Annotated in this window: 61 protein-coding genes and 1 tRNA gene (1 of these 62 cut by a window edge); 27 read left to right on the top strand and 35 right to left on the bottom strand. The window is 67.9% G+C overall.

All coding sequences use genetic code 11. From position 1 onward, the window contains the following. The first annotated feature begins 243 nt into the window (after nt 1–243). From E5679_RS16895 to E5679_RS16885, 3 genes are read left to right on the top strand one after another with little or no spacing between them, the layout of a single operon-like run. A complete protein-coding gene (locus tag E5679_RS16895; RefSeq protein ID WP_138418007.1) occupies nt 244–900 on the top strand; it encodes a hypothetical protein in 657 nt (218 codons plus the stop codon). Further along, nucleotides 897–2,480 (top strand): DNA polymerase Y family protein, encoded by a 1,584-nt coding sequence (locus E5679_RS16890; protein WP_138418005.1) that lies wholly within the window; start codon nt 897–899, stop codon nt 2,478–2,480. Before E5679_RS16895 ends, E5679_RS16890 begins: the two co-directional genes overlap by 4 nt. A 26-nt stretch (nt 2,481–2,506) precedes the next feature. Beyond that, on the top strand, nt 2,507–5,983 hold the full coding sequence (locus E5679_RS16885) for an error-prone DNA polymerase (RefSeq protein WP_138418003.1): 3,477 nt from the start codon (nt 2,507–2,509) through the stop codon (nt 5,981–5,983). Nucleotides 5,984–6,004: 21 nt separating this feature from the next. Here E5679_RS16885 and E5679_RS16880 read toward each other — a convergent pair whose 3' ends face one another. Beyond that, nucleotides 6,005–6,388, bottom strand: a complete 384-nt coding sequence (locus tag E5679_RS16880; RefSeq protein ID WP_138418001.1) for a VOC family protein — start codon at nt 6,386–6,388, stop codon at nt 6,005–6,007. A gap of 107 nt (nt 6,389–6,495) precedes the next feature. Here E5679_RS16880 and E5679_RS16875 point away from each other — a divergent pair, with 107 nt between their 5' ends. Both E5679_RS16875 and E5679_RS16870 read left to right on the top strand, forming a co-directional pair. Next, the gene (locus E5679_RS16875; protein WP_249336197.1) at nt 6,496–7,482 is read left to right on the top strand and encodes a DNA-3-methyladenine glycosylase family protein; all 987 of its coding nucleotides are present in this window, start codon (nt 6,496–6,498) and stop codon (nt 7,480–7,482) included. Next, nucleotides 7,482–8,657 (top strand): ArsB/NhaD family transporter, encoded by a 1,176-nt coding sequence (locus E5679_RS16870; protein WP_138417999.1) that lies wholly within the window; start codon nt 7,482–7,484, stop codon nt 8,655–8,657. Before E5679_RS16875 ends, E5679_RS16870 begins: the two co-directional genes overlap by 1 nt. Nucleotides 8,658–8,743: 86 nt before the next feature. On the opposite strand, the gene trxA is transcribed toward E5679_RS16870, so the two are convergent. The 3 genes from trxA to E5679_RS16855 form a co-directional block, all read right to left on the bottom strand. Beyond that, nucleotides 8,744–9,121 (bottom strand): thioredoxin, encoded by a 378-nt coding sequence (gene trxA / locus E5679_RS16865; RefSeq protein ID WP_138417997.1) that lies wholly within the window; start codon nt 9,119–9,121, stop codon nt 8,744–8,746. A 96-nt stretch (nt 9,122–9,217) separates the two neighbouring features. Then, nucleotides 9,218–10,447, bottom strand: a complete 1,230-nt coding sequence (locus tag E5679_RS16860) for an MFS transporter (protein ID WP_138417996.1) — start codon at nt 10,445–10,447, stop codon at nt 9,218–9,220. Then, on the bottom strand, nt 10,444–10,905 hold the full coding sequence (locus E5679_RS16855) for a MarR family winged helix-turn-helix transcriptional regulator (protein WP_138417994.1): 462 nt from the start codon (nt 10,903–10,905) through the stop codon (nt 10,444–10,446). Before E5679_RS16855 ends, E5679_RS16860 begins: the two co-directional genes overlap by 4 nt. A 133-nt stretch (nt 10,906–11,038) precedes the next feature. Between E5679_RS16855 and E5679_RS16850 the strand changes: the two genes are divergently transcribed. Continuing rightward, nucleotides 11,039–11,281, top strand: coding sequence for a hypothetical protein (locus E5679_RS16850; RefSeq protein ID WP_138417992.1), 243 nt, complete (start codon nt 11,039–11,041; stop codon nt 11,279–11,281). A 32-nt stretch (nt 11,282–11,313) separates the two neighbouring features. On the opposite strand, the gene E5679_RS16845 is transcribed toward E5679_RS16850, so the two are convergent. Both E5679_RS16845 and E5679_RS16840 read right to left on the bottom strand, forming a co-directional pair. Then, nucleotides 11,314–11,395: transfer RNA gene (locus tag E5679_RS16845), tRNA-Tyr, on the bottom strand. Between the two features lie 83 nt (nt 11,396–11,478). Further along, nucleotides 11,479–11,664, bottom strand: coding sequence for a hypothetical protein (locus tag E5679_RS16840; protein ID WP_138417990.1), 186 nt, complete (start codon nt 11,662–11,664; stop codon nt 11,479–11,481). A gap of 176 nt (nt 11,665–11,840) precedes the next feature. Here E5679_RS16840 and E5679_RS16835 point away from each other — a divergent pair, with 176 nt between their 5' ends. Next, nucleotides 11,841–12,326, top strand: coding sequence for a YajQ family cyclic di-GMP-binding protein (locus E5679_RS16835; protein ID WP_138417988.1), 486 nt, complete (start codon nt 11,841–11,843; stop codon nt 12,324–12,326). A gap of 84 nt (nt 12,327–12,410) precedes the next feature. Here E5679_RS16835 and E5679_RS16830 read toward each other — a convergent pair whose 3' ends face one another. Both E5679_RS16830 and E5679_RS16825 read right to left on the bottom strand, forming a co-directional pair. Further along, nucleotides 12,411–13,454 carry a tyrosine-type recombinase/integrase gene (locus E5679_RS16830; RefSeq protein WP_249336196.1) on the bottom strand — a complete coding sequence of 348 codons (1,044 nt, stop codon included), beginning with the start codon at nt 13,452–13,454 and terminating at the stop codon, nt 12,411–12,413. Then, nucleotides 13,426–14,106 (bottom strand): helix-turn-helix domain-containing protein, encoded by a 681-nt coding sequence (locus tag E5679_RS16825; RefSeq protein WP_138417986.1) that lies wholly within the window; start codon nt 14,104–14,106, stop codon nt 13,426–13,428. The genes E5679_RS16830 and E5679_RS16825 overlap by 29 nt, the downstream gene beginning before the upstream one ends. A 40-nt stretch (nt 14,107–14,146) precedes the next feature. Here E5679_RS16825 and E5679_RS16820 point away from each other — a divergent pair, with 40 nt between their 5' ends. The 12 genes from E5679_RS16820 to E5679_RS16770 all read left to right on the top strand — a co-directional run bounded on the left by E5679_RS16820 (nt 14,147) and on the right by E5679_RS16770 (nt 19,485). Further along, a complete protein-coding gene (locus tag E5679_RS16820; protein ID WP_212746995.1) occupies nt 14,147–14,371 on the top strand; it encodes a helix-turn-helix transcriptional regulator in 225 nt (74 codons plus the stop codon). A 153-nt stretch (nt 14,372–14,524) separates the two neighbouring features. Next, complete coding sequence (locus tag E5679_RS16815) at nt 14,525–14,845, top strand: hypothetical protein (RefSeq protein ID WP_138417984.1); 321 nt, start codon at nt 14,525–14,527, stop codon at nt 14,843–14,845. A gap of 18 nt (nt 14,846–14,863) precedes the next feature. Then, on the top strand, nt 14,864–15,643 hold the full coding sequence (locus tag E5679_RS16810; RefSeq protein WP_138417982.1) for a cell division cycle-associated 7 family protein: 780 nt from the start codon (nt 14,864–14,866) through the stop codon (nt 15,641–15,643). Beyond that, a complete protein-coding gene (locus E5679_RS16805; RefSeq protein WP_138417980.1) occupies nt 15,640–15,822 on the top strand; it encodes a hypothetical protein in 183 nt (60 codons plus the stop codon). The genes E5679_RS16810 and E5679_RS16805 overlap by 4 nt, the downstream gene beginning before the upstream one ends. Next, on the top strand, nt 15,819–16,034 hold the full coding sequence (locus E5679_RS16800) for a polysaccharide deacetylase family protein (RefSeq protein WP_138417978.1): 216 nt from the start codon (nt 15,819–15,821) through the stop codon (nt 16,032–16,034). The genes E5679_RS16805 and E5679_RS16800 overlap by 4 nt, the downstream gene beginning before the upstream one ends. Further along, nucleotides 16,031–16,297, top strand: a complete 267-nt coding sequence (locus E5679_RS16795) for a hypothetical protein (RefSeq protein ID WP_138417976.1) — start codon at nt 16,031–16,033, stop codon at nt 16,295–16,297. The genes E5679_RS16800 and E5679_RS16795 overlap by 4 nt, the downstream gene beginning before the upstream one ends. Beyond that, nucleotides 16,294–16,458, top strand: a complete 165-nt coding sequence (locus E5679_RS20930; RefSeq protein WP_171042423.1) for a hypothetical protein — start codon at nt 16,294–16,296, stop codon at nt 16,456–16,458. Before E5679_RS16795 ends, E5679_RS20930 begins: the two co-directional genes overlap by 4 nt. 6 nt (nt 16,459–16,464) lie before the next feature. Then, nucleotides 16,465–17,235 (top strand): hypothetical protein, encoded by a 771-nt coding sequence (locus E5679_RS16790; protein WP_138417974.1) that lies wholly within the window; start codon nt 16,465–16,467, stop codon nt 17,233–17,235. An 81-nt stretch (nt 17,236–17,316) separates the two neighbouring features. Then, entirely contained in the window at nt 17,317–17,625 is a 309-nt protein-coding gene (locus E5679_RS16785) for an HNH endonuclease (protein WP_138417972.1), read from the top strand. Nucleotides 17,626–17,837: 212 nt separating this feature from the next. Beyond that, complete coding sequence (locus tag E5679_RS16780) at nt 17,838–18,269, top strand: hypothetical protein (RefSeq protein ID WP_138417970.1); 432 nt, start codon at nt 17,838–17,840, stop codon at nt 18,267–18,269. After that, nucleotides 18,262–18,609, top strand: coding sequence for a hyaluronate lyase N-terminal domain-containing protein (locus E5679_RS16775; RefSeq protein ID WP_138417968.1), 348 nt, complete (start codon nt 18,262–18,264; stop codon nt 18,607–18,609). The genes E5679_RS16780 and E5679_RS16775 overlap by 8 nt, the downstream gene beginning before the upstream one ends. A gap of 633 nt (nt 18,610–19,242) precedes the next feature. Beyond that, on the top strand, nt 19,243–19,485 hold the full coding sequence (locus E5679_RS16770; protein ID WP_138417966.1) for a helix-turn-helix domain-containing protein: 243 nt from the start codon (nt 19,243–19,245) through the stop codon (nt 19,483–19,485). A 16-nt stretch (nt 19,486–19,501) separates the two neighbouring features. On the opposite strand, the gene E5679_RS16765 is transcribed toward E5679_RS16770, so the two are convergent. Next, entirely contained in the window at nt 19,502–19,744 is a 243-nt protein-coding gene (locus E5679_RS16765) for a helix-turn-helix domain-containing protein (protein WP_138417964.1), read from the bottom strand. Next, on the bottom strand, nt 19,744–19,935 hold the full coding sequence (locus tag E5679_RS16760) for a helix-turn-helix domain-containing protein (RefSeq protein WP_138417962.1): 192 nt from the start codon (nt 19,933–19,935) through the stop codon (nt 19,744–19,746). The genes E5679_RS16765 and E5679_RS16760 overlap by 1 nt, the downstream gene beginning before the upstream one ends. Before the next feature lie 69 nt (nt 19,936–20,004). Here E5679_RS16760 and E5679_RS16755 point away from each other — a divergent pair, with 69 nt between their 5' ends. Together E5679_RS16755 and E5679_RS16750 are read left to right on the top strand one after the other, a co-directional pair. After that, nucleotides 20,005–20,703 carry a RelA/SpoT domain-containing protein gene (locus tag E5679_RS16755; RefSeq protein WP_249336201.1) on the top strand — a complete coding sequence of 233 codons (699 nt, stop codon included), beginning with the start codon at nt 20,005–20,007 and terminating at the stop codon, nt 20,701–20,703. An 11-nt stretch (nt 20,704–20,714) separates the two neighbouring features. After that, complete coding sequence (locus tag E5679_RS16750; protein ID WP_138417958.1) at nt 20,715–20,978, top strand: hypothetical protein; 264 nt, start codon at nt 20,715–20,717, stop codon at nt 20,976–20,978. Between the two features lie 170 nt (nt 20,979–21,148). On the opposite strand, the gene E5679_RS16745 is transcribed toward E5679_RS16750, so the two are convergent. Beyond that, the gene (locus E5679_RS16745) at nt 21,149–21,349 is read right to left on the bottom strand and encodes a hypothetical protein (RefSeq protein ID WP_138417956.1); all 201 of its coding nucleotides are present in this window, start codon (nt 21,347–21,349) and stop codon (nt 21,149–21,151) included. A gap of 196 nt (nt 21,350–21,545) precedes the next feature. Continuing rightward, entirely contained in the window at nt 21,546–21,776 is a 231-nt protein-coding gene (locus tag E5679_RS16740; protein WP_138417954.1) for a hypothetical protein, read from the bottom strand. Between the two features lie 121 nt (nt 21,777–21,897). Here E5679_RS16740 and E5679_RS16735 point away from each other — a divergent pair, with 121 nt between their 5' ends. Then, a complete protein-coding gene (locus E5679_RS16735; RefSeq protein WP_138417952.1) occupies nt 21,898–22,686 on the top strand; it encodes an alpha/beta fold hydrolase in 789 nt (262 codons plus the stop codon). Here the strand turns inward: E5679_RS16735 and E5679_RS16730 are convergent. From E5679_RS16730 to E5679_RS16720, 3 genes are read right to left on the bottom strand one after another with little or no spacing between them, the layout of a single operon-like run. Next, entirely contained in the window at nt 22,659–23,930 is a 1,272-nt protein-coding gene (locus E5679_RS16730; RefSeq protein WP_138417950.1) for an MFS transporter, read from the bottom strand. The two genes, E5679_RS16735 and E5679_RS16730, sit on opposite strands and share 28 nt — an antisense overlap. Before the next feature lie 16 nt (nt 23,931–23,946). Further along, nucleotides 23,947–24,828, bottom strand: coding sequence for a zinc metalloprotease HtpX (htpX, locus tag E5679_RS16725; protein ID WP_138417948.1), 882 nt, complete (start codon nt 24,826–24,828; stop codon nt 23,947–23,949). Nucleotides 24,829–24,857: 29 nt separating this feature from the next. Continuing rightward, a complete protein-coding gene (locus E5679_RS16720) occupies nt 24,858–25,628 on the bottom strand; it encodes an esterase/lipase family protein (protein ID WP_138417946.1) in 771 nt (256 codons plus the stop codon). Nucleotides 25,629–25,712: 84 nt separating this feature from the next. On the opposite strand from E5679_RS16720, the gene E5679_RS16715 reads away from it, so the two are divergent. Next, the gene (locus E5679_RS16715) at nt 25,713–26,183 is read left to right on the top strand and encodes a Fur family transcriptional regulator (RefSeq protein ID WP_138417944.1); all 471 of its coding nucleotides are present in this window, start codon (nt 25,713–25,715) and stop codon (nt 26,181–26,183) included. Between the two features lie 52 nt (nt 26,184–26,235). Beyond that, nucleotides 26,236–27,681: a catalase gene (locus tag E5679_RS16710; protein WP_138417942.1), complete on the top strand. Its 1,446-nt coding sequence runs from the start codon at nt 26,236–26,238 to the stop codon at nt 27,679–27,681. A 91-nt stretch (nt 27,682–27,772) separates the two neighbouring features. Here the strand turns inward: E5679_RS16710 and E5679_RS16705 are convergent, their stop codons facing one another. The 5 genes from E5679_RS16705 to E5679_RS16685 all read right to left on the bottom strand — a co-directional run bounded on the left by E5679_RS16705 (nt 27,773) and on the right by E5679_RS16685 (nt 33,953). Continuing rightward, complete coding sequence (locus tag E5679_RS16705; RefSeq protein ID WP_138417940.1) at nt 27,773–28,435, bottom strand: bifunctional 4-hydroxy-2-oxoglutarate aldolase/2-dehydro-3-deoxy-phosphogluconate aldolase; 663 nt, start codon at nt 28,433–28,435, stop codon at nt 27,773–27,775. Beyond that, nucleotides 28,432–29,034, bottom strand: coding sequence for a TetR/AcrR family transcriptional regulator (locus tag E5679_RS16700; RefSeq protein ID WP_138417938.1), 603 nt, complete (start codon nt 29,032–29,034; stop codon nt 28,432–28,434). Before E5679_RS16700 ends, E5679_RS16705 begins: the two co-directional genes overlap by 4 nt. 84 nt (nt 29,035–29,118) lie before the next feature. Continuing rightward, on the bottom strand, nt 29,119–30,663 hold the full coding sequence (locus E5679_RS16695) for an APC family permease (protein WP_138417936.1): 1,545 nt from the start codon (nt 30,661–30,663) through the stop codon (nt 29,119–29,121). A gap of 104 nt (nt 30,664–30,767) precedes the next feature. Then, a complete protein-coding gene (locus E5679_RS16690) occupies nt 30,768–32,441 on the bottom strand; it encodes a sigma-70 family RNA polymerase sigma factor (RefSeq protein WP_138417934.1) in 1,674 nt (557 codons plus the stop codon). A gap of 78 nt (nt 32,442–32,519) precedes the next feature. Beyond that, entirely contained in the window at nt 32,520–33,953 is a 1,434-nt protein-coding gene (locus E5679_RS16685) for an FAD-dependent oxidoreductase (RefSeq protein ID WP_138417932.1), read from the bottom strand. Nucleotides 33,954–34,014: 61 nt separating this feature from the next. On the opposite strand from E5679_RS16685, the gene E5679_RS16680 reads away from it, so the two are divergent. Both E5679_RS16680 and rarD read left to right on the top strand, forming a co-directional pair. Continuing rightward, entirely contained in the window at nt 34,015–34,764 is a 750-nt protein-coding gene (locus E5679_RS16680; RefSeq protein WP_171042421.1) for an ABC transporter permease, read from the top strand. A 30-nt stretch (nt 34,765–34,794) separates the two neighbouring features. Then, entirely contained in the window at nt 34,795–35,745 is a 951-nt protein-coding gene (rarD, locus tag E5679_RS16675) for an EamA family transporter RarD (RefSeq protein ID WP_249336195.1), read from the top strand. Nucleotides 35,746–35,760: 15 nt separating this feature from the next. On the opposite strand, the gene E5679_RS16670 is transcribed toward rarD, so the two are convergent. From E5679_RS16670 to E5679_RS16635, 8 genes are all read right to left on the bottom strand, one after another. Further along, nucleotides 35,761–35,970, bottom strand: a complete 210-nt coding sequence (locus E5679_RS16670) for a hypothetical protein (RefSeq protein WP_138417925.1) — start codon at nt 35,968–35,970, stop codon at nt 35,761–35,763. Continuing rightward, nucleotides 35,970–36,332 carry a hypothetical protein gene (locus E5679_RS16665; protein ID WP_138417922.1) on the bottom strand — a complete coding sequence of 121 codons (363 nt, stop codon included), beginning with the start codon at nt 36,330–36,332 and terminating at the stop codon, nt 35,970–35,972. The genes E5679_RS16670 and E5679_RS16665 overlap by 1 nt, the downstream gene beginning before the upstream one ends. Before the next feature lie 22 nt (nt 36,333–36,354). Next, nucleotides 36,355–36,711: a type IV toxin-antitoxin system AbiEi family antitoxin domain-containing protein gene (locus E5679_RS21630; protein WP_420821082.1), complete on the bottom strand. Its 357-nt coding sequence runs from the start codon at nt 36,709–36,711 to the stop codon at nt 36,355–36,357. Nucleotides 36,712–36,839: 128 nt separating this feature from the next. Next, a complete protein-coding gene (locus E5679_RS16655; protein ID WP_138417919.1) occupies nt 36,840–37,532 on the bottom strand; it encodes a hypothetical protein in 693 nt (230 codons plus the stop codon). Beyond that, on the bottom strand, nt 37,532–37,966 hold the full coding sequence (locus tag E5679_RS16650) for an OsmC family protein (protein ID WP_138417917.1): 435 nt from the start codon (nt 37,964–37,966) through the stop codon (nt 37,532–37,534). The genes E5679_RS16655 and E5679_RS16650 overlap by 1 nt, the downstream gene beginning before the upstream one ends. A 45-nt stretch (nt 37,967–38,011) precedes the next feature. Then, nucleotides 38,012–38,884, bottom strand: coding sequence for a universal stress protein (locus E5679_RS16645; protein WP_138417915.1), 873 nt, complete (start codon nt 38,882–38,884; stop codon nt 38,012–38,014). Nucleotides 38,885–38,953: 69 nt separating this feature from the next. Further along, a complete protein-coding gene (gene gabT, locus E5679_RS16640) occupies nt 38,954–40,315 on the bottom strand; it encodes a 4-aminobutyrate--2-oxoglutarate transaminase (protein WP_138417913.1) in 1,362 nt (453 codons plus the stop codon). 39 nt (nt 40,316–40,354) lie between these two features. Beyond that, on the bottom strand, nt 40,355–41,785 hold the full coding sequence (locus tag E5679_RS16635; RefSeq protein ID WP_138417911.1) for an aminobutyraldehyde dehydrogenase: 1,431 nt from the start codon (nt 41,783–41,785) through the stop codon (nt 40,355–40,357). 104 nt (nt 41,786–41,889) lie between these two features. Between E5679_RS16635 and E5679_RS16630 the strand changes: the two genes are divergently transcribed. Next, complete coding sequence (locus E5679_RS16630; RefSeq protein ID WP_138417909.1) at nt 41,890–43,323, top strand: PucR family transcriptional regulator; 1,434 nt, start codon at nt 41,890–41,892, stop codon at nt 43,321–43,323. Between the two features lie 65 nt (nt 43,324–43,388). Here E5679_RS16630 and E5679_RS16625 read toward each other — a convergent pair whose 3' ends face one another. The 7 genes from E5679_RS16625 to cysD all read right to left on the bottom strand — a co-directional run. Next, entirely contained in the window at nt 43,389–44,864 is a 1,476-nt protein-coding gene (locus E5679_RS16625) for an FAD-dependent oxidoreductase (RefSeq protein WP_249336194.1), read from the bottom strand. After that, nucleotides 44,861–46,096, bottom strand: coding sequence for a uroporphyrinogen-III C-methyltransferase (cobA, locus tag E5679_RS16620; RefSeq protein WP_138417906.1), 1,236 nt, complete (start codon nt 46,094–46,096; stop codon nt 44,861–44,863). The genes E5679_RS16625 and cobA overlap by 4 nt, the downstream gene beginning before the upstream one ends. After that, on the bottom strand, nt 46,093–47,010 hold the full coding sequence (locus E5679_RS16615; RefSeq protein ID WP_138417904.1) for an ABC transporter permease: 918 nt from the start codon (nt 47,008–47,010) through the stop codon (nt 46,093–46,095). Before E5679_RS16615 ends, cobA begins: the two co-directional genes overlap by 4 nt. Next, nucleotides 47,000–47,725 (bottom strand): ABC transporter ATP-binding protein, encoded by a 726-nt coding sequence (locus E5679_RS16610; protein ID WP_138417902.1) that lies wholly within the window; start codon nt 47,723–47,725, stop codon nt 47,000–47,002. Before E5679_RS16610 ends, E5679_RS16615 begins: the two co-directional genes overlap by 11 nt. An 8-nt stretch (nt 47,726–47,733) precedes the next feature. Next, nucleotides 47,734–48,939: an ABC transporter substrate-binding protein gene (locus tag E5679_RS16605; protein WP_138417900.1), complete on the bottom strand. Its 1,206-nt coding sequence runs from the start codon at nt 48,937–48,939 to the stop codon at nt 47,734–47,736. Between the two features lie 290 nt (nt 48,940–49,229). Continuing rightward, nucleotides 49,230–50,600 carry a sulfate adenylyltransferase subunit 1 gene (locus E5679_RS16600; RefSeq protein WP_138417898.1) on the bottom strand — a complete coding sequence of 457 codons (1,371 nt, stop codon included), beginning with the start codon at nt 50,598–50,600 and terminating at the stop codon, nt 49,230–49,232. Further along, nucleotides 50,600–51,255 carry the 3' portion of a sulfate adenylyltransferase subunit CysD gene (gene cysD, locus E5679_RS16595; protein ID WP_249336193.1) on the bottom strand. It continues 286 nt past the right edge of the window, so 656 of the gene's 942 nt are visible here — the last part of the coding sequence; its start codon lies beyond the right edge, outside the window; it ends in the stop codon at nt 50,600–50,602. The genes E5679_RS16600 and cysD overlap by 1 nt, the downstream gene beginning before the upstream one ends.

Genomic DNA, 51,255 nt, shown 5'->3' with positions numbered 1-51,255 from the left:
CCTTCCAGCCCATCCCCGGCACCGCCGCCGTGCCCTCCCCGCCCCGCCCGGTCTCCGTCTGGCGCTCCCAGGTCAAGCTCTACGCCCAAACCTGCACCACCAACCCCCACGCCGAAGGCTGCTGAACACCACCGACCCCCAGACCCCGGGCCCTTCGGGGTGCCTTCCGGGCGGGGTTCAAGCACTTCGAAGCCGGGTCCGAGTGGATTGACTTAATCGAACATAGTTTCGAAAATAGAAGACATGTCCCTGCCCTTGAGCTCCGCGTCCGCCGCCTCCGCGGCAGACCAGTTGCGCGAGCTCCAGGAGCGCATCCATCTGCTGCAGGGACGCCGGAACAAGGAAGGGATGTATCCGCTCCTGCCCTGTTTCTCCCCGCTCCTCCCCTCTGGCCTTCGTGCGGGCTCGGCCTATTCGCTCGAAGCGCCTCTCTCCGTCGCGATGGCTCTGCTCGCCGGCGCGTCGGCCGAGGGCGAATGGTGCGGTGTCGCTGGCATACCCGAGTTCGGCGCGGAGGCTGCGGCAGGATTCGGCATCTCGCTCGAGCGGCTCGTCCTCGTCCCCGATCTCGGGGAGCGTTGGCTTGTCACGCTGTCCGCCCTTGCTGACGTCCTGCCTCTGGTGCTGCTTCGCGCTCCCGCCCGGGCCAGCGGCGGTGACGCTTCGCGCCTTGCCTCCCGGTTGCGTGAGAGAGGTTGCACGCTCATCGTGCTGGGGACGTGGCCGCAGAGCGAGGGTGTTATCCGCGTCGAGGCGGCGCGGTGGGACGGGCTGGGCGAAGGACACGGGCACCTGCGCAGCCACCCCATGCAGCTGGCTTACTCGAATCGCGGCAGGAAGCGGACCGCCGTCGTCGATCTTGCGTCGCTGCGCTCCGGGACAGGAAGTGCAGGGCGATGAGCTCGGCACCTAGCGTTCCTCGGGCCCTCGTCGTCTGGTTCCCGGATTGGCCTCTTGTCGCGGCTCAGCTCGCGGGTGAGCTTTCGGACAGGGTCCCTGCCGCGATCATGGAGAAGGGGCTCGTCGGGGTGTGCTCCGGCGAGGCGAGGCAGGCCGGCGTCGTCCGTGGTCTGCGCCTACGGGAGGCCCAATCGCGGTGCCCGGACCTCGTGGCGCTCCCAGCCGAGGCAGCACGGGATGCGCGGGAATTCGAGGCAGTACTGACGGCAATCGAAGCCAGCCTGCCCGGCGTTCACGAGCTCCGGCCTGGCTTATGCGCCCTCCGGGCCCGCGGGGCAGCGCGCTACTACGGACGGGAAGAGGATGCAGGCGGCGCTGCTCTCGAAGCCGCGGCGCGGCTTGGGCTCGAAGCGCGGGCAGGCTTCGCCGACTCCGTCTTCGCCGCCGAGCAGGCCGCCAAAAGCGCTGTCGAACTAGCGCCTCTCAGAATCGTTCCGCCGGGCGAATCTGCCGCCTTCCTCGCACCCCTGCCGATCGCCGCCCTTGGCGATCCGAAACTCGCCTCGCTCTTGGTACGCCTCGGGATCCGAACGCTGGGCGACTTCGCCGCTCTGCCACTCGCGGATGTCCGTTCACGCTTTGGCCCGGAAGGTCTGATGGCCCATGCGTGGGCGCGTGGCGAGGATCCTCGGCCTGTAGTGCCACGAGTTCCGCCGACGCCGCTCGAACGAGTGGTCGACTTTGAGCCTGGCCTGGACAGGGTCGATCAGATCGCCTTCGCGCTGCGTCCCTTGGCAGAGGACTTTGTCGAGGGGCTTCGGCGCGAGGGACTCGCGTGCACGGAGCTGCGCGTCCAGATCACGGACGATGCGGGGCACCGCACGGAGCGCTGCTGGGGGCATCCGCGGCACTTCAGCGTGGGCGACGTTGTGGACCGCGTCCGCTGGCAGCTCCAGGCGGCGGATGTCGGCTCCCCCTCGGGAAACTGGCGCTCCACGGGCGAGGCCCTCGCGGCGCCGGTCGTGCAGCTCCGGCTCCTTCCCGAGCGGACCGACCAGCTCGGGCTCCGGGGACAGGCTCTCTTCGGGGGCGTCGACGAGCGGCTGGACCACGGCCTCCGCCGGCTCCAGAGCATGCTCGGCCATGACTCCGTGCTGCATCCGGTGGAAGCCGGCGGCCGGCTGCTGGCAGAGCGGTGCCTCATGCTCCCCTGGGGCGAGGAGCCGCCGTCGGGCGTCGCGGCCGCCGCGGAGCGGCCTTGGCCGGGGGCGATACCGGCGCCCCTGCCCGCCACGGTCTTCCCGGAGCCCGTACGCGTGGAGCTCCTGGACGCCGCGGCAGAACCGGTCCTCGTGGACGCCCGCGGCCACGCGTCGACTCCGGCCTGGTTCAGGCCTGGATCCGGCAAGGACCGCCGCGCCGTGCGCGGCTGGGCTGGCCCGTGGCCCATCCTCCAGCGCTGGTGGGATCCCGCGCAGGCCCTCCGTGCCGACCGCTTCCAGATCCTGGATGACGACGGCGACGCCTGGCTCCTGCTCGGAGCGTCCGGGAGCTGGTGGGCCGAGGCCCGCTACGACTAGGACCCGGAGCGACGAGGAGAGGGCAAATGGGCTTCAACAATCCAGCGATGCCGTGGCAGCAGATCCACGACATTCTCGAGGGCAAGAAGGTTTCGCTCCCGCGAACCGGCGACGGGCGCAAGCCCCTCGAGCACGACGGCGGCGACAGCCCCGCCTGGAGCCGCAAGCGCGGCCCCTACATCCCGCTGCCGGAACTCGCCTACGCCGCTTCCGTCCCCTACGCCGAGCTGCATGCTCATTCCCATTACAGCTTCCTCGACGGCGCGTCATCGCCGGAGGAGCTCGTCGAGGAAGCCGTGCGGCTCGGCCTCCACGCCCTGGCGATCACGGACCACAACGGCTTCTACGGTGTGGTCCGTCTGGCCGAGGCCGCGGAGGCCTATGGCCTCAAGACGGTCTTCGGCGCCGAACTCTCGCTCGGGCTGTCCGCACCACAGAACGGCGTGCCGGACCCCGAGGGCGAGCATCTGCTGGTCCTGGCCCGGGGTGAGGCGGGCTATCACCGTCTTGCCGGGGTCATCACGGACGCCCAGCTGGCGGACGGTGCCGAAAAGGGGCGTCCTGTCTACGAACTCGATCGCGTCGCCGAACGGCTCCGCGGCCACTGCGTTGTTCTGACCGGTTGTCGGAAGGGAGCGGTGCGCCGGGCCCTCGCGGGGATCGACGAGGAGGCGGCCGAGGAGGAAGTGCAGCGTCTGGTGAGGCTCTTCGGCAAGGAGGGCGTCGCCGTCGAACTCTTCGATCATGGAAACCCGCTCGACAGCGCCCATAACGATGCCCTCGCCGGCATCGCGGAACGCCTTGGCCTCCCGTGTGTGGCCACGAACGCGGTCCACTATGCCGAGCCATCGCGCCACCAGCTCGCCACGGCAATCGCGGCCGTCCGTGCCCGCCGCAGCCTCGACGAGGCCGACGGCTGGCTCCCGGCCACGGATGCAGCGCATCTCCGCAGCGGCGCCGAGATGGCCGAGCGTCTGGGCCGGTATCCAAGTGCCATCGAGAACACCGTGCGGCTCGCCGACGAGCTCGCGTTCTCCCTCCGAGCGGCCCGGCCGCGCCTCCCGAAGCAAGAGGTTCCGGAGGGGCACACGCCCATGAGCCATCTGCGCGAACTGGTGGACCGCGGCATCGAGGACCGCTACGGGATGCCAGGACCGGGTTGGCGCGGCCCGGCCTCCCCTGAGGCGGTGCGCAAGCGCGTCGAACAGGAACTCGATGTCATCGAGAAGAAGGACTTTCCAGGGTACTTCCTCATCGTCTATGAGATCGTCCAGTTCGCGAGGAGCCGGGGCATCCTGTGCCAGGGCAGGGGTTCGGCGGCCAACTCCGCCGTCTGCTACCTCCTCGGCATCACCGCCGTGGACAGTATCGCGTACAAGCTGCCGTTCGAGCGCTTCCTGTCGAGCCTCCGCGAGGAGGAGCCGGACATCGATGTCGACTTCGATTCGGACCGCCGCGAGGAGGTCATCCAGCACGTCTACGCGAAATACGGCCGGACGAACGCGGCGCAGGTCGCAAATGTGGTGAGCTACCGGCCCAAGAATGCCGTGCGCGATGTCGCGAAAGCCCTCGGCTACAGCCAGGGGCAGCAGGACGCGTGGTCCAAGCGCCTCGAGCGCTGGGACGCGCTGTCGGCGGCCCAACGCCGGGAGAACGAGAACACAGCGGACGACGACGGCATCCCGAGTCGCGTCCTGGCCCTCGCCGAGGAGCTTCTGGGCGCCCCGCGGCATCTGGGGATCCACTCGGGCGGAATGGTGCTCACCGAGAGGCCGGTTGGCGAGGTTGTCCCGATCGAGCACGCGCGGATGGAGGACCGGACGGTGCTCCAGTGGGACAAGGACGACTGCGAATGGATGGGACTCGTCAAGTTCGACCTCCTCGGCCTCGGGATGCTCGCAGCGCTCCAGTACTGCTTTGACCTCATCGACGAGCACTTCGGCGAGCGCTGGCGGATCGAGGACATCCCCAAGGAGGAGCCGGCCGTCTACGACATGCTGTGCCGCGCGGATTCGGTGGGTGTGTTCCAGGTCGAATCGCGGGCCCAGATGAGCACGCTGCCGCGGCTGCGTCCGCGCTGCTTCTACGACCTCGTCGTGGAAATCGCACTGATCCGGCCGGGCCCCATCCAAGGCGGCGCGGTGCATCCCTACATTCGGCGCCGCTCGGGGGAGGAAGATGTGACCTATCCCCATCCGCTGCTCAAGCCCGTGCTGGAGCGGACGCTGGGTGTGCCACTGTTCCAGGAGCAGCTCATGCAGATGGCCATGGCGATCGGGGGCTGCACCGCGGAGGACGCGGATCTGCTGCGCCGTGCGATGGGGTCGAAGCGCGGTGTCGAGCGGATCGGCAGCTTGCACGACAAGCTCTTCGCAGGGATGGCCGCGAATGGCCTGACCCCCGAGGAGTCCCAAGCCATCTATACGCAGATCGCGGCCTTCGCTGACTTCGGCTTCGCGGAATCCCACTCGATCAGCTTCGCCGTCCTGGTCTACGCGAGCTCGTGGCTCAAACTGCACTATCCGGGGGCCTTTCTCGCGTCGCTTCTGCGGGCCCAGCCCATGGGCTTCTACTCGCCGCAGACCCTGGTCGCGGACGCACGGCGGCACGGAGTGACCGTGCTTCGGCCGTGCATTCAGCGGTCGCAGGCGGACGCGAGTCTGGAGCCGGCGGACGACGGCGGGCTTGGCCGAGCGCGCGGAGGCCTGGATTCCTGCCTCGAATTCCGGCAGCCCGAACCGGGCCGATTCGACCCGGAGGCTCCCGACCTGAGCAGCGACCATCGACGGGATGCCTCGCATGCCGTGCGGCTGGGGCTCTCAAGCGTCACGGGCATCGGAAAGGACCTCGCAGAGCGAATCGTCGCGGAGCGTGAGGCCAACGGCCCCTACACGGATCTCGCCGAGCTCTCGCGCCGAGTTGGGCTGTCCTCTGAGCAGCTCGAGGCCCTTGCCTCGGCCGGGGCCTTCGAGGTCCTCAGCCTGACCCGTCGCGAGGCTCTGTGGCGCGCAGGCGCCGCCGCGCTCGAACGGCCGGGTCAGCTTCCGGGCAGCCAGCCCTTCGTCCAGCCCCCGCTGCTTCCGGAGCTCAGCCCCGAAGAATCCGTGGCGAGCGACCTGTGGGCCACCGGGATCGCCACCGATGACCATCCCCTGCGGCATGTCCGCCCCGGGCTGGACGCTCGCGGAGTCCTGCGCATTGACCAGCTCAGGACAGCCGAGGAGGGCACGCGCGTGGAGGCGGCGGGCGTCGTCACCCACCGCCAGCGCCCCGGCACAGCTCAGGGCATCACGTTCATGAACCTCGAGGACGAGACCGGCATCCTCAACGTGGTGTGCAGCATCGGCGTCTGGACCCGGTACCGGCGGGTGGCGCAGGGCGCGAACGCCATGGTGATCCGGGGCCTCCTCGAACGGTCGAAGGAAGGGGTCACGAACCTCGTGGCGGACCGGCTGGAGAACCTTCCCCTATCGGCAAAGACCACGTCCCGGAACTTCCGCTGACGCGGGGTCAGCACAATCGTCCTACCCCCGCGTCTGCCAGAGGCCCAGCACATTGCCCTCGGGGTCCTGGAAGTACGCCGCGTAGCCCATCTCCCCCACGGGGACCTTCGGCGAGACGGTCTTGCCGCCGAGCGACTCGATCTTGTCCAGAGCTGCGTCGATGTCAGCGACGTCGACGGTGATGACCGGACCTTTGGGGAGCTGCTCGTTCCGGACGTACATGCCGCCGTTGATGCTCCCCGGGTCGGTCGGCTCGCCGCGCTCATTCGACGGCGTGGTGCCGATCATCGTGTAGTCCATGTCTGGAACCGGCACCATGTTCCACCCGAACGCCCCGGAATAGAACGTGCTGGCGCGGGACGAATCGTCAGCAGGGATCTCGAAATGCACAACCTTTCCTGACATAGCGCGATTGTCGCCACGCCGCAGGGTCTCGTCAACGCACGGCTTCGTCAACTCTCCAAACGGCCCGGGCGCCTCGCACTGTCGGCTGCCCATGACATGATGCTGCGGTGACTCTCGCGGCCCCGCTCCCCCGAACCGCAGGCTCCGATCGCCCCGGAAGCACTGCCGACGCGGAGGCTGTTTGGGAGGCCCCCGAGGGCTATTCGCTCGCCACCACCTGCTTCCCCCTCCAGCGCGGCGACGGCGATCCGACCTTCGCGCCGCACCCCGGCGGACTCTGGACGGCCTTTCGGACTGACGAGGGGCCTGTGTCCCTCCTCCTCACCCACACCCGACGCGAGCTGCGGGTCCGAGCCTGGGGTGAGGGGGCGCCGTCGGCCGTTGCCTCGGCGCCGGCGCTGCTGGGGCTCACCGACTCCTGGGAGGCGTTCGACGCCGAGCCCTACCATGTGTCGCTCCCCCACCTCGTGCGGGAGGCCCGACGGCGGCATCCCGGCCTCCGCTTGCCCTCCACCGGCCGAGTCGTGGACGCGCTCGTGCCGACGATCCTCGAGCAGAAGGTCACCACGCTGGAGGCGCGCCGCGCGTATCGCTATCTGCTTCGGCGCTTCGGCTCCCCCGCTCCCACGGCGGGACGGGTGGCCCCGGCGGGCCTCCTCGTCGCGCCCTCGGCCAGGGAATGGCTGCGGATCCCGTCTTGGGAATGGCACCGTGCCGGGGTCGGACCGCAGCGTTCGGATACCGTGATGCGCGCACTGCGCTCGGCATCCGGTCTCGAGCGCCTCGCCTCCAAGTCCGCCGCCGAGGCGGGAGCTGCCCTGCAGTCGATTCCGGGAATCGGAGTCTGGACGGCGGCCGAGGTCACCCAGCGCACCCACGCCGATCCGGATGCCATCTCGGTGGGCGACTTCCACCTCGCCAAATTCGTGGGCTTCGCCCTCACGGGCGAACGCACGGACGACGACGGAATGCTCCGCCTCCTCGAGCCGTGGCGGGGGAACCGGCAGCGGATCGTGCGGCTGCTGTACCTGTCAGGCGTGCGGGCGCCGCGCTACGGAGCCCGGATGACCATTCAGGACCATCGGGGCCACTGATGCCTCTTGCCATCATCGGCGCCCCGCTGTTCGTCCTCGGCCTCGCAGCGGTGGCCACCGGTCTGCTCCCGTGGGAAGCGGTTGCAGCCCTCGCCGACCGTGTTGTCCCGATCCTCGGTTTCGTTGCGGCCATCACCGTGGTCACGGAGCTGCTCAACGCCTCGGGATTGTTCGAGTGGATCGCCTGGCACTTCCGACGCTGGGGACGCGGGAGCGCCTTGGCCCTGTGGATCTTGGTGACGGCGCTGTCCTTCGCTGCGACGGTGTTCCTCTCCCTCGACACGACGGCGGTCCTGCTCACCCCGATCGTGGTGCTGCTCGCGAGACGATGCGGACTGCCGCCCCTCCCGTTCGCGCTCACGACGGTGTGGCTGGCCAACACCGGATCCCTGCTCCTTCCCGTCTCCAACCTCACGAACCTGCTCGCGCTGCACGCGCTCGGCAACATCTCTCCGGCCGAGTTCGCGCTGCGGATGGCTCTGCCCGCGCTGTGGTGCGCGTTTGTTCCAGCCCTCGCGGTCATCGTGCTGTTCCGAAAGGGGCTCACCGGCCGGTACAGGGTGGACCTCGGGACGGCCCATATGGACGCCGCCGACCCCGTCCTGCTGCGCCTCGGAACCGTGGTCCTGGCACTCCTGCTTCCTGCGCTCGTCTCGGGGGTCGCGGTGTGGATCCCGGCCACCGCGGCCGCCGTCGTGCTGGTGGCCGGCTTCGCCGTGCGCCGGCGGTCAGTCCTCAAATGGGCCCTCGTGCCGTGGCAGCTCATCCTCTTCGCGGGCGGGCTGTTCATCGTGATGGAGGCGCTTCAGGGTCTCGGAGCGCGGGAGCTCGCGGCCTGGGCCCTCGGACCGGGCGGAGGGAACTCGGGCCAAGGGCCGCTGGACCTCGTGCGGGTCGCGGCCATCGGTGCTGTAGGGGCGAATGTGGTCGACAATCTGCCGGCCTATCTCGCCTTCGAGGCGGCCGCCGGCAGCCCGTCCCGTCTCGCCGCGCTTCTTGTCGGCGTCAACGCAGGACCGCTCATCACGCCATGGGCCTCGCTCGCCACGCTCATCTGGCACGAACAGCTGCGCCGGCTTGGCGTGCAGATCTCCTGGTGGGGCTACGCCGCTGCCGGCGCGGTGCTCGTGCCGCTGCTCATCATTCCGGCGGCGCTTCTGGCTGGGGTGCCGTAGGCGACCCGGCCCCAACGAGCCAGCCCCAACAAACAGCAACGGCGCCGCTCCCGTTTCGGGGAGCGGCGCCGCGGCGTCGCGCTGATTTAGTTCTCGCCGCGAGCGGCCTGAGCCTCGGCGACCTTCCGGTGCACGTCCTCCATGTCCAGGCCCTTCACCGCGGTGATCACCTGCTCGAGCGCCTCAGGCGGAAGCGCACCCGGCTGGGAGAAGACGAGGACCTTCTCGCGGAACGCCATGAGCGTGGGGATTGACGTGATGTTCGCCTGGGCGGCCAAGACCTGCTCCGCCTCTGTATCAACCTTCGCGAAGACAACGTCCTGATGCTTCTCGGACGCAGCCTCATACGTGGGGGCGAACTGGCGGCAGGGGCCGCACCACGAGGCCCAGAAGTCAACGAGGACGATGTCGTTCTGCTCGATCGTGTCGGCGAACTGCTCGCCCGTGATGTTCTTGGTGGCCATGGATGATCTCCTCCTAGAGTGGCCGTTTAGGAGCACAACGACCTCTTCCCGTGGAACATTCCCGGGGTCACCTATCTCAAACGGCCCCCCAAAGAGTCAGACGGCGGCCGGCTCGTGCTCCGAGAGGTACGTCCGCCCGGCGAGCGCGATCACCAGGGCAATGACGAGCGCAAGAGCCGCCGCGTAGAACGGCACTGGAGCACCGAACTCTTCGCCGAGCTTCGTCGCCACGTACGGGGCGAGGGAGCCGCCCATCCACCGCACGAAGTTATAGCCCGCGCTCGCGACGGGGCGGGGCGAGTCGGAGACGCCCATGGCGAGTTCCGTGTAGACCGTGTTGTTGACACCGAGGAGGGCACCCGCGACGATCACGAGGACGACGACGGTCGGAACCGAATGCGCGGCTGCCGCGAGACCGAGGCCAACCAGGTCGAGCGCGAGGAGGGCGAGGGTTCCGGCAAGGACCTTCACGTCGCCGAAGCGGGCCTGGAGTGGCGGCGCAACGAAGACCGACGTCAAGGCGAGGGCCACGCCCCAGCCGAAGAACACGGAGCCGATGCCATAGGCGTTCATGCCGAGGATGAACGGCACAAAGGCCAGCACCGTGAAGAAGCCGAAGTTGTAGAAGAAGGCGCTGCCCGCCGTCGTCCGCAGCCCAGCATGGCCGAGCGCACGAAGAGGCGCGCTGAGCCTGGTCTTCTGGGCGGGAAGGGGCGTCTTGGGGAGCAGCGTCACAAGGGCGATGAATGCGATGGCCATCAGCGTCGCCGTCCCGAAGAAGGGAGCACGCCACTGCCATCCGCCGAGGAGAGCGCCGACGAGCGGGCCGAGCGAGATGCCGAGGCCGAGGGCCGACTCGTAGAGGATGATCGCCGTCGAAGTGCCGCCGGACGCGACGCCGACGATCACAGCGAGCGCGGTGGCAACGAACAGCGCGTTGCCGAGGCCCCATCCGGCACGGAAGCCAACGAGCTGCCACACCGAGCCGCTCGTGCCCGAGAGCGAGGCGAACACGACAATCAGCGCGAGCCCGATGAGGAGCGTCTTCTTGCCTCCGATCCGCGAGGAGACGAAGCCGGTCACCAGCATGGCCACGGCGGTGACGAGGAAGTAGCTCGTGAACAGGAGCGAGACTTCGCTCGGCGACGCCTTCAGGTTGGCCGCGATCGCGGGGAGGATCGGATCCACGAGCCCGATGCCCATGAACGCGAACACCGCCGCGATGGCGGTAGCCCAGACCGCCTTGGGCTGCCGGAAGAACGAGGCCTTCTCGGCTTGGAGGGTGTTGTGGGCTTCGGGTCCGTGGACTGCTGGCTCGGCAGTCATGAAAGGCGCTCCTTCGGGTTCGACAGGGTGTGCAGGTGCTCGTTGATCTTGTCCATGACAGGCAGCGCGGCGCGGAGGGCCTCGAGCTCGTCCGCCTCCAGGGTGTCGAGCACTGTGACCATTCGGGCCGTCCTGCGGCGGTTCGCCTCCTCGGCGGCCTGGTCGCCCCGGGGCGTCCGGACGACGACGACGGCGCGCGCGTCAGAGGGGTCAGCTCGCCTTTCGACGAGCCCGACCCGCTCGAGCCGGGCCACCTGTTCGGTGGCGGACGGGACCCGGACGCCAAGGTTCGCGGCGACAACTCCCATGCGAAGGCCAGCGCCTTCGGTCATGTTGAGGATGCTGACCTGGGTCGTCGACAGGTCGCTCGAGCCGTCGAGACGCCGGGAGACGAACACGGCGAGGCGCAGCATGCCGCGGAAGCGTTCCGCAAGCTCCGCGAGCTCCTGATCATTCATACTTAGGTAGCCTAAATGTTAGGCCACCTAAAGGCAATTGAAGGAGACAGAACTCACTCTTGGTGCTTGCGATGAGCCTGCAGCGGGGAGCACGGTGGGGAAAGGGAACCGCACGAGAAAGGACACCACGGTCATGACAGAAGAGCTCGTCCCCCGGGGCATCGCGATCCTCTCGGCAAGCGAGGTCATACCAACGGCTGCCCGCCAGCACTTGGACGTCATCAATGACGGCGCGAACGAAAAGGAGCGGGCGCGGGCCTTCATCGGGGCATGGGAATCCGTGCCGGACGAGGCCAAGCAGCAGTTCGAACCGGACGACAAGAGCACGCTTCTCGAGGCGTACCTCGCGGCGAAGTACATCGTCGACAGACAGTAAAACCCCGATCCGTAGACCGGGGTTTCACGAAGTGGCAGATGAGGGATTCGAACCCCCGTAGGCAATGCCAGCTGATTTACAGTCAGCCCCCTTTGGCCGCTCGGGTAATCTGCCGAGCACACACAGAAAGTCCGGGCCGAAGCCTTTTTCTCTGGGCGAGCAAGACAACCTTACAGAACATCGGCCTGTCAGTCGAATCAGGTCTCACTCGCTTCGGATGCGCCCGACCTGAGGATCTCGCGTTCGATCTTCGCCTCGAAGAGAGCGGCCTGCTCGGGTGTGATCTGATGCAGTTGGACCGCCCGCTGCAGATCCTCGTGCACGCCTCCGAGGCGAGCAGCGGCGACGCCACTGGCATCAGCACGCACAGCAGAGCGCGTCATTGTTCCTCCGTTCGACTTCCTATTGCGTTCAACGTTCGTGCGGGAACATGCACTCCGGCTGGACTTCGGCTAAGAGTGAACTGTGACCTCGGCTGTCCCAGCGAGAGCCACTAGGCTGGGGCCAAACACCGACTAGCGCCATAGCCGTGGCGCTTCAAACACGCCAGGAGGCACCCGTGGCAGATTCGACATTCGACGTTGTGAGCAAGGTCGACAAGCAGGAGATCGCGAACGCCCTCAACCAGTCCCAGAAGGAAGTCGCCCAGCGGTACGACTTCAAGGGCGTCGGCGCCGAGATCGACTTCAGCGGCGAGAAGATCCTCATGAAGGCCAACTCCGAGGAGCGCGTCAAGGCCGTGCTCGACGTGTTCCAGTCGAAGCTCGTCAAGCGAGGAATCTCGCTCAAGTCCCTCGACGCCGGCGAACCGTTCGCCTCCGGCAAGGAGTACCGCATCGAGGCCTCGATCAAGGAGGGCATCTCCCAGGAGCACGCCAAGAAGATCACCAAGCTCATCCGCGACGAGGGACCGAAGGGCGTCAAGGCGCAGATCCAGGGCGACGAGCTCCGTGTGTCCTCGAAGTCGCGCGACGACCTTCAGGCCACGATCGCCCTCCTCAAGGGCTTCGAGGATGCCGACCTGCAGTTCGTCAACTTCCGCTGAAAAGGGCCTCTCTGCCGCATGATTCCGGCGCTCAGTTCGCCTGAGTCCCCGCAGAGTCCCCAAGATTGCCGAGGACCGTACGCATCAGACCGGATGCTGCGGTCCTCGTCTTGTCTTCCGCCGTCGGCCACAGGTGTTCAGCGTGATCGTCGGCGTAGCGTGCCCGAGCGCCTTCAGGACCGTCACGACGTCGCACCCGTCCGCGATGAGGCCCGAGGCGTAGAAGTGCCTCAGGTCGTGCAGCGTGTACCGCTCGCGCAGGCCGGCCGCCTCGCGCACCTTCCGCCACTGGTTGCCGGCCGCGTTGCGGTTGAGCAGGTGCCCGCCGAGGGCGAACAGCCAGCCCTGGTCTCCCCAGACGCCGACAGTCTCGATATGCCGGGCGAGCATCGTCAGGAGCTCGTCGGGCACGTAGACCACACGCTCTGAGCCGTGCTTCGGCGGGACGACCTCGGTAGTCGCCCTGTTCTCGCCCTGCACCTGTCTTGTCACCTGGATCGTGCGGCGCAGGAAGTCGACGTCGCCCACCTGCAGGCCCGAGGCCTCCCCCAGGCGCAGGCCGGCGAAGGCGCACACGGCGACGTAGGGCGCGAACCACTCGTCGGCGGCCTCGAGAGTGTCCCGGACCTGTTCGGGGGTGGGGATCGCCATCGCAGCGTCACGGCGCCGCTTCCGGGGAAGCTTGATCTTCACGCAAGGATCCGAGCCGATCACCTTGTCGATCACCGCGGCTCGGAAGGCGGCGTGGATGAGGTTGTAATTCACCTCGACCGTGGATGGCGCGAGGCTCGTCGACATGCCCTTGACCCACGCTTGGACGTGCGAAGGCAGGATCTGCTTGATTTGCTTCTCCGCGAACGTCGTCGTCGCGAGCGCCTGCGCGGCCTTGAGCCTCGTCCCCCGCGCCCAGACCTGAGTCTCTGACCACTGGGCATACCACTGGCCGAACGTGATCGTGCCCGCCTTCGGGTCGACGTAGATCCCCGTGACGACCGTCGCCGTTACCTCGTCGAGCCACCGCTGCCCGTCGATCTTCCGCGGGAAGTGCCGCGAGATCTGCTTGCCGTCCGCGTCCCGATACCGGGCCCGCCAGACCCCGTTAGGGCGCTTCTGGAGATTCGCCACCATGACTCCTGATCGTTGCCGGCCCCAACACTCGGTCGTCGTTGGCTACGTGCTCTTCGAGCAGCTTGTGGGCTGCAGCGTCCAAGTCTGAAGGCCGCGAACCCGCTTGTTCGATCGCGAGCTTTGCCCCCTTGATTAGTTGGGCGGCGCGCATCTTCAAGTTCTCCAGCCTCTGCCGAAGCTCGCGCTCCGGCCATGACGACGTGTCCACCTGCTTAGCCCCGTCAAGAACTGCTTCGAGCTCCTCTATGGACTCGAGAAGCAGCCCGCGCCACACGCCGTAGTTGTGCTGCCTGTCTTCGACGTTTGTGATGGCGTTGATCAGCGATTCCACGATTTCGACGTCCGGGCTGCTCGACAAGAGAAGGTCAAACTCGATCTCAAGTGCCCTTGCAATCGCCAGCGCCTCGGAGAGCTTCACAGGCCTGGTCCCATCCTCGATGCGGCTCACGGTCGTCTGATGGAAGACCTTCCACCCCATGCCGACAAGGATTCGACTCAGCTCGCCCTGACTCAGGCCGCGTAGGTCGCGGATTCGCCTCATGTTGTGGCGAAAGCGCTCGTCGACGGCTCCGGGAGTCTCAACTTGATACACCATGTGACCGATCTTCTCACGAGAGCGCATTGACTTCCATAGAAACTTCAGTATGCTCATTTGCGAGGGACATCCTCACACCACGTGAAAGGAGGGGACGATGACCGTTCAGATCATGAATGAACAAGAGCGCAAGCTCGCCCACCAGAAGCTTCTGAGCCTCGCCGAGGTTTCTGAGATGACCCGTATCCCGGAGAACACCCTCAGGTACTACCGGCAGAAGGGCGAAGGGCCGCGTTTCGGGAAGCTCGGCGGGCGTCTTGTCGCCCGCGAGTCGGACGTGCTCGCGTGGATCGACGCCGCATTCGAGGACAAGAGCGCGTGACCGGTCTCGACCCGGCCGCGACCGACGCACTGCTCGAACTCGAGGCCAGCGGCCTCCAAGAACCACCCGCCGACGACGAGCACATCGGCGAAGACACGAACTAACTGTCTGGGGGACAGAGCAATGAAGACCTTCTCACCCAAGGAGAACGCAGTGAACGACCAGATCTCACACCAGAAGGACAACCTTGGGACCAACCAGAACCCGGCTACCGCCCCCGAAGGCTGGGAGCCGAACTACGACTGGAAGAGCGTCGACCCCGTCACAGGGGAGACCGAGGACGACCCCGACTCGATCATCGACTTCAGGGGACCGTCGATCTCTCGCCCCGGCTTCACGATCCTGCGCGCTTGGAGCCCGAGCGAAGGGCTTCTCTTCTGGGTTGACCACATCCGCGATGAGGCTTACACGCTCGACGAGCTCCGCGACCTCCGCGACCAGCTCGACGCGGTCCTCCGCGAAGCCCAGGGCTGACACAGGGGGCGGCGACTGATGGGGGCCACGAACGTAGCGCAGGTGTTCACGTACTGGACGCCTCTGCTCAAGCCTCGTGAAGCTCTGGCGCTCGCGTATATGGCCCTCATCAGCAAAGACACCGATAGCCCGTCCGTCTACTGGGGCGGCTGGCAGAAGATCGCCCAGGCGATAGGACTCGACCCCGAGGCGAAGTACTCGGACGAGCTCGTGCGGCGAGCTGTGGCGAAGCTCGTGAAAGTCGGCGCGATCGTGCCGAGCGGGCGGGCAAGGGTCGGGATCCGCGCCGAGTACGCGCTGGCCCTCGATCCACGGACAACGTGGGCTCCGACGTTGGGCAAAGGCCGCGAAGTCTCGTGGACCCCGCTCGAGCGTGAGCCCTCACAAACCGTCGGGGCTCAACCCAAGGAACCCTCACAGTCTGTCGGGGCTCCATCCGCACAGCCTGTAAGGGCTCAGCCCCCACGATCTGTGCGTGAGAGCCCCCATCAGCCGTCAGGGCCAAGGAGTACTCAGGAACCACAGGAGGAATACGGGGAGGATCACAAACAATCACCCAAGGCGGTTAGGTCACCTGTGCGAGCGGAGACGATCGCGAATCAGGGAGTGATCGAAGGGGAGTTGGTCGAAGACGAACAGCCCGCGGTGGCCCCGACACTCTCCGAGCTCTTCCAGCCCATGAAGCCTCCCTCGGAGACCATGCTCTGCTCCGACTGCCTTCGACACCGGTACCGCGACGAGATGACCCGTGTCGACGTCGGCCGCTGGGTCTGCTCCAAGTGCAGGGAGGCCGCATGAGTGAGCACGCGATCCCCGAGGACTACACGCCAGCCCCGTGGCTCATGGGCTACGGCAAGCGCGAGCTGCAATGGCTCGCCCAGCAGCTCCACGACCGCAACACACGACTCCAGATCGACAACCAGGCAATGCGTCAGCGCCTAGCGCTCTACGACGCACGAGAGAAAGGCACCAATTGACCGAGCACGTCTTCGACGTCCGTCCCAACCGCTACGACGACGTCGAGCGCGACAGCCGCACCATCCGCGCCGTCTTGGCGACGGTACGGGAGGACCCGGCAATCGCGATCTTCACCGGCAAGTCCCCCCGGATCATCCTCACCCCCGGCGCAGCGTTCACCCTCGCTAACCAGATCGCCGACCAGCTCGAAGCGATCCGGAACCGCAAATGAGGATGCTCGTCGTCGCCCCGGTCGACGTCACGGACAGCACCGCCCGCGTTCTTTGTCCGGCGTGCGACGAGATCCACTCCTACTACGCACGGGACCTCGAGCCCATCCCGATCCGGCCGGGCGAGGAACGGACCGTCACCGCGAAGTGCTACGCGGCCGCCGCACGGCGATCCCGCTGGAACTGCCGGGCGACCGTCGAAGCCGGGGACCTCTACCCACGAATCTTCAAGATCCGATTCCCACAGAAAGGCACGACCAAATGAGCAGCCTCCAGCGCGGCCGCGAGCTCTACGCCGAACACCACCCCAAGGCAGCCAATGCCGACGAGCGAGAAGCCGACGACGGCGACAACCAGCCCGAGCCCGCCAGCATGGCCGCCGGCCGTGCGGCCTACGCGAAGCGCAACCCCAGCAACCGGAAGTAGGAACCCATGAACCGCTACCCCCTTACCAGAGAAGACCGCGGAGCCAACCTCGGCAAGCTCGCCAGCACCCTCCGCAGCCTTCAGCTCGACCTGCCCAAGCAAATCCTCGCCGGACCAGTCGGCGCCCGCGGCTCTAAGTCGATCGAAGCCGTGGTCGAGATCCGCGACCACCTCGAAGACGCAGCACAAGCCGTCATCCGCGGCGAAGACCCCACCCAGCACCTCATCCTCCACGCAGCCTGGGCCCACCGCGACGACCTGCAGTGGCGACTCGAGGACTCCGGAATCTTGGCCTACATCGACCACGTGAACGACAGCGCCGACGAGGTCATTCGAGAGATTCGGGAGCAGGTCTTCAACCCAGCCCTCGACGAACTCGAGGAGCTCTACGAGGCGCACCCCAACGCCTTGTGGGATGAGGAGCTAGCAGCGAGCGCCGGCGACTACGCCCAAGCCCAGCGCGCACGGGACGCCAAGCCGACCGCCACGAGACTCTCACTGGCGATCAAGGCCCGCGAACTCCTGCACCCCGGAGCGTTCGACGACGAGGCGGCATGGGCCACCGAGCCGGGCGCACTCCGCCGTGGGGAGCCCGAGCCTGCATCCGTCCGCTGGTGGATGCACCTCATCGCCCTCGGCCTCGACCTCGACTACCCCACCGTCGGCGAGTGGGAACAGCGCCGCGACTCCGAAGGGTTCCGCCAGTCCGAGCCGACCATCTTCGCCAGATCCCTCACCGAGCACCCGGAGCTCGGCGCCCTCGACCTCAGCAAGTAACCCCAGCCAGCCAGCCTGCCGCGGCCCCGGGAGCACACCAGCCTCCGGGGGCCCGGCAGGACCCGAAGAAGGGACAACACGATGGCCACCAGCCGCACAGGCACAACCCAATGGATCAGAGTCAGAGACGCTGCCATCCGCAACGCCAAGACCGAGGGCATCGACCGCTGCCCGTTCTGCTCGGTCCTCCTCGACTACGACCAGGGCCGCCAGCCCAACAGCGCAGAAGTCGATCACATCGTCCCCCACTCGAAAGGCGGCAAGGACGTCCTGGCGAACACGCGGGTGTGCTGCAGGCGATGCAACCAGTCCAGAGGCAGCCGAGCCCTCCCGAAGGCCTTCCGGGCGTCCATCCCATCGCGGCCCCTGAAGACCTCAAGGCAGTGGTGAGTGGCGCTCAGACCCCACCGGGGACCCCCTCCCCCATCCCCCCGGGATTTCGCTCCTTCCAGCGTAGCGAATATCTCCCCCCGAGCTTTTCCGCATGACCGAACCGAAAGGAGGACCCAGATGGCAACCGTCGTCTACGGCACGGCAGGCTCTGGCGACAAAGAGCAGCAGGACCAAGAAGCAACGCAGCAGCAGGAAAAGGAGACCTCGGATTGACGGACTACCAGTTTGAGACGCAGCTCGTCGCCGACCCCGTGACGTTCCAGCGTGCGGCGACGGCTAAAGTCACCGTCTACGACATCGCAGACACGAGCAACAGCGCGCCGCTCGCGCTCAAAGACCTCAACGGGCTTCCCCTCCCGAACCCGCTCACCTCGACGGCAGACGCGTTCATACCACCGTTCGTAGCGAGCTCCCCGCTAGTGAAGCTCGTCGGGGGCACGCTAACTGTCCCAGCCTTCTCACCGAAACCGCTCTCAGACCAGGCGAAGGCCGCGCAGGACGCGGCAGCCGCGTCGGCCGCGAGCGCAGCCCAAGCGGCCTCATACGCCGCCGGGCTACTCGCTGGACCTCTCGACGGCGGCAACGCATCAACCCAGTTCACAGGCTCATTCAACTTCGATGGAGGCAATGCCAATGGCTAACCGAATCCAATTCCGACGCGACACCGCCGCCAACTGGACCGCGGCCAATCCCACGCTGGCCCTCGGCGAGCCCGGCCACGAGACAGATACGGGGCGCCGCAAGATCGGCGACGGAGTAACAGCCTGGACCTCGCTGGCCTACCAGTTCGACAAGGCCACCGCCGACACCACTTACGCGCCGCAACCGCTCGCCGGGCTACGGGCGTGGAAGGCAGGACTTGCGGGCCGCTCCTACGCTCCGGCAGACATCGTGATCATCGGCGACTCCGTATCCGAAGGGCAGGGGGCCGCAGTCAAGGGCCGCCGGTACGCGGTTGGCAGGTCCCGTCCTTCCTGGTGATCCAGCCATACCAGCGCTTGGACGTACCATCCCCGGCCTACCCCTGGTCTGCCTACACGCCACAGTATGCGGCGATTGGCACGGAGGACCCGAAGAACGTGACAGTACTGTCACTGACCCAGCGGGTCGATTTCACGGACCGCACATTCGGCCTCTTGAACGCAGACAACGTGCACCCGACCGAAAAGGGGCACGTGTTCCTGTCGGACGCTATTGCGGCGTTCATCTCTGCCGCATAGGAAGCGCCCATCCGCCGCGGCGAAACCCGCCCCCACCCTTCACCGGGTGGGGGCACCTTTCGCAGCAGAACGCGCGAGCGATCCTCCAGTGGGTTCACGCGAGGCCAGAGACCGGCGAGGCAAGATCCTCGGCCCCGAGCCGAAGCGTGCCTCGCGCTAGGCTGGGGACGACATTTGGCAAGTCCGAAAAGGAAAGGGTCATGACATGACGTTCTTGGACGCATCCGAGGAAGCAGAGAAGGCAGCCAAGTTGGCGCGGTCAGCGTTCGGCCAAGCGGAAGATCCTGGAGTATCAGCTCTGGCCGGCGCCGTTGAGCATCTAGCAAAAGCTATGGAGGAGCTCGCGAAGGCCCATCACCGGGCGTCTTAGGCCGATGAGGGCAGGCTAGGCCCCGTGCAGACTATCGACGACCTCGACCCTCACCGCTTCTACACGCCTGAGGAGATCGCTCCGTACATGGGGATAGCCCCGAGCACCCTTCGGGGCTACTGCCGCGCCTCGAAGCTGTTCACCCGCGTCGGTCGCCGCATGATGCTCGACCCCGAGGACGCCACGGCGGTCCGCCAATGGATCAAGGACCAGAACCCCATGCGCGAGTGGTGGGAGGAACCCGAGCCCGATCCCTTCGCCCCGTGAGTGCCCCGGCCTTGGCTCAGAGGTGAGATCTCCGCATCAGCTCGGCGATCCTTTCCTTCTGGGACCTTGCGCTGCGTGGCAGAGGGGCTGGCGGCGGGGTGATGAATGCCCTGTAATCAGCCCAGCGGACCCGGTAGTTCCGACCCAGCCTCGCCGCCGGCAGACGCCCGGCACGGATATAGCTGTAGACAGTCTTAGCCGTCACTCGAAGCCGCTCCGCAACCTCCGCAACCGTCAGTAGGTCGTCCTCGTCCTCCATCAGGATTCCCCGGGCTCGGAAGGCAAGGACTCGAGCCAGGCTTCGAGCTCTGATGCGAGGATGACTGGCTTGCTGTTGATGTACTTGGCGGCGAGGTCGCCTCGTTCGACGAACCGCCGCAGAGTCCTCGAACTCACCCCGACAGCCTCAGCCGCCTGCTCATACGTGTACGCCAGTTTCTTGGGATCCATGAGAGCAGGCTAGGGCCCGGCCCCCTTGTCGAATGAAGCGCGCCAGCCCTGTAAGATCGCTCCGTGTCGATGCCAGCACCCTCCCGAAAGTCCGTCCGGAAGGCCGGATCCACAGTTCGCAGGTTCCATAGGGGAGAGTGCAGCCAGGAAGACCTTGACGCCGCCAACGAAGTCTTGGTTGCCTATCGCGCCCAGTTCACGCGCCCCTTGGTCGCAACTCACGGTAGGCTCGTTCGGCTACGCGAAAGGCTCGGGTTAGAGGCGGAGATCACACAACGTCTAAAGAAACACTCCACGATCCTGGACAAGCTACGTCGCGAGCCGAAGCTCGACCTTTCACTGATGCAGGACATCGGCGGTTGTCGCGCCGTTGTCGGCTCAATCTCCGTGCTTCGAGACCTTGAGCAGGCTGTTGTTACGGAGTGGGGAACTGACGTCGATCGAGTCAGAGACTACGTGAAGGAACCACGTGCATCAGGTTATCGGGCTATCCACGTAGTGGTCATCGAGGCTGCGACCCCGATCGAGATACAGCTGCGCACCGAGCAGATGCACACATGGGCACAGATGGTCGAAGCCTTCTCAAGCGCACTGGGGGACAACTTCAAGCAAGACGGGAGCCATCCTGTTCAGGAGTACATGTCTTGCGTGGCGGAGCTCAATCACATTAGAGACAGCGGTGAGGGGGACCACCGTCAGATCCTTGCTAGACTTGAAAAGCTGCACCCAGTAGTGGAAGCTTTGCTAACAAGCTCCAACTCTGGCTAGAGAAGGATGACATGAGCGCTATCAAGCACTTTCTGCTGGTATTTGACCATGCCAAGAACGAGTTGGTGAAGAACCTCGAGTTCGGCTCGGACGTCGATGGAGCGACCCGATGCTACGGCGAGATGGAGCGGAAGTACCGTGATTCTCACGCGGTGGACATCGTCCTCGTGGGATCCGACTCGATCGAGACCGTCAAGGTGACGCATTCGAACTACTTCGTTAATGGATCACGCGAACTCGTTCGCAACGCGATGTCGATCGGACGCGCTGTCTGATCGAATCATGAGAAGACCAGGGCTGAGGCCCCTCTCCCACAGCAGTGCGGGAGAGGGGCCTCAACTTTTGGTCAGGCAGTCCGCACAGAGTCCGCAAGAGGCCGAACCACGAACTCCGATCACAAAGCCCCCCCACCTGAAAGGGTGGGGGGCTTTCGTGCGTTGAGGGCTCAGGCGGCGACTGGGCGGGCCGCGTAGACCTTCTCGAGGGCCGCCATCACGGACGACGCCTCGAGACCCAAGGCATCCGCAAAGACGAACATCTCTCCGACAGTGCGGGGCCACAAAGCACCGTTCGCGGTGTCGTGGCTCTCGATCGAGTCATCATCCAAGTTCTCGTTATCGTGCGGGCGCAGCTCTACCTTGTTCATTTCCCCAATTCCCCATACAGGAAGCTGTGTGCCAGCTGACAAACCTGTATGCAACCTGACAAGCATCGCATCCGAAGCGGAGGGCTCCCCGCCAAACCATTGCTTGCGAGCACCCTTCACGGAAAGTCGGGACTTAAGACCCGGAAAGAACCGTCTGTCTCACGATCGGGGCCCCGGGACTTCCGCTGACGCTTCCTCAGAGCTTCGGCTGGACGCCCATCTCCCGGAAGTGCTCGAGGAGCGCCCGCTCGGGGTGTCCCCTGTGCTTGATCAGCAGCCGGCGCAGGCGGACCTTGGAGGCCTCGCAGAGGCCAGGCCCCTCGAGCACCTCGCGGAGGATACCCACCACTTGGTCCCCGAGACTGTCTCCGGGGGCCAGTTCGTCTACATGCTCGGCCCAGTCGGTGGCCGCCAGCATCTCAGCCATGTCGGGGACGCTACTGGTAGACAGACCGTTCTGTCCATAGATAGTGGAAGAACCAGTGCCGAAGGAACGAGAGTCGCCGAGGGCATTCCGCGATCGTGACGAGCCACATAACGTGATCCCCATGGAAACCGTGACCTCCCTCGATGGAACTCTGATCGCTTACGACCGGCTCGGCGAGGGAGACCCTCTGGTCCTCGTCGCAGGGGCCTCGTGCGACCGCCAAGCCGACGCCGCGCTCGCGGGCGCGCTCGCCGAGCGCTTTGAAGTCCTCAACTACGACCGCCGCGGAAGGGGCGACAGCACGGACACCCAGCCGTTCGCCGTCGACCGCGAGATCGAAGACCTCGCTGCGGTGCTGGAGGCGGCAAACAAGGCCGCGATCGTCGTCGGCCTCTCCTCCGGTGCAGCCCTCGCCGCGCGGGCCGCCGCCAAGCTCCCGGCCCGCGCACTCGTCCTGTGGGAGCCGCCCTATCCGACGGACGAGCCGGGCATCGCGGCGGCCAAGGCCTACACCGAGGCGCTCCAGTCCCGCCTCGACGAGGGCGATCAGGACGGCGCCTTCGCCCTCTTCCTCGAGCGCGTAGGGCTCCCCCCGCAGGCCATCGCGGGCATGCGGCAGTCGCCGTTCTGGCCGCAGGGCGTGAAGCTCGCGCCGACCCTGGCCTACGACGACGCCGCGATGGGCGGCGCGGTGCCCAGTGATCTCTTCGGCACTATCAGCACCCCCACCATGGTCCTGGCCGGCGGGGCGAGCCCAGAGATGCTGCAGCAGGGAGCGCGTGCCGTCGCAGACGCCATCCCGGGATCAGTGTTCGACGTCCTCGAGGGCCAAACCCACGACGCCAATCCCGACGTCCTCGCCGCTGCAGTCGTCGGCTTCGTCTACGGCGAGGGATCCAAGGCGTCGTAGCGCGCGAAGCGCGGCTGGGCGAAGTGGAGCACGGCGACGAGGGCCGCGCAGACAAAGGCGCCGACGACGACGGCGGCCCCCTCGCCGATCCAGCTCGCCATCCCGCCTGAGAAGACGTCGCCGAGGCGGGGGCCTCCCGCAACGACGACGGTGAAGACGCCCTGGAGGCGGCCGCGCATCGCGTCGGGCGTGGCTGCCTGCAGGATGGTCGACCGGAGCGCGGCGCTGACCGAGTCGGCGGCGCCCGCGGCGATCATGCACAGGATCGCGGGAATGAGCCACCAGGTCGGGCCGTCCGGGGAACTGCGGCCCGCGCCGAGCACCACGAGTCCGAAACCGAGGATGCTCGCGGCCCATGCGACGACGGCGGTCTGGACACCGCGCCCCTGCCAGCGCAGGCGCCCGACGGGCCCCGAGAACAGGCCGCCGAGGAAGGTCCCCGCGGCGATGGCTCCGAGCAGCGCGCCGGCCGTCGCGGCGCCGCCGCCGAGCGAGAGGGCCGCGACGGCGGGGAGGAGCGAGCGCGGCATCGCGAACACCATGGCGGACAGGTCGATGAGGAACGTCATGCGGATGTTGGGCCGCGTCCCGAGGAACTGGAAGCCCTCGGCAACCGACCGGAGCCCCGCTTTGCGGACGGCGCCCTCAGGCGGGAGCGGTGGCAGGCGGAACAGCGCCCACATCGCAACGGTGAAGCTCAGCACGTCGAGGGTGTACGTCCAGCCGTAGCCGACGCCCACCACGAGCGTCCCGGCGAGCAGAGGGCCAACCGCCCCGCCGAGCCCGAACGTGATCATGTTGAGCGCGTTGGCCGCGGCCAGCAGCTCGGGGCGGATGAGCCGCGGGATGATGCTGCTCCGCGCGGGCATATTGATCCCCGCCCCGAGCGCCTGGAGCGCCACGAGGACGTAGATGAGGGCCACGCTGTCCAGACGCAGCCACGCCTGGAGAGCGATGAGGGCGCTCGTCCCCCAGAGCAGGAGGGACGAAGCGATCGCGACAGTGCGGCGGTCATGCGCATCGACGATCGAGCCTCCGTAGAGACCCGCCGCGATGAGCGGGACAAGCGCGACCAGCCCGAGCAGTCCCACGTTGAAGCTCGAATGGGTCAGGTCGTACACCTGCAGGCTCACGGCCGTGAGCGTGAGCTGGTTTCCCAGGATACTCAGAAGCTGCCCGAACCACAGTCGCCGGAAGTCGGCGCTTTCCGTGAGAGGGGAAGTGTCCGCCAGCAGAGTCCGCACTCAGCCAGCGTAAAGGTCAGCGGCCGATGCGCCCCGCCATCGACTCGAGCCGCGCGATCCTGTCCTTCATGGGCGGGTGGGTGGAGAACATGGTCGTGAGTCCGCCGCCACGCTTGAACGGGTTGGCGATCATGAGGTGCGACGTGTTGACGAGCGACTGCTCCTGCGGGAGCGGGTACTGGCGCACGCCGCCCTCGATCTTGGACAGTGCAGAGGCGAGCGCCAGCGGATCGCCGGTGAGCTGCGAGCCGTCTTCGTCGGCGTCGTACTCGCGAGTCCTCGAGATGGCGAGCTGGATGAGCGTCGCCGCGAACGGCGCGAGGAGGGCAAGCGCGAGCAGGGCAAGAGGGTTCGCGTTGCGATTGTCGCGGCCGCCGCCTCCCCCGAAGAACATCGCGAACTGCGCTACCGAGGTGATGACACCGGCCACGGCAGCCGCAACCGACGATGTCAGGATGTCGCGGTTGTAGACGTGCATGAGCTCGTGCCCCAGGACCCCGCGCAGCTCACGCGCATCGAGCATCTGGAGGATGCCCTCGGTGCAGCACACTGCCGCGTGCTGCGGATTGCGCCCCGTGGCGAACGCGTTGGGCGCCGGCGTGGGCGAGATGTAGATCCGCGGCATGGGCTGGCCCGCGCGCTGCGAGAGCTCGCGGACGATCTGGTACAGCCCGGGGGCCTCCGCCTCAGTGACCGGATACGCCTGCATGGAGCGCAGCGCGATCTTGTCGCTGTTCCAATAGCTGTACGCGGTGGTCGCGAGTCCAATGGCCGCGAAGATCCAGATCGGCGCCGAGCTGCGCGTGCCGACGCCGATGAGCCCCCCGATGCAGAGGAGCACGGCCCAGAGAACGCCGAAGAGGACGGCAGTCTTGAGCCCGTTGTGATGCTTGTGCACAGTAACCTCCTGCCCTCTCAACGAATGACTCAGCCTGCTTGCTCCCTGGGAAAGGGAGCCTCCCCGATGAAATCGTCCACGATCGCCAGGAGAGCTGGATCGGCCAGGATGCGGAAGTGCCCGGTCACCGGAAGCACGGTGTTGCGCGCCCCTTCCAGGTGCGTCGCGTGCCCCACGAGCGGATCGAACCCCGCGCCCACTGACACGATCCGCGCATTCGCCTCGAGATTCTTCGCGAGCGAGCCGAGCACGGGGTTTCCTGGGTAGAACGCGCGCAGGGGCCGCGTCGGCGCGTAGCGCGAGTAGCGCGCCCCGCCGAACGGCGTCGCGATGGCGAGCATGCGGGACACGAGGCCCTCCTCGGAGTAGGCCGTCATGAGGAGCTTGCCGACGAGCCCGCCCTTGCTGTGGGCAATGACGACGGCGTTGCTCACCCCGAGCTCTCGCAGCCGCCGGGCGGCGAGTTCGGCGGACTCCGGAATGGTCCGGCGGTTGTACCCCAGTTCCGGCAGCACGATGACACGCCGGCCTTGAGACTGCAGCCTGCGGCGGAGCGGATCGAGGAACCCTGCTGGCTCGTAGATGCCGGGGATGAGTACGACGTCGGGCACGGCCGAGCCCGCCGAATCGCCGCCGGGCCTCCCCTCGGGAGCGTGCACCGTCGTCTCGGCGAAGCGTCCTTGGGCAATCGAGGCGACCTGGCGCCACAGCGCATAGCCAGCGTCGAGCACCAAGCCACCCGCTACCTCGAGCGCCCGCCGGGGTGCCGCCGTCGTCGTCATCTCTGTCGCTTGACCCACGTAGCCACCCTAACCACTGTGCCTGTGAGTCAGGTGAGGCTTGCCTTATTGTGAGTTTATCAAAATAAGTGCTTCAATGGGTCCATGGAACCCACGCACGGCCCTGGCCGGGAACAGTCTGCGCAGGACTGGTCCTCTGCCCTCCGCGAGCACGGACGCCGCGTGACGCGTCAGCGCCTCGCGGTGCTGGACGCCGTCGACCGCCACCCGCATTCCTCAGCGGATGCGATCCTGGCCAGCGCCCGCGAGGACCTGCCCGAGCTCACGCCGCAGTCCGTGTACGTGGTCCTGGGCGACCTCACCGACCTCGGGATGCTGCGGCGCTTCGAGCCGCCGCACTCCCCCGCGCTCTACGAGACGCGCGTGGGCGACAATCACCACCACGCCATCTGCTCGGTCTGCGGCCGGGTCGAAGACGTGGACTGCGCCGTCGGACACGCACCCTGCCTCACGCCGAGCGATGCCCATGGCATGACGATCATGATCGCCGACGTCACGTATGTGGGCGTCTGTTCCGATTGCGCCGCGAAGGCCAGCCAGGCCCCCGCCACCTGAACCTCCCCGCCATGTCAGCAGCGCAAGCAACGCGCACAGAAGAAGGAGAACCATGACGGTCAACTACTCGACGACCCAGTCCGGCGCGCCGGTCACGTCGGACGCCCACGCACAGTCGCTTGGGCCCGACGGCGCGATCATCCTCACCGACCACTACCTCGTGGAGAAGCTCGCGCAGTTCAACCGCGAGCGGGTGCCGGAGCGAGTGGTCCACGCGAAGGGCGGCGGCGCGTTCGGTGTCTTCAAGACCACCGAGGACGTCTCGAAGTACACCAAGGCAGCCTTCCTGCAGCCGGGCGTCGAGACCGAGATGCTCATCCGCTTCTCCTCCGTGGCTGGTGAGAACGGCTCGCCCGACACCTGGCGCGACCCCCGCGGCTTCGCGGTGAAGTTCTACACGAGCGAGGGCAACTACGACCTCGTCGGCAACAACACCCCCGTCTTCTTCATCCGCGACGGCATCAAGTTCCCCGACTTCATCCACTCCCAGAAGCGCCTCCCGGGCAGCCACCTGCGCGACGCCGACATGCAGTGGGACTTCTGGACCCTCTCCCCCGAGTCCGCCCACCAGGTCACGTGGCTCATGGGCGACCGCGGCCTCCCGAAGACCTGGCGCAACATGCAGGGCTACGGCTCGCACACGTACCAGTGGATCAACGCCGAGGGCGAGCGCTTCTGGGTCAAGTACCACTTCCACACCAACCAGGGCGTCGAGAACCTGACGGCGGAAGAGGCCGAGCGGATCGCAGGCGAGAACGCGGACTACTACATCCAGGACCTCTACGAGAGCATCGAAGAGGGCCAGTTCCCGAGCTGGGACCTGTTCGTCCAGGTCATGCCGTACCAGGAGGCCAAGACCTACCGGTACAACCCGTTCGACCTCACGAAGACGTGGTCCAAGAAGGACTACCCGCTCATCAAGGTCGGCACCATGACGCTGAACCGGAACCCGGAGAACTACTTCGCGCAGATCGAGCAGGCCGCGTTCGCGCCGTCGAACTTCGTGCCGGGCATCGCGGCCTCGCCGGACAAGATGCTGCAGGCCCGCATCTTCTCCTACGCGGACGCGCACCGCTACCGCGTGGGCACCAACCACGCGCAGCTCCCGGTGAACGCGCCGAAGGCCGAGGTGCGCAACTACAGCCAGGACGGGGCGAGCCGCTTCTCCTTCAACTCGCCTGAGACCCCGGTCTACGCGCCGAACTCGCTGGGCGGCCCCGCCGCCGTCGAGCCCGCCAACCCGGGCGGCGGCTGGGAGAACGACGGCGAGCTGACCCTCGCCGCGCACTCCCTCCACGCCGAGGACGGCGACTTCGTGCAGCCGGGCATCCTCTACCGCGAGGTGTTCAACGACGCGGAGCGCGCGCGCTTCCTCCAGACGATCGCCGGTGCCGTGGGCGGCGTGAAGCGCTCCGACATCAAGGAGCGCGCGATCCAGTACTGGACGAACGTCGACGCCGAGCTGGGCGCGAAGCTCCGGGCAGAGCTCGGCAAGTAGCTCGCCCTCGTTGCGCCGTCACGTGTGCAGGGTCATAACCCTGCACACGTGACGGCGCAAGCCGTTTTAAGGGGTCAGCGGCTTTAAGGGGTCAGCGGCGCGAAGCCCGGAGGGCCACGGCCTCGGCGACGAGCCGCGAGACGCGGTGGGCGCGTGCGCGGAGGAGTCCGAGGTCGCCGCCCTTGAACGCGTCGCCGATCAGCGGGCCGCCGAGGCTCACTGCGACGGCACCGGCTTCGATCCAGTCGGGGGCCGTGTCGATGGCCACGCCCCCGGACGGGATGACAGCCAGATCGGGGAAGGGACCGCGGAGCTGGCCGATGTAGCTCGGCCCGACTGCCGAGGCCGGAAAGAGCTTGACGGCAGTGGCGCCCAAGCGCCAGCCAGTATGCAGTTCAGTGGGGGTCAGACCGCCGGGGTAGATGGCGATGCCGCGTTGCACCGCGTGCTCCACGATCTCCGGGTACGTCACGGGGGTGACGAGGTACTCGGCGCCCGCGTCGATGGCGCGCTCGGCCTCCTCCACGGTGGTCACCGTTCCCACGCCGATCTCGGCCACATCGCTGAACCGCGTCCGGAGCCCGGCAAGCTCGTCGAGGACGCCCTGCGTGGTCAGGGTCAGCTCGATGGATCGCACGCCGCCGGCCACGAGCGCGTCCAGGACCGGGGCGTACTCGCTCGCGTGGCTCGCGCGGAGCACGGCGATCACCGGGTTCTGCGCGAGCACGGGCGAAAGCGGCAGGCGGCCTGTCATAGCCGCCCCTCGAGCGAGGGCTGGGCCATGTCGAACTGGCGGACGAAGCCTTCGACGAGGATCTCGAACGACGCCGTCACTGCGCGCCGGTCGCCGCAGATCACATAGTCGTAGAGGATTCCGACGACGGCCGCCACGAACGTCCGCCCTCTCGCCGCAGCTTCCTCTCGCGGCAGTCCCTGCTGCTCCAGCCACATGGATAGGAAGTCACACCATCCGAGGTAGCCCGCGGCGGTGCTGCCGCGGGGATGGTCCGCCACGGCGTCCTGAACCGCGGCCTCGAATTCGAGCCGCTGCAGGTGCCGCCCTCTGTCCTCGAGCGCGGAGGCGAAGACCGCGCGGGCCCACAGCACGAGCTCGGGGAGCGAGAGACGCTCGTCGCCGGGGTGGTGAATGTCGAAACGAGCCTCGATTCCGCGGATGATCTCGGCGACGAGCTGCTCCCGGTTGCCGAAATGGTAGACCAGCACGTAGCTGCTGATGCCCAGGCCGTCCGCGAGGCTCCGGAACGTCAGGTCCGCGAGCGTCTTGTCCAGCAGGAAGTCCAGGATCTGCTCAAGAAGCTCGGTCTTGCGCTCCGGCCGCGGCGGTCTTGCCATAAACCATTCCTGTTCCGACCGTCACATCTGCGTGATCGGATCTTCCCCGTTGTGACTCACTCCTCGTGATCCTACAGGGAACGTTCAGGAATCCCGGCTGGCCACGCCCTCCGCGCTTGCAGGAACTGCGCTCGAAGACACCGCCTCACGGGCCTCAGAGAACCGCTTGTTGAGCCGCGAGTGCCGCTGCCCGTACGAGAAGTAGATGACGAGCCCCACCGCGAGCCACCCGACGAAGTAAATCCAGGTCTCGACCGCGAGGTTAGTCATGAGATACAGGCACAGGATGGCCGAGACGATCGGGAGGACCTTGCCGAACGGCACGCGGAACGACGGCTTGAGGTCGGGCCGGCGGCGGCGCAGCACGATGATGCCGAGGCTCACCACGACGAACGCCGAGAGCGTGCCGATGTTGATCATCTCCTCGAGCAGGTCCACCTGCGTCAGTCCGGCGACAAGCGCCACCAGGACGCCGCACAGGATCTGGAGGCGGGCGGGAGTGGACCGCTTGTCCGACGTCACGGACAGCGCTCGGGGCAGAAGGCCGTCGCGGCTCATCGCGAGCACCACGCGCGCCAGCCCCATGAGGAGGACCATGATGACCGTCGTCAGGCCGACGAGCGACCCGAACGCGATGACCTTCGCGGCGCCCGTGTTCCCGACGGCCTCGAACGCCGTGGTCAGGGTCGGCTGGTCCGCAGCAGCGAGTGTGGTGTACGGGACCATGCCGGTGAGCGCGAGCGAGACGAGGATGTAGAGGAGGGTCACGGCGCCGAGGCCCGCGAAGATGCCGCGGGGCAGAGTCTTCTGCGGGTCCTTGACCTCCTCGGCGCTCGTGGCGACGACGTCGAAGCCGATGAACGCGAAGAACACGAGGGCAGCGCCTGCGAACACGCCGAACAGCCCATACTGGGCCGGGGCGGCGCCGGTCGAGAACGCGAACAGCGACTGCTTGAGCACGGCGGTGCCGCCCGAGGCGTGCGAGGGCACCGCGTCAGGCACGAACGGCGCGTAGTTCTGCGCCTTGACGTAGAGGAAGCCAACCACGATCACGAAGAGCACGACGGCGATCTTGATGATCGTGAAGACGTTCGCCACCCGCGCGGAGAGCTTCGTGCCGAGCACGAGCAGGACCGTGAAGATCGCGACGATGAGGAACGGCCCCCACACGAGCTCCACCGGGCCGAGCTGGATGCTGGCCGGGACGTCGAGGCCCGCCAAGGCGAACACCTTGCTCAGGTACAGACCCCAGTACTTCGCGACCACCGCGCCGGCGGTGAAGAGCTCGAGGATGAGGTTCCAGCCGATGATCCACGCGAGGAGCTCGCCCATCGTCGCGTACGTGAACACGTACGCCGAGCCGGCGACGGGGATCGCCGTCGCGAACTCGGCGTAGCACATGATGGCCAGCGCGCAGGCGACGGCCGCGATGCCGAACGAGACCGTCACGGCCGGGCCGGCGAAGCTGGCCGCCGCCTTCGCGCCGACGGAGAAGATGCCGGCGCCGACGGCGACTGCGATCCCCATGATCATGAGGTCCCACGTGCTGAGCGAGCGCTTGAGGCGCCGCCCGGGCTCGTGGGAGTCGGCGAGGCTCTGCTCGATGGGCTTGGTGCGGAGGATCTGCATGCGACTTCCTGGCTCGCGGATAGGGCCAAATGGCCCCAAAACAACCCGTTAACCTTAGGGGTCCATCACGTGGGACGTTCAAATCGTCTCAGGATGCGGACTTTCTAGAACGCGGCCACGTTGGACACGGCGCCGCTCCCCTGACGGAGCACCGCCGTCCCGCTCACGCTGGCCGGCGCAACAGTCCACCGGAGGCCGAGTTCGGGAATCTGCGCGCCTCCGGTGAACGGAGCGGCGCAGGTCATCGAGGCGGTGCCCAGCGCAACCAACGGCACATTGCAGCTCCACCCCGAGGACACGGATGGGGCCAGAAGTGTCGACTGGTAGCTCACCGTGACCACGATTTGTGTTCCCGGCGCGGGGGCGTTGGCGGGGGTCGCCTTGAAGTCCACAGCATCGACGCCGCTCTTCCAGGCCGTGAGACTGTAGAGCGCCCCGATGCTGCTCGGGCTCGCGCTGCCCGGGCTGGCTTGGGCTGATGCGCTCGTTCCCGCTGATAGCGGGCTCGACGACGCCGCACCGGCGGGTGCCCAGGTCGTCCCCGGTCCAGTCGTCCCCGGTCCAGTCGTGCCCGGCACAGTCGTGCCCGCCCCAGTGAGGCCGGGAACAGCCGGCGCCGGGAGTCCCGCGGCCGACGGCGCGACCGACCCGGGCTCACTGCTCGGGTCAGGCTGGTCCTTCGCCTGCGCGGACTCAGGCGCCGAGGATGACGACGGCGACGCCGCCGAGGAGGACGATGCTGCACCCGAGGCGGCCGAGCCGAAGGGGTTGCCTCCGGCGTCCGACGCCTTCGGCGGGGCTGCCTGGGCGGAGGGCAACGTCGTCGTGCCTTGTCCAAGCGAGGCGAAGGCGACGCCGCCGGCAAGGGCGACGGCCAGCAGGGCCCCGCCGACCACTGCGGAGCGCCGGTCGACCTTGCTGAGGCTTCGGCTGAGCCAGTCGGCGCCGGCAGTTCCGCTCCCCGCAGCGCCCGCAACGACGAGTTCGCCGATGGCGGGCGCTGTGAACGGGAGCGCGGTGACGAGCGGGAAGACGACGACGCGCATGGCGAAGCCGACGTCCTCGAGCTGAAGGAGGGCGGCCGAGCAGCGGGGGCACTGATCGAGGTGCTCGCGGACGGCCTGGCTCTTGCGCGGGCTCAGGCTGTTGCGGGTGTAGGCCCCGAGCTTGTCCGCATAGGCCTCGCATTCCTTGGACACGGCCTCGGAGGCGACGTGCGCCTGGAGGTAGGCCTGGCGAAGGCCTTCCCGGGCCCGGACTGCCAGCGCGGAGACTGCGTTCGGCGAGAGCCCGAGCATCGGGGCGACGGCCGCCGGCTGCAGGTCGTCCACCTCGGTGTACCAGAGCACGGCCTGCCAGCGCTCGGGCAGCGTGCGGAAGGCTCGGGCGACGGCGTCAGTCTCGAATCCGGCCATGACCGGATCGTCATACGGCTGCTCGCCCTCGTACCGGGCCATGTCGTCACTCGGGTTCTCACGCTTCGCCGTGAGGTTTCCGCGCGCCGCGAGCCGGGAAATGCACGTGAACAGATACGCTCGGAAGAACTCCTGCGGCCCGGAGCCGCCATGAAGCGCAGCGAGGACGTTGGCAAAGCCCTCCGCGGCCAGGTCTTCGGCGTCGCTCGCGTTGCGGGCGTAGCGGCGAGCGAGGCCGACGGCGGCGGCATGGTGCCGCTCGTAGAGCCCGGCGTAGGCATCAGGGTTGCCAACGCGTACAGCCGCGATTAGTTCTGCGTCACTCGGCGCCGATGTGCTGGGGGAATCGGCACTTACGGTCATCCATCGTCCTTCCTGTGTCTGACGGTTTCAGGGACGAAAGGGTCGATTCTACTAGGTGCGGGAATCTGCTGGCTCTCGCTAGCCCGCGTTCCTCCGCGAGATGCGGACCATCTCTTCGCGGGGCACCACCTTGACGCGCTCGCGCTGCACGGCAGCTCCCCGCTCGGCCGATTCTGCGGTGAACTTCTCCCCGAGCGCCTTCTCGTGGGCGTCGAGCTCGTTCCAGCCCTCCCACGTCGTGTACTCGACGCCGCGCTCCTCGAGGAGTGTGATGATCGCGCGCTCGTCGGGGTTGTCAGCCTCGGGCATCGAGTCGCGGTCCTCGAGCAGGCAGCCGATGGTCTCGAGGGCGTCGCCCTTCGTGTGGCCGATGAGGCCCACGGGACCGCGCTTGATCCAGCCCGTCGTGTAGACGCCCGGGACCGGGTTGCCCTCGGCGTCCAGGACGCGGCCGCCGTCGTTCGGGATGACGCCGCGGTGCACGTCGTACTCGAGCTCGGCCAGCTCGGAGCCGTGGTAGCCGATGGCGCGGTACACGGCCTGCACAGGGTAGTCCTCGAACTCGCCGGTGCCGCGGACGTTGCCCGTGCCATCGAGCTCCATGCGCTCGAAGCGGATTCCCGCGACCTTGCCCGGTGTCTCGGGAGAGTCGTAGATCTCCACCGGGCTGTGCAGGAAGTGCAGGTGGAGCCGGCGGGAGGCCCCCGTGTCCTGGTCCTCGGCGATCCAGTTCGCCAGCGTGTTGACCATCGTCTTGACCTGGTTGTTCGTGCGGATCGCCTCGTCGGACGCCTCGTCGAACTCGAAGTCCTCCGGGTACAGCACGATGTCCACGTCGCGGGAATGGGAGAGCTCGCGCAGCTCGAGCGGCGTGAACTTGACCTGGGCGGGACCTCTGCGGCCGAAGACATGGACGTCTGTGACGGGGCTGCGCTTGAGCGCCTGGTACACGTTGTCTGGGATCTCGGTGACGAGGAGGTCGTCGGCGTGCTTCGAGAGCATGCGTGCCACGTCGAGGGCCACGTTGCCGTTGCCGATCACGGCGATTTCTTTGGCTTCAAGGGGCCAATCGCGCGAGACGTCCGGATGGCCGTCGTACCACGAGACGAAGTCGGCCCCACCGAAGGACCCCTCGAGGTCAGCGCCGGGGATGTCGAGCTTTGCGTCCTTGATGGCTCCGGTGGCGAAGATCACGGCGTCGTAGAAGTGGCGGAGGTCGCTCAGGGTCACGTCGCGCCCATACGTGACGTTGCCGATGAAGCGGATGTCGCCCCGGTCGAGCACTTTGTGCAGCGCGTTGACGATGCCCTTGATCCGCGGGTGGTCCGGAGCCACCCCGTAGCGGATGAGCCCGTAAGGGGCTGGGTACTGATCGAAGAGGTCGATGCTGACCTCGACGTGGCCGCCCTTGACCTCGTTCGACTTCGTCAGGATGTCTGCCGCATAGACACCAGCGGGGCCGGCGCCGACGATGGCGACGCGCAGGGGCCGATCGGCAGAAGCGTTGGGCACAGGAGTTCCTTCCAGCGGCGGGCGGGCCGGGTTGGGCACGCAGCCTCCTATTGTAGTTCGGGTGCAGACTTCGACGCTTCTGGGCCTCGGGCCCGGCGTCATCCTCGCCGTCGTCCTCCTCGCGGTCCTCGCGTCCGCCGTTCACCGGTGGGCGCTCGACGGCGGATGGGCGCCCCCGCTCACGGCGAGCGCCCGCGCCGTCGGCCAGCTCGCCGTCGTCGCCCTCCTCGTCTCGCAGCTGGGGCGGAACCCCTGGCTCGCACTCCTGTTCGCGCTCGCCATGTTCGCCGTTGCCGTAGTGACCGCGGGGCGGCGCGTGGACGCGAGCCGCTGGTGGTGGGCAGCGGCGCCGATCGCCGCCGGCGTGGTGCCCGCCGCAGCCATCCTCCTGGCAACGGGTGTGCTGCCCTTCGACGGCCTCGCGCTCATCGCGCTGCTCGGCCAGCAGGTTGGCGGAGCGATGACGACGACGGGCGTCGCCGGCCGCCGCATTCTCGCCGAGCTCGCGCTCCGGCGCGGCGAAGTCGAGGCCGCCGTCGCGCTCGGCTTCGAATGGCGCCCCGCCCGGCTGCTGGTCGCGCAGCACACCGCGCGCGAAGGGCTCCTGCCCATCCTCGACCAGACCCGAACGGTGGGAACAGTGACGTTGCCCGGCGCCTTCGTGGGGATGGTCCTGGGCGGCGCCGATCCGATCGAGGCCGCGATCGTCCAGCTCGTGGTGCTCGTCTCGCTCGTCGCCGTCGGCTCGATCGCCGCGGCCGTCGCCCTCCGGCTCTGCGCCGCAGGGATCTGGGGGACCCGGAATAGCTGACAGGACCAATGCCGTTGTACGGTCGTGACCGTGAAGCCCGAAGCCCGCGCCCAGACAACGACAGGACTCCTCTACGGAATCGGGGCATACGGCCTCTGGGGGCTTCTCCCTCTCTACTTCGTCACCCTCGCGCCGGCCAACCCCGTTGAGATCGTCTCCGACCGCGTGATCTTCTCCCTGGTGGTGTGCCTCGTGCTGGTGGGGGTGACGCGGTCGTGGAAGGCGCTCAACGCCGTCTTCCGTTCCGGACGGATGTTCGGCGCACTCGCCGTTGCCGCGGTACTCATCGCGGTCAACTGGCTCACCTACACCTACGGGGTGCTGAGCGGCCAAGCGATCGAGGCCTCGCTCGGGTACTTCATCAACCCGCTTGTGAGCGTGCTGCTTGGGGTCCTCGTGCTCAAGGAGCGCCTCCGGCCGCTCCAATGGGCTGCGGCCGGGATCGGCTTCGTCGCCGTCCTCGTGCTGAGCATCGCGTACGGCCAGATACCGTGGATCGCTCTGATCCTTGCGTTCAGCTTCGGCTTCTACGGACTCGTGAAGAACCGGATCGGAGCGACCGTTGACGCGGTCACCAGTCTCACGGTCGAGACCGTGGTCCTCACGCCCTTCGCACTCGGTGCCGTGCTGTGGCTCGCCGCCGCGGACTCCCTGACCCTCCTCGGCAACGGCCCGGGCCACTTCTGGCTCCTCGCAGCGAGCGGCATCATCACCGCCACACCGCTCCTGTTCTTCGGCGCGGCCGCCAGGCGGCTGCCCATGACGACGGTCGGCATGCTGCAGTACATGGCTCCGCTCCTCCAGTTCATCCTCGCCGTGACGGTTCTTGGCGAGCACATGGGCCCCGAGCGGTGGGCCGGGTTCGGAATCGTGTGGCTCGCCCTCGTGGTGCTCACCGTCGACATGCTGGTGTCGACGCGTCGGCGCCGGGCTGCGGTGCGGGCGGCCGAGGCTCGGGCCGAGGCGGCGCGGGCGGCCTAGCCCACGAACTCCGCCTCAGCCAGCAAGCCTTCGCGCCCGCTCAAAGGCCGCAAGAACCCTTGCCGGAATCGTCCCGGGGCTCGAGAAGTCGCTCCATCGGGCCCTCACGAGGGTCCAACCTTCGACGACCAGCGCATTTTCTCGCCGGCGCTCAGCCAGCAGGACGTCTGGGGTCGGACGGTAATCGAAGTACTTGGACTCCCCGTCGAACTCCAGAATCACCATCAGCTCAGGCCATGCGAAGTCAGCCCGGAACGGAACAGTCCCTCTGCGGTGGGAATGTCGAATTGGAGCTGAGGCGCCGGCAGACCTGCTGCCAAGAGCGCCAAACGGGTGCGGGTTTCCCCAGGCGATTCCGACCGCGGGTCGAGCAAGCTGAGCAGATCGCCAAGCCGACGCGATCCTCGCGCGGCTCCGGTTCGTTCCGCCGAGTCCCGGATCCCCTGGAGGGTCGCGCCGAGTCGCAGCGCATGGTCTCCGATGATGGCGGCCCGCTCGGTTTCCAGGGTTCTCGCACAATCCGCCACCGTGCGTTCGAGCGTCGTCGTCCGAGCCAACGCGCCCGACTCCACCCGGATTTCGGTCATGTCCTGATCACCCAGCGGAAAGCTATGCGGCATCACGTCTCGAGCATGACTCGCCCTCGAAACGGAATATGGAACAGTCAGGTGAACTCGTTCGTCGTTGACCCACGTCGCGCAGCCCAACAGCCGCGCCGCCGAGATATAGCTGTAGACGCACGTTCCCCCCCGTTGCGAGCCAGTGCGCCTCAATCCGCAGGCGATCACGGTCCCAAGGAGCCAGGGCCTGCCAGACGTCGCGCCGTACGTAGACACCGCGGCGAACTCGGATCAGGACGCCGTCCCGCACCGCGGCGGTGAGGGCCCTGTGGTCAACGCCGGCAACCTTGAGCTGGGTCGAGGAGGCGATCCGACCGGCGGGCCATCGTGACGCGAGCAGATTCATCAGTTCCGGAGACGGCATGCCGACAGTCTCGTGGAGGTGAGGGCATCGGCGGGCCGCGACAAGGGTCTATGTGGACAACACCGTCCCTGAAAGGCATAACCGTCCGGCGCGCGGGACGGTCATGTCTCTTAGGGACGGCCAGGCGGCGAGATGGCATTCTCGCGGAAGCCCGGCCCGATGACGCGCCGGAAGAGGCCTCCGCTCAGCCACGTGTGACAGCCGAGGTAGGCTGCGGCGGCCAGGGCGCCGAGCACGGCCACGAGGGCGGTCGGACCGCCGGCCACGTAGGTGATCAGTGCTACGAGAGTGCCCGCGATCATGGCATTGAAGGCAGCCAGGAAGAAGGTGGTGCTGGAGATCGCGTGCAGGAAGATGGGCCGCCGCGAACCGAGAGTGTAGGTCAGCGCGACGCCTGCAGGGTCGTCGCGCGACGACGTCACGAATCGGTCCACGACCTCCGGCGCGAGCTCCACGTATGCGCCGCGGAGCCGGTTCATGCCGGCGACGAGGCGGTGGTCCTCGAGGCTCCCGATCGTGACCCGCAGCAGGGTGAGCGTTCCGAGCACGAGCAGCGCTGACGACAGCCCGATCGCCATGACCCAGAATCCGGTCCCGAACCCCGTGGCCTGCGCGACGAGGGCGAGCACCACGAGGGCGGCCGACGAGACGGTCAGCTGGATGCTGATCCGGCTCATGAGCTCGCTCCACAGCATGCTGCGCGTACCGAGGAGGCTCCAATGCTCGGTCGCGAGCAATTGCGCGACGACGGCGGGCGAGGCCGCCACCGGCGGGGCGGGCGCCGCGTGCGGGTCGATGCTCATCACGAGCCGCTCGCCGTCGTCGTACGCGCTGTGATCCCGGCGATCTCGACCCTCGTGCTGCCGCGCAGCACGCACGCCAGGGTTGAGACCTCGAACGTCTCGAGCACGAGCGTGCGGAGCTCTTCGGGGTCCGCGTCGCCGCTGATCTCGACGGTGAGGAAGATGCCAGTCGAGGCCGTCATGGTGTCGTCGAAACCGCCGTCGGCCCGCACCGTCACGGGGCCGAGGCTCAGACCGGCGCGCCCGGCAGCGGTGTGAAGGTCATTGAACAGGCACGTGGCGACGGCCAAATGCAGCACGTGTCCGCCGGTGGGCAGCGCGAGGGAGATACGGGCGGCGCCGGTCTTGTGGTGGGCAATCAGGAGGTCGGCCGTCCTGGCAGGCACTGGCTCATCACGCGGATCGGCCGTCGCAATCGTGGCCGCGAAATCCATGGCTCTATGATGATCCGCGCCGCCGCCCCATGCCAGAACCTAGGTCTATCCGAGGGGGTGCGATTCTGCGCGCTCGTATTCGAGCGGCACCACGACCATCGGCACCGGCAGCGCGCGGAGGATCTTGTTCGCCGTGGAGCCGATGAAGAGCCGGCGGTGCTGGGCAAGGCGGCTCGATCCGATGATCACGAGTTCGCCGTCCAGCCAGTCGATCCCGTCGACGGCCTCCTCCAAGGTCCTGCCGTGGGCCACCTCGACCGTCGCCTCGTGCCCTTCGGGAAGGCGCCCTGCGGCGTCCGTCAGCACCGTGTTCGCGTGGCGGTGGGCTGCGTTCACGTTCTCCCCGTGCTCGCCACGCGCGTCCAGCTCGACGAGCGAGACGAAGCGGAGCGGCACGTTGCGGCGCCGGGAGGCAACGAGCGCGACGTCGACGGCAGCATCCGCGCCCGGGCGCTCGCCGATGAAGGCGGTGAGGCGCTCGATGGGTTCGAGGCGGTGGTAGCCGCGCGGCGCGAGCGCCACCGGGATCGGCGACGCGTGCAGGAGGGAGTTCGCCACGCTGCCGACGGTGTACCGCTTGAACAGCCCGTTGCTTGCAGCGCCGACGACGATCAGGGCGGCCTCGAACTCGACGGCTGCCTCGATGAGCACCGCGGCGAATGAATTCCCCTGCCGCACGTGGAACTCGGCGGCGATGTCACGGGGAATCATCCCGAGGGCCGTCCGCTGGGCAGTCAGGACCTGCTGCTCCTCCGGGTTGATCCGGCTGCCCTCGGGGTTGGCGGCGACATAGGGGGCATTCTCGCCGAGGACGAGCATGAGGTCGAGCTTGGCGCCCTGGGCGCGTGCGATCGCAATGGCCAGGGCGACGGCGTCCGCCCCGCGTTCGTCCGGCTGATACCCCACTACGTAGCGCATGGTCCAGACTCTACGACACGGGCCGCCGCTGCGGGTGCAGCGGCGGCCCGTGAGCGTTGATGCCAGGCGTCAGGAGTTGGCGCGGATGGCCGCTTCGAGCACATCGAGGCCGTCAGCGAGGAGCTCGTCGCCGATCACGAGCGGCGGGAGCAGGCGGATGACGTTGCCGTAAGTGCCGCACGTGAGGATGATGACACCCTCCTTGAGGCAGTACTCGGCGATCTTCTTGGTCGCCTCGCCGTCGGGCTGCTTCGTGGTGGCACCGCTGCCCTTCTTGACGAATTCGATGGCCAGCATGCCGCCGCGGCCGCGGATGTCGCCGATGATGCTGTCCGCGCCGAGCTCCTCGCGAAGCTTGCCAAGACGGTCCTTGACGATGCCCTCGATCTCGCGGGCGCGTCCCCGCAGGTCCTGCGTGTCCATCGTCTCGATCGCCGCGAGCGCCGCGGCACACGCCACCGGGTTGCCACCGTAGGTGCCGCCCAGTCCGCCGCCGTGGACGGCGTCGAGCAGCTCCGCCCGGCCCGTCACGGCCGAGAGGGGCATGCCGCCTGCGATGCCCTTCGCCGTCGTGATGAGATCCGGCACGACGCCCTCGTGCTGCACCGCGAACCACTCGCCGGTACGGCAGAAGCCGGACTGGACCTCGTCCGCGATGAAGACGATCCCGTTCTCCTTCGCGAACTCCGCAATGCGCGGCAGGAAGCCGTCGGCCGGGACGATGAAGCCGCCCTCGCCCTGGATCGGCTCGATGATGATGGCCGCGACTTGATCGGCGCCGATCTGCTTCTGGATCATGAGGATGGCGCGCTCGGCGGCCTCCTTGCCCGTGATCTGCGGGTTCTCCTCACGGAACGGGTAGCTCATCGGAGCGCGGTAGATCTCGCCCGCGAAGGGGCCGAAGCCGTGCTTGTACGGCATCGCCTTGGCGGTGAGGCCCATCGTGAGGTTCGTGCGGCCGTGGTACGCGTGGTCGAAGGCGACGACGGCGTTGCGGCCGGTGGCGACGCGGGCAATCTTGACGGCGTTCTCAACGGCCTCGGCGCCCGAGTTGAACAGCACTGTGCGCTTCTCGTGCTCGCCCGGCGTGAGCTGGTTGAGCTTCTCGGCGACGGCGACGTAGCCCTCGTAGGGCGAGACCATGAAGCACGTGTGGGTGAAGTGCTCCACCTGCTCCTTGACGGCGCCGACGACGGCCGCATCGGACGCGCCAACGGTCGTCACGGCGATGCCGGAGCCGAAGTCGATGAAGGAGTTGCCGTCGACGTCGTGGATCACTCCGCCATCAGCGTCGGCGACGTAGACGGGAACGGAGGATGCGACCCCCTTGGCAACGCTCGTCGCGCGCCGGGCGGCGAGCTCAAGGGACTTCGGGCCGGGGAAATCGCCGAGGACCTTGCGCTTCTGCTCGAGGCGATACGTGATGTCCATTGGATGGGTCCTTTCTGAATGCGTGTTCGTTCTCGAGCGTCAGGCGTCGAGGCTGCTCATCACGTGCTTGACGCGCGTGTAGTCCTCGACGGAGTACATCGAGAGGTCTTTGCCGTAGCCGGACTGCTTGAAGCCGCCGTGCGGCATCTCAGCGGTGAGGAGGATGTGGGTGTTGATCCAGACAGCGCCGAAGTCGAGGTCGCGGGCCAGGCGCATCGCGCGGCCGTGGTTCGAGGTCCACACGCTTGAGGCGAGGGCATACTCGACGTCGTTCGCGAGCCGGACGGCCTCGGCCTCAGTCGTGAACTTCTGCACCGTCACAACCGGGCCGAACGTCTCCTTCTGGACCACGTCGTCGTTCTGGCGCACGCCCGTGACGATCGTCGGCTCGTAGAAGAAGCCCTTCTCCCCCGCCCGGTGACCGCCGGTCTCGACCTTCGCGTACTCCGGCAGCGACTCCACCACACGGGTGACGGCGTTGAAGTGGTTGACGTTGTTGAGCGGGCCGAAGTAGTTCTCTTCGTCGTTCTCGTGCCCGGTCTCGAGCGTCCTGGTGTGCTCGACCATGAGCCGGACGAATTCGTCGTGGGCCTGCTCCTCGACCAGGATGCGCGTGATCGCGGTGCAGTCCTGGCCCGCGTTGAAGAACGCGAACTCCGCGATCGCCGCGGCGGACTTCTTCAGGTCCGCGTCGGCGAAGACGACGGCGGGCGCCTTGCCTCCCAGCTCGAGGTGCGAGCGCTTGAGGCCCTTCGCGGCACCCGTGGCGACGGCGACGCCGGCGCGGACCGAGCCGGTGATCGAGACGAGGCCCGGGACGGGGTGCTCGACCATGAGCGAGCCCGTCGCGGCGTTGCCCAGGACGACATTGACGACGCCGGCGGGGAAGATGTCCTTGATCAGCCGCGCGAGGACGAGCGTCGACTCGGGCGTGGTGTCCGAGGGCTTGAGCACCACGGTGTTGCCGGCGGCGAGGGCCGGGCCGATCTTCCAGATCGCCATGAGGAACGGGTAGTTCCACGGCGCCACCTGGGCAACGACACCGATCGGCTCGCGGCGCACGAACGAGGTATGACCCTCGAAGTACTCGCCCGCCGACTTGCCCTCGAGCAGCCGCGCGGCGCCCGCGAAGAACCGCAGCTGGTCGGCGCCCGCCGCGACCTCCTCGGAGGCGATGAGCGAACGGACCTGGCCGGTGTTGCGGTGCTGGGCCTCGACGAGCTCATCGCTCGCGGCCTCGACGGCGTCGGCGAGGCGGAGCAGGAGGCGCTGGCGCTCGCCCGGGGTGGCGTGCTTCCAGGTCGCGAACGCGGACTCGGCCGCGGCCATCGCGGCGTCCACGTCTTCCTTCACGGAGACGGGCGCCTTCGCCACGATCTCCCCGTTCGTCGGATTCACAATGTCGAGCAGGTCGTTGCCCGCCGGCGTGACGAACTCGCCGCCGATGAAGTTCTGCAAGGTCTGAAGCATGCTCCGACATTAGGCGACGCACGCCACAGAATGTATAGCCGAGTGCACTGAGCACGCGCTCGTCTGTGGTGCGATCAACCAGTCCCGGAATCTATGATGAAGGCATGGCTCTCACCCTCTCCGCGCTGCTCGACGCGCCCGGGCTCGGACTCACCCTCGCTGGCTCGGCGGCGACGACGCTCGACCGGGAGATCGCGTGGGTGGCCGTGACCGAACAGGAGAATCCCGCGATGTTCCTCAGCGGCGGGGAGCTCGTGCTCACCACGGGCGTCCGGCAGCGCAGTGCCGAGGAGCAACGCAGGTTCGTCCGCGTGCTGCAGCGAGCCGGCGCCGTCGCAATCGGCTTCGGAGTGGGCCTCGGCCACGACGAGGTGCCTACCGCGCTCGTCGCCGAGGCGAACCGCTGGGGGCTCCCGGTCATCGAGGTCCCCTACCGCACGCCGTTCATCGCCCTCAGCAAGCTCGTCGCCGACTCCCACTCCGCAGACCACTACGCGAAGCTCGAGAGGCTCATCGCCGACCACCAGATCCTCGCCCGCGCGCTCCTCACCGGGGGCGGCCTCGCAGAGCTCCTCAAGCACCTCGGCACCATGCTCGGCACCGAACTCGTGCTCACCCAGTTCACCGCCGAGCTGTACTCGAGCAGCAAGGACGCCGGCGCGCCGACGATGGACCGCTGGGTCCCGTTCCCCGTGCCGACGGGGCGGCGCGACGCCTGCACGCTCTGGGCCAAGAAGCCCTTCGAGGACACGGGCATCATCGGCTACGCGCAGAACCTCATCAGCGTCGAGCTCAACAACCTCACGAAGCAGCGCCAAGCCCAGCGAGCGCTCGCCGGGCAGGTGATGGCCGACGTCGTCCGCGGCTCCCTCGACACCGAGGAAGCCTCGCGCCGGCTCGCCGGGGTGGGGGTCAACTCGACCAGGCGGAATGTGGTGCTGCTCGCCGAATCCGCAGCGCACCACAAGAATCTCCGCGGCACCACGCTGCCCGCCGTGCTCGACGGCGCCGTGACCGCCATGGTGGATCACGACCTCGTCGTGGTGGTGGAGGACGACGGCGGCCGCGCCCCCAAGCTGGCCCGGAGCCTCGCGGACCACCTCCTCGAGGCGGGGATCCACGCGACGATCGGCATCGGCGGGAGCTACACGAAGCCGAACGGGCTCCGCTGGAGCTACTTCGAGGCGAAGGAGGCCGCCGCCCGTGGACTCGAAGTCAACGAGCCGGAGCGGCTGAGCCTTACCTCGCTCCTGCTCTCCAGCGAAGACGTGCCGCTTGCGGACATGGCCGGCGAGGCGATCGGCCCGCTCGTGCGCTTCGACAAGCAGCACGGATCCGAGCTCGTGCACACGCTCGAGACGTACCTCAGCCTCAACGGCTCGGTCGCGGCGGTCGCGGACGAGCTCAGCCTGCACCGGAACACGGTCCGGTACAGGCTGGCCCAGATCGCCGAGCTGACTGGCTACGACCCGTCGGTCACTGCCGACCGCGTCCAGCTGTTCCTGGCCCTCGCGGTGCGGCGGGTGGCCCGCACCTAACGCGAATTGTCGGGTTTTCGCGGGTCACGGAGGCTCGGACCCGCAAAAACCCGACAATTGCGGATTCAGCTGGTCGCGACCGCCGCGTCGCGGGAAATCCCCACCATCTCCTCGCGGGAGACGACCTTGACGCGTTCACGCACGATGTCGCCCTTGTGCGTCGGGGCGGGCGCGGCGGCGGCTCCGAGCGCCTTCTCGTGCGCGTCGAGCGCGAGCCAGCCCTCCCACGTCGTGTAGTCCACGCCGCGGCCCTCGAGGAGGGCGACGACGGCGTCCTCCGCAGGCTCTGCGGCCACCGGGAGATCCTCGCGGGCCTCCAGGAGGTGTCCGATGGTCTCCAGTGCGTCGCCCTTCGTGTGGCCGATGAGACCGACCGGGCCGCGCTTGATCCAGCCGGTCGCGTAGACGCCCGGGACGAAGTTGCCGTCGGCATCGAGGACGCGGCCGCCGTCGTTCGGGATCACGCCGCGCCGGTGGTCGAACTCGACGTCCGGCAGGTACGAGCCGAAGTAGCCGATGGCGCGGTAGACGGCCTGGACCGGGTACTCGAGGATCTCGCCCGTGCCACGCACATTGCCGGTGCCGTCAAGCTCGGTGCGCTCGAAGCGGATGCCGGCGACCTTGCCCGGCGTCTCCGCCGAGTCGAAGATCTCCACCGGATTGTGGAGGAAGTGCAGGTGCAGGCGGCGGGACGCCGTCAGCTCGGAGAGGTCCTCCGGCTGCTCGGCGATCCAGTTGGTCAGCGTGCCGACCATCGTCTTGACCTGGTTGTTCGTCTGGATCTCGCGGTCCGAGGCCTCGTCGAACTCGAAGTCCTCCGGGTACAGGACGATGTCCACGTCATGCGAGTGCGAGAGCTCGCGCAGCTCGAGCGGGGTGAACTTGACCTGAGCGGGGCCGCGCCGGCCGAAGACATGAACGTCCGTGACCGGCGATTCCTTGAGGATCCTGTACACGTTGTCGGGGATCTCGGTCACGAGGAGCTCGTCGGCGTGCTTCGACAGCACCCGCGCCACGTCGAGCGCCACGTTGCCGTTGCCGATGACCGCGATCTCCTTGGCCTCGAGAGGCCATTCGCGCGGTACGTCCGGGTGCCCGTCGTACCACGAGACGAAGTCGGCGGCGCCGAACGAGCCCTCGAGTTCGATCCCGGGGATGTTGAGGTCCGCGTCCTTGATCGCCCCCGTGGCGAAGATGACGGCGTCGTAGTGCCGCTGGAGGTCCTCGAGGGAGAGGTCTGTCCCATAGTCGACGTTGCCGAAGAACCGAATGTCACCGCGGTCCAGGACCTTGTGCAGGGCATTCACGATGCCCTTGATACGGGGATGGTCCGGCGCGACGCCGTAACGGATGAGGCCATAGGGCGCCGGGTAGCGATCGAAGAGGTCGATGCTCAGCGTGAGCTCACCGGATGCGACCGGCGCACTCTTCGTCAGCAGGTCGGCGGCGTAGACCCCGGCGGGGCCGGAGCCGACGACGGCGACGCGCAACGGACGTTGCAGAGAGTGGCGCTGCAGAGAGTCAGGGTTGCTATTCGTCACTGAGAGATTTCCTTCGTTGTGCTGATCTGTTGAAAGCCTGCCGGCGCGTAGGGGCTCACGCGGACGACGTCACCGACCACGATCACGGCCGGGTTCGCGACCGCGACCCGCGCGGCCTGATCGACGATCGTCTCGAGCGTACCGATGGTGACGCGCTGCCGCTCGGTCCAGCCGCTCTCGACGATGGCAACCGGGGTCCCAGCGGGCAGTCCGTGCGCGAGGAGATGCCGGACCGAATGGGCCAGGCGGCGCACCCCCATGAGGAGCACGATCGTGTGGTCGGGGCGGGCCGGAAGCTCGTCCAGTTCCTCGTGGCCCGTCACCACGCTGAAGCCGGTCGCGAGGCCGCGATGCGTCACGGGAATTCCGGCCGTAGCGGGCACGGAGATCGCGCTCGTCACGCCGGGCACCACCTCGACGTCCACGCCGTGCTCGCGGCAGAACGCCGCCTCCTCGCCGCCGCGGCCGAGGACGTAGGGATCGCCGCCCTTGAGCCGGACGACGACGTTGCCCGCCTTGGCCTCGTCGACCAAGATCTGATTGATCTCGTCCTGGCTGGCCTGATGCGCGCCGGGGGCCTTGCCGACTTCGATGACGCGCACCCCTTCCCCAAGCTCCGCGAGGAGCCCGCGAGGCCCGAGCCTGTCCGCGACGACGACGTCCGCCTCCGCCAGGAGCTGCCGCCCCCTCACGGTGATGAGCCCCGCCTCGCCCGGGCCGCCGCCGACGAGGGCCACGCGGCCGCTCCCCTGGCGGTGCCGCCGGAGGGGCAGGCGACCGGTCTTGAGCGCGAGGACAATCGCGTCCTTGAGCGCTCTGGCGCGCCGCGGGTCTCCCCCCGCGTTGACGGCGACCGTGACATCGTCAACGCGGGCCGACGCGGGAGTCCACGCGGCAGAGGCCTCGTGATCACTCGCATTGACGCACCAGATGCGGCGCGCTTCCGCCTCGGCGGCCACCCGCGCGTCGACCTCGGGCACTCCTGTCGCGGTCTGGGCGAACCACACGCCGTCCAGATCCGGGGTCTCGTAGCCGCGCCGAACCCACGTGAGGAGGCCCGACTCGGCGAGGCGGGCAACGTCGTCGGCCGCCTCGGGGGCGACGACGGTGACCACGGCGCCCGCATCCAGCAGCGCGCGGGCACGGCGACCCGCGACCCGGCCCGCGCCGACCACAAGGACGGGCTTGCCCAGGAGCCGGAGGGACGTCGGGAAGAGGTCGAGGCCGCTCATCGCGAACCCCCGCTCAGGAGGCCCCGGCGAAGCAGCAGCCTGCGCTCGACCGGGCCGAAGACGAGGAGCTCGATCAGGATGCCGACAGCGAGGATCGCGAGGATCGCGCCCATCACTACGCCCATGTCGCTCAGGGTACGTCCCTGGTCGAGGAGCGAACCAAGGCCGAAGCCGAGGCTGCCGCCCACCGCGATGATCTCGGCCGCCATGAGCGAGCGCCACGAGAACGCCCAGCCCTGCTTGAGGCCCGCCACATAGCCCGGGAGGGCCGCGGGCAGGATGACCTGGAGCGCGAGCTCAAGGCGCGACGCGCCGAGGACCTTGGCGACCGATCGGTAGTGCGGAGGGATCTGGTCGACGCCGGCGATGAGGCCGTTCACGATCGACGGGATGGCCCCCATGAGCACCACGAAGTACACGGTCGCGTCCGTGAGGCCGAACCAGATGATCGCGGCTGGCACCCACGCGACGGAAGGCAGGACTTGGAGGCCCGACACGAGTGGGCCGAACGCGCGCCGCAGCGGCCGGACCTGCGCGAGCAGGAGTCCGACCGGCGTCCCGACAGCGACCGACACGGCGAAACCGAGCAGGCCGCGGCCCAGTGACGTCGCGATCGCCTGCTGGACCTGACCCTCGTGCCACAGCTGGCCGAGGGCCGCGGCGACGTCGAGGGGGCCGGGCACGAGGTCCTGCCGCTTGAGCCCCAGCGACGCGACGATCTGCCACACGAGCAAGAGGACGACGACGGCGCCCACTGGCAGAAGCACGCGGCTCCAGTCCCGGCGGCGGTGAGTGACGTCGGACTGAAGCTCGTCGAGCCCCGCCTCGAGCGCGCGGAGCTCCTCGTTGTCCGCCTCGGTCCGTTCCACGGAAACCCCCGGCGCGGGATCAAGTTCGGTGACGTTACTTGCCATGGCGGCGGATCTCCTCGCGCAGGCGGGCGGTGATGTCGGCCGTCAAGGCGGCGGCAGCGGCGGCGTCGTCCTTCACGGCGCCGGGCACCTCCCACTCGCTCACCACGCGGCCCGGGCGGGAGGAGAGCAGCAGGACGCGCTGGCCGAGGCGGACGGCCTCGCGCACATTATGGGTCACGAAGATGATCGTCCGGCCGGTCTCGCGCCAGATCCTCGTGAGCTCCTCGTGGAGGAGGTCACGCGTGATCGCGTCGAGGGCCGCGAACGGCTCGTCCATGAGCAGGACTTCCCGGTCCTGGCTCAGCGCTCGGGCGAGAGCAACGCGCTGGCGCATGCCGCCCGAGAGCTCGTGCGGGCGCTTGTCCGCGGCTTCCCCGAGGTGGACAAGGTCGAGGAGCTCCTTTGCCCGGGTCCGGCGCTCCGTCTTGGCGACCCCGCGCAGCTTGAGCGCGAGCTCGATGTTGCCGCGGGCCGTGAGCCACGGGTACAGCGCCGCGTCCTGGAACATGAACGCCGCACCGTCCGCGGGGACCTCGAGCGCCCCCGCGGTGGGGCGCTCGAGGCCGGCGATGATGTTGAGCAGGGTCGACTTGCCGCAGCCCGAGGCACCCAGCAGGGCCACGAACTCGCCCGAACGGATGGTCGCGTTGACGCCGTCGAGGACGGGGGCACCGTCGCCGAAGCGCTTGCCGAGGTTCTCGAGCAGAACGGTCATGGTCGCTCCTAGTCCTTGCCGAGTCCCGCGGCGCTGACCTTGGGCTGGCCGGAGATTCGGTTGAGGGTGGTCAGGTCGAACAGTCCGTGGAGATCCGCGGTCTTCGTGACGCCCACGTCAACCCCGTCCTGCAGCAGCTTCGGGTAGGCCCCAGCGAGCGGGTCGGTCGAGAACGTGATGTTGGCGAGCGCGCGGTCGATCACATCGTTGGGCAGCTCCGCACCGGCCGCGGCCTTGAGGCCCGCGTTGATGGCCTTCTCCTTCTCGGGCAGGCTCGCCGTGTTGAGCCAGTTGACGGCCGCAACGTCGCCCTTGACCAGCGCCTCGACGGTCTGCGGGTGCTCGGCGGCGAACTTCTTGTTGACGATCAGGATCGTGGTCGGGAACAGGCCAGGCTTGCCGGTCTGCGCACCGTCCCAGAGGGTCTTCTCGTCCACCAGCACGTGGGCGCCGGCCTGCAGCACCAGTCGCGACGACCACGGTTCGGGCAGCCACGCGCCGTCCAGCTTGCCGCTCTGGAAGAGCTTGAGCGTCTGGGCATTGTCGGTCGGGTTGATCGTGACGTCGCCCGTGCCGTTCGGCGTGGTCTTGAGGCCCTGCTTGGCGAGCCACGCGCGGAGGGCGACATCTTGGGTGCCGCCGAGCTGCGGGCTTGCGAGGGTCTTGCCCTTGAGCTGGTCCGCGGAGGTGATCTCCGGCTTCACCACGAGCTGGGCGCCGCCCGCGGCTGCTCCCGCGATGACGGAGATCGACTCGCCGTGGCTCTGCACGAAGGAGTTGATGGCCGGGTTCGGGCCGAGGTACGCGGCGTCGATCGCGCCCGCGTTGAGCGCCTCGATGGCGGCCGGTCCCGCGTTGAAGATCTGCGTCGTGAGGCTGTTCGTGCCCGCCGTCTTGAGCGAGTCGGCGATGAGGCCCTGCCCCACTCCGATCAGCGCGGGAGCGTGGGTCACGTTGCCGAAGTAGCCGAGCTTGAGCTGGGCCGCGGGGGTTCCCGTCTGCGCAACGGCGGACTGGCTGGGCTGGGCTGCGGTCTGGTTCGCGTTCGCCGTGGCCAACGCTGCGCCTGCGGCGAGGAGGACGACGACGGCGGCGCCGAGGCCGATCTTGAGGCCGCGGCCGCGCTTGGCGCTGGCAGCGTCGGTCTCGGAAGTAATGCGGACGCTCTTCGATCCGATCTCGGACTGCGTCTCGGGGGTGGGGCTCTTGGTCATGGGGAGTCCTGGGGGTGCGGTTCTCGCTGGAGAAGGGTCGGAAGGTCGGGTGGGGGCCTAGCGACGAGCCCGACATCGGGGCATTCGCCCGGCGTCATCGAGGGGGCTGCGGAACATGTGTTCCAGCGTAGAGACGGGTTTTCGGCCCCCCAAGGGCCCGGTCACGGTCGTTCACGTCGCGTCATAGGGCGTCACACAGGCTTCCCGGAACGTTCGACGACGACGGCGCCCGTCACCGCGGAGGTGACGGGCGCCGTCGTCGTTCGTCTGGAAGGCGCATCAAAAGCAGGCTAGATCCAGTACCGCTCATCCTCGGAGTCACCCGGGTGCTCGCCCACCATGCCGGCGGCGAGGGTCGCGCCGTCCTGCGGGTCGATCACGAGGAACGCGCCCGTGCGGCGGTGCGCCGCGTACGGCTCGAGCGGAAGCGGGGCGGCGAGCCGGAGCTGCGCCTCGCCGATGTCGTTGAGCTCAAGACCAGAGGCGGGCGTGACCTCGAAGCTGTCGAGGTCCAGCTTGCCCGTCACCGAGCGCACCAAGGCCCGGACCGTCGAGGTTCCGTGCTTCACGAGCACCTTGGCGCCCTCCCGCAGCGGTTTCGTCGAGAGCCAGCACAGCGAGCCGTACAGATCAGGCGTGCTCTCCGGCAGCGTCCCGGCGGCGGCAATGGTGTCGCCGCGGGCAACGTCGAACTCGTCCGCGAGCCGCAGCGCGACGGACAGCGGAGCGGCGGCTTCCTCGAGCGAACGGCCGGCGACGTCGATGCCGACGACGGTCGTCTCGCGCGGCGCCTGGCCCGGGGTTACGACCGAGACGCGGTCGCCCACGCGGACGATGCCCTCCGTCACCTGGCCCGCGTAGGCGCGGTAGTCGCGGAACTCGTCGTCCGACAGCCCAGGCGCAAGGGCGCCCTGCGGCCGGATCACCGTCTGAACCGGGAAGCGGAACGGCTCGCCCGCATCATCGAGCTCATCCGTACCAGGGAGCGACTCGAGGAGCTCGATCAGCGTCGGCCCTGTGTACCAGGGAGTGCGGTCGGAGCGGTCGACGACGTTGTCGCCGTCGAGCGCCGACACCGGGATGGCGACCGCCTCGCGCAGACCCAGCTCCTCCGCCACCCGCGCCACATCGGCAGAGATGTCGGAGAAGACAGTCTCGGAGAATTCGACGAGGTCGATCTTGTTGACCGCGACCACCACGTGCGGCACGCGCAGCAGCGCGGCGACGGAGAGGTGGCGTCGCGTCTGCTCGAGGACGCCCTTCCGCGCATCGATGAGCAGGACGACGGCGTCGGCCGTCGAGGCGCCCGTCACCGTGTTCTTCGTGTACTGCACGTGCCCGGGGCAGTCCGCGAGGATGAAGGTGCGCCGGTCGGTCGCGAAGTAGCGGTAGGCGACGTCGATTGTGATGCCCTGCTCGCGCTCGGCGCGGAGGCCGTCGGTGAGGAGGGCGAGGTCGAGCCCGCCCTTTTCCCCGCCGAAGCCACGGGCCTCGGAGGTCCGGGCCACCGCGTCGAGCTGGTCGGCGAGGATCGCCTTCGAGTCGTGGAGGAGGCGGCCCACCAGGGTGGACTTGCCGTCGTCGACCGAGCCCGCGGTGGCAAACCGGAACAGCGTTCCGGAAGGAAGCGTTTCCCGCTCGAGCGTTGCTTCAGCAGTCATCAGAAGTACCCGTCCTTCTTGCGGTCTTCCATCGCCGCCTCGGAAATCCTGTCGTCGGCGCGGGTCGCCCCGCGCTCGGTGAGGGTGGACGCGGCGACTTCGCGCACGACGTCGGCCACAGTGAACGCGTCCGACAGGACCGCTCCGGTGCAGGACATGTCACCGACGGTGCGATAGCGGACGGTGCGGACGACGACGTCCTCCCCCTCGCGCGGAAGGCTCACCTCGCCCACGGCGCGCCACATGCCGTCGCGCTGGAACACCTCGCGGTCATGGGCGTAATAGATGCTCGGAAGCTCGATGCCCTCGCGTTCGATGTAGCGCCAGATGTCGAGCTCGGTCCAGTTGCTGATCGGGAACGCGCGCACGTGCTGGCCCACCGTGTGGCGGCCGTTGTAGAGGTTCCACAGCTCGGGCCGCTGGTTGCGCGGGTCCCACTGCCCGAACTCGTCTCGCAGCGAGAGGATGCGCTCCTTCGCGCGGGCCTTGTCCTCGTCGCGTCGGCCGCCGCCGAAGACGGCGTCGAACTTGTTGGCCGCGATCGTGTCGAGGAGCGGAACGGTCTGAAGAGGGTTCCGGGTACCGTCGGCGCGCTCCTGAAGCTCGCCGCGGTCGATGTACTCCTGCACTGACCCGACCACGAGCTTGAGCCCGA

It is taken from the genome of Sinomonas gamaensis (assembly GCF_005876955.1).
GTDB lineage: Bacteria > Actinomycetota > Actinomycetes > Actinomycetales > Micrococcaceae > Sinomonas > Sinomonas gamaensis.
The sequence above is the reverse complement of the archived record's forward strand: the minus strand, read 5'-3'. Positions and strand labels throughout refer to the sequence as shown.

Coding starts and splice junctions, on each gene's coding strand:
- E5679_RS16895 (WP_138418007.1), top strand. CDS start 244: ATGTCCCTGCCCTTGAGCTCCGCGTCCGCCGCCTCCGCGGCAGACCAG.
- E5679_RS16890 (WP_138418005.1), top strand. CDS start 897: ATGAGCTCGGCACCTAGCGTTCCTCGGGCCCTCGTCGTCTGGTTCCCG.
- E5679_RS16885 (WP_138418003.1), top strand. CDS start 2,507: ATGGGCTTCAACAATCCAGCGATGCCGTGGCAGCAGATCCACGACATT.
- E5679_RS16880 (WP_138418001.1), bottom strand. CDS start 6,388: ATGTCAGGAAAGGTTGTGCATTTCGAGATCCCTGCTGACGATTCGTCC.
- E5679_RS16870 (WP_138417999.1), top strand. CDS start 7,482: ATGCCTCTTGCCATCATCGGCGCCCCGCTGTTCGTCCTCGGCCTCGCA.
- trxA (WP_138417997.1), bottom strand. CDS start 9,121: ATGGCCACCAAGAACATCACGGGCGAGCAGTTCGCCGACACGATCGAG.
- E5679_RS16860 (WP_138417996.1), bottom strand. CDS start 10,447: ATGACTGCCGAGCCAGCAGTCCACGGACCCGAAGCCCACAACACCCTC.
- E5679_RS16855 (WP_138417994.1), bottom strand. CDS start 10,905: ATGAATGATCAGGAGCTCGCGGAGCTTGCGGAACGCTTCCGCGGCATG.
- E5679_RS16850 (WP_138417992.1), top strand. CDS start 11,039: ATGACAGAAGAGCTCGTCCCCCGGGGCATCGCGATCCTCTCGGCAAGC.
- E5679_RS16840 (WP_138417990.1), bottom strand. CDS start 11,664: ATGACGCGCTCTGCTGTGCGTGCTGATGCCAGTGGCGTCGCCGCTGCT.
- E5679_RS16830 (WP_249336196.1), bottom strand. CDS start 13,454: ATGGTGGCGAATCTCCAGAAGCGCCCTAACGGGGTCTGGCGGGCCCGG.
- E5679_RS16825 (WP_138417986.1), bottom strand. CDS start 14,106: ATGAGCATACTGAAGTTTCTATGGAAGTCAATGCGCTCTCGTGAGAAG.
- E5679_RS16820 (WP_212746995.1), top strand. CDS start 14,147: ATGACCGTTCAGATCATGAATGAACAAGAGCGCAAGCTCGCCCACCAG.
- E5679_RS16810 (WP_138417982.1), top strand. CDS start 14,864: ATGGGGGCCACGAACGTAGCGCAGGTGTTCACGTACTGGACGCCTCTG.
- E5679_RS16805 (WP_138417980.1), top strand. CDS start 15,640: ATGAGTGAGCACGCGATCCCCGAGGACTACACGCCAGCCCCGTGGCTC.
- E5679_RS16795 (WP_138417976.1), top strand. CDS start 16,031: ATGAGGATGCTCGTCGTCGCCCCGGTCGACGTCACGGACAGCACCGCC.
- E5679_RS20930 (WP_171042423.1), top strand. CDS start 16,294: ATGAGCAGCCTCCAGCGCGGCCGCGAGCTCTACGCCGAACACCACCCC.
- E5679_RS16790 (WP_138417974.1), top strand. CDS start 16,465: ATGAACCGCTACCCCCTTACCAGAGAAGACCGCGGAGCCAACCTCGGC.
- E5679_RS16785 (WP_138417972.1), top strand. CDS start 17,317: ATGGCCACCAGCCGCACAGGCACAACCCAATGGATCAGAGTCAGAGAC.
- E5679_RS16775 (WP_138417968.1), top strand. CDS start 18,262: ATGGCTAACCGAATCCAATTCCGACGCGACACCGCCGCCAACTGGACC.
- E5679_RS16765 (WP_138417964.1), bottom strand. CDS start 19,744: ATGGAGGACGAGGACGACCTACTGACGGTTGCGGAGGTTGCGGAGCGG.
- E5679_RS16760 (WP_138417962.1), bottom strand. CDS start 19,935: ATGGATCCCAAGAAACTGGCGTACACGTATGAGCAGGCGGCTGAGGCT.
- E5679_RS16755 (WP_249336201.1), top strand. CDS start 20,005: ATGCCAGCACCCTCCCGAAAGTCCGTCCGGAAGGCCGGATCCACAGTT.
- E5679_RS16750 (WP_138417958.1), top strand. CDS start 20,715: ATGAGCGCTATCAAGCACTTTCTGCTGGTATTTGACCATGCCAAGAAC.
- E5679_RS16745 (WP_138417956.1), bottom strand. CDS start 21,349: ATGAACAAGGTAGAGCTGCGCCCGCACGATAACGAGAACTTGGATGAT.
- E5679_RS16740 (WP_138417954.1), bottom strand. CDS start 21,776: ATGGCTGAGATGCTGGCGGCCACCGACTGGGCCGAGCATGTAGACGAA.
- E5679_RS16735 (WP_138417952.1), top strand. CDS start 21,898: ATGGAAACCGTGACCTCCCTCGATGGAACTCTGATCGCTTACGACCGG.
- E5679_RS16715 (WP_138417944.1), top strand. CDS start 25,713: ATGGAACCCACGCACGGCCCTGGCCGGGAACAGTCTGCGCAGGACTGG.
- E5679_RS16710 (WP_138417942.1), top strand. CDS start 26,236: ATGACGGTCAACTACTCGACGACCCAGTCCGGCGCGCCGGTCACGTCG.
- E5679_RS16705 (WP_138417940.1), bottom strand. CDS start 28,435: ATGACAGGCCGCCTGCCGCTTTCGCCCGTGCTCGCGCAGAACCCGGTG.
- E5679_RS16700 (WP_138417938.1), bottom strand. CDS start 29,034: ATGGCAAGACCGCCGCGGCCGGAGCGCAAGACCGAGCTTCTTGAGCAG.
- E5679_RS16695 (WP_138417936.1), bottom strand. CDS start 30,663: ATGCAGATCCTCCGCACCAAGCCCATCGAGCAGAGCCTCGCCGACTCC.
- E5679_RS16690 (WP_138417934.1), bottom strand. CDS start 32,441: ATGACCGTAAGTGCCGATTCCCCCAGCACATCGGCGCCGAGTGACGCA.
- E5679_RS16670 (WP_138417925.1), bottom strand. CDS start 35,970: ATGGTGATTCTGGAGTTCGACGGGGAGTCCAAGTACTTCGATTACCGT.
- E5679_RS16665 (WP_138417922.1), bottom strand. CDS start 36,332: ATGACCGAAATCCGGGTGGAGTCGGGCGCGTTGGCTCGGACGACGACG.
- E5679_RS21630 (WP_420821082.1), bottom strand. CDS start 36,711: ATGAATCTGCTCGCGTCACGATGGCCCGCCGGTCGGATCGCCTCCTCG.
- E5679_RS16655 (WP_138417919.1), bottom strand. CDS start 37,532: ATGAGCATCGACCCGCACGCGGCGCCCGCCCCGCCGGTGGCGGCCTCG.
- E5679_RS16650 (WP_138417917.1), bottom strand. CDS start 37,966: ATGGATTTCGCGGCCACGATTGCGACGGCCGATCCGCGTGATGAGCCA.
- E5679_RS16645 (WP_138417915.1), bottom strand. CDS start 38,884: ATGCGCTACGTAGTGGGGTATCAGCCGGACGAACGCGGGGCGGACGCC.
- gabT (WP_138417913.1), bottom strand. CDS start 40,315: ATGGACATCACGTATCGCCTCGAGCAGAAGCGCAAGGTCCTCGGCGAT.
- E5679_RS16635 (WP_138417911.1), bottom strand. CDS start 41,785: ATGCTTCAGACCTTGCAGAACTTCATCGGCGGCGAGTTCGTCACGCCG.
- E5679_RS16630 (WP_138417909.1), top strand. CDS start 41,890: ATGGCTCTCACCCTCTCCGCGCTGCTCGACGCGCCCGGGCTCGGACTC.
- cobA (WP_138417906.1), bottom strand. CDS start 46,096: ATGAGCGGCCTCGACCTCTTCCCGACGTCCCTCCGGCTCCTGGGCAAG.
- E5679_RS16615 (WP_138417904.1), bottom strand. CDS start 47,010: ATGGCAAGTAACGTCACCGAACTTGATCCCGCGCCGGGGGTTTCCGTG.
- E5679_RS16610 (WP_138417902.1), bottom strand. CDS start 47,725: ATGACCGTTCTGCTCGAGAACCTCGGCAAGCGCTTCGGCGACGGTGCC.
- E5679_RS16605 (WP_138417900.1), bottom strand. CDS start 48,939: ATGACCAAGAGCCCCACCCCCGAGACGCAGTCCGAGATCGGATCGAAG.
- E5679_RS16600 (WP_138417898.1), bottom strand. CDS start 50,600: ATGACTGCTGAAGCAACGCTCGAGCGGGAAACGCTTCCTTCCGGAACG.